This is a genomic window from Synechococcus sp. BS55D (genome assembly GCF_004332415.1).
In the GTDB taxonomy this organism is placed as follows: domain Bacteria; phylum Cyanobacteriota; class Cyanobacteriia; order PCC-6307; family Cyanobiaceae; genus Synechococcus_C.
This window is the reverse complement of the sequence record NZ_PHQT01000003.1, coordinates 379,420-434,455: the sequence shown is the minus strand read 5'-3', so window position 1 is coordinate 434,455 and position 55,036 is coordinate 379,420. Positions and strand designations below refer to the sequence as shown.

61 protein-coding genes, 1 tRNA gene and 1 pseudogene (2 of these 63 running past the window's edge) are annotated in these 55,036 nt (G+C 62.7%); 38 read left to right on the top strand and 25 right to left on the bottom strand.

The window, feature by feature from the left end:
- The 4 genes in view from CWE16_RS09280 to CWE16_RS09265 are tightly spaced (at most 9 nt apart) and all read left to right on the top strand, a layout consistent with a single transcriptional unit that may run on beyond the window.
- Positions 1-360, top strand: partial view of a response regulator transcription factor gene (locus CWE16_RS09280; protein ID WP_131454346.1) — the end only. It extends 366 nt beyond the left edge of the window; the window shows 360 of its 726 coding nt (coding positions 367-726); its start codon lies beyond the left edge, outside the window; it ends in the stop codon at positions 358-360.
- A gap of 9 nt (positions 361-369) precedes the next feature.
- Positions 370-1,515, top strand: coding sequence for a sensor histidine kinase (locus CWE16_RS09275; protein WP_131594845.1), 1,146 nt, complete (start codon positions 370-372; stop codon positions 1,513-1,515).
- A complete protein-coding gene (locus CWE16_RS09270; RefSeq protein WP_131594843.1) occupies positions 1,512-2,264 on the top strand; it encodes a pseudouridine synthase in 753 nt (250 codons plus the stop codon). The genes CWE16_RS09275 and CWE16_RS09270 overlap by 4 nt, the downstream gene beginning before the upstream one ends.
- Positions 2,264-3,148: a helix-turn-helix domain-containing protein gene (locus tag CWE16_RS09265; protein ID WP_131594841.1), complete on the top strand. Its 885-nt coding sequence runs from the start codon at positions 2,264-2,266 to the stop codon at positions 3,146-3,148. The genes CWE16_RS09270 and CWE16_RS09265 overlap by 1 nt, the downstream gene beginning before the upstream one ends.
- Here CWE16_RS09265 and malQ read toward each other — a convergent pair.
- Both malQ and CWE16_RS09255 read right to left on the bottom strand, forming a co-directional pair.
- Positions 3,112-4,602: a 4-alpha-glucanotransferase gene (gene malQ, locus CWE16_RS09260; RefSeq protein ID WP_131594838.1), complete on the bottom strand. Its 1,491-nt coding sequence runs from the start codon at positions 4,600-4,602 to the stop codon at positions 3,112-3,114. The two genes, CWE16_RS09265 and malQ, sit on opposite strands and share 37 nt — an antisense overlap.
- An 8-nt stretch (positions 4,603-4,610) precedes the next feature.
- Positions 4,611-5,771 (bottom strand): Coenzyme F420 hydrogenase/dehydrogenase, beta subunit C-terminal domain, encoded by a 1,161-nt coding sequence (locus CWE16_RS09255; protein WP_201737987.1) that lies wholly within the window; start codon positions 5,769-5,771, stop codon positions 4,611-4,613.
- Between the two features lie 129 nt (positions 5,772-5,900).
- On the opposite strand from CWE16_RS09255, the gene CWE16_RS09250 reads away from it, so the two are divergent.
- The gene (locus tag CWE16_RS09250) at positions 5,901-6,866 is read left to right on the top strand and encodes an LCP family protein (RefSeq protein WP_131594834.1); all 966 of its coding nucleotides are present in this window, start codon (positions 5,901-5,903) and stop codon (positions 6,864-6,866) included.
- Between the two features lie 2 nt (positions 6,867-6,868).
- Here CWE16_RS09250 and CWE16_RS09245 read toward each other — a convergent pair whose 3' ends face one another.
- Complete coding sequence (locus CWE16_RS09245; protein ID WP_131594832.1) at positions 6,869-7,366, bottom strand: hypothetical protein; 498 nt, start codon at positions 7,364-7,366, stop codon at positions 6,869-6,871.
- Positions 7,367-7,461: 95 nt separating this feature from the next.
- Here CWE16_RS09245 and CWE16_RS09240 point away from each other — a divergent pair, with 95 nt between their 5' ends.
- Positions 7,462-8,457, top strand: a complete 996-nt coding sequence (locus tag CWE16_RS09240) for a ribose-phosphate pyrophosphokinase (RefSeq protein ID WP_131454354.1) — start codon at positions 7,462-7,464, stop codon at positions 8,455-8,457.
- 166 nt (positions 8,458-8,623) lie between these two features.
- Entirely contained in the window at positions 8,624-9,718 is a 1,095-nt protein-coding gene (locus CWE16_RS09235; RefSeq protein ID WP_236629668.1) for a glycoside hydrolase family 10 protein, read from the top strand.
- 10 nt (positions 9,719-9,728) lie between these two features.
- Here the strand turns inward: CWE16_RS09235 and pepN are convergent, their stop codons facing one another.
- From pepN to CWE16_RS09220, 3 genes are all read right to left on the bottom strand, one after another.
- On the bottom strand, positions 9,729-12,356 hold the full coding sequence (gene pepN / locus CWE16_RS09230) for an aminopeptidase N (RefSeq protein ID WP_131594828.1): 2,628 nt from the start codon (positions 12,354-12,356) through the stop codon (positions 9,729-9,731).
- Positions 12,357-12,497: 141 nt separating this feature from the next.
- Complete coding sequence (locus CWE16_RS09225; RefSeq protein WP_131594826.1) at positions 12,498-12,962, bottom strand: cAMP phosphodiesterase; 465 nt, start codon at positions 12,960-12,962, stop codon at positions 12,498-12,500.
- 81 nt (positions 12,963-13,043) lie between these two features.
- The gene (locus tag CWE16_RS09220; RefSeq protein WP_131594824.1) at positions 13,044-13,616 is read right to left on the bottom strand and encodes a hypothetical protein; all 573 of its coding nucleotides are present in this window, start codon (positions 13,614-13,616) and stop codon (positions 13,044-13,046) included.
- Between the two features lie 106 nt (positions 13,617-13,722).
- Between CWE16_RS09220 and CWE16_RS09215 the strand changes: the two genes are divergently transcribed.
- A complete protein-coding gene (locus tag CWE16_RS09215; RefSeq protein ID WP_131594822.1) occupies positions 13,723-14,874 on the top strand; it encodes a histidine kinase in 1,152 nt (383 codons plus the stop codon).
- A 42-nt stretch (positions 14,875-14,916) separates the two neighbouring features.
- A tRNA-Glu gene (locus CWE16_RS09210) sits at positions 14,917-14,989 on the top strand.
- A 160-nt stretch (positions 14,990-15,149) separates the two neighbouring features.
- Here CWE16_RS09210 and CWE16_RS09205 read toward each other — a convergent pair.
- The gene (locus CWE16_RS09205) at positions 15,150-15,653 is read right to left on the bottom strand and encodes an SRPBCC family protein (RefSeq protein WP_131594820.1); all 504 of its coding nucleotides are present in this window, start codon (positions 15,651-15,653) and stop codon (positions 15,150-15,152) included.
- A 207-nt stretch (positions 15,654-15,860) separates the two neighbouring features.
- On the opposite strand from CWE16_RS09205, the gene CWE16_RS09200 reads away from it, so the two are divergent.
- The 7 genes from CWE16_RS09200 to CWE16_RS09170 all read left to right on the top strand — a co-directional run bounded on the left by CWE16_RS09200 (position 15,861) and on the right by CWE16_RS09170 (position 22,959).
- Positions 15,861-17,030: a phycobilisome linker polypeptide gene (locus CWE16_RS09200; RefSeq protein WP_131594818.1), complete on the top strand. Its 1,170-nt coding sequence runs from the start codon at positions 15,861-15,863 to the stop codon at positions 17,028-17,030.
- Between the two features lie 111 nt (positions 17,031-17,141).
- Positions 17,142-18,665: a glucose-6-phosphate dehydrogenase gene (gene zwf, locus CWE16_RS09195; RefSeq protein WP_131594816.1), complete on the top strand. Its 1,524-nt coding sequence runs from the start codon at positions 17,142-17,144 to the stop codon at positions 18,663-18,665.
- Positions 18,666-18,704: 39 nt separating this feature from the next.
- Positions 18,705-19,988 (top strand): glucose-6-phosphate dehydrogenase assembly protein OpcA, encoded by a 1,284-nt coding sequence (locus CWE16_RS09190; protein WP_131454362.1) that lies wholly within the window; start codon positions 18,705-18,707, stop codon positions 19,986-19,988.
- A 16-nt stretch (positions 19,989-20,004) separates the two neighbouring features.
- Complete coding sequence (locus CWE16_RS09185; RefSeq protein WP_131594814.1) at positions 20,005-21,384, top strand: cobyrinate a,c-diamide synthase; 1,380 nt, start codon at positions 20,005-20,007, stop codon at positions 21,382-21,384.
- Entirely contained in the window at positions 21,333-21,683 is a 351-nt protein-coding gene (locus CWE16_RS09180) for an acylphosphatase (protein ID WP_131594812.1), read from the top strand. The genes CWE16_RS09185 and CWE16_RS09180 overlap by 52 nt, the downstream gene beginning before the upstream one ends.
- Positions 21,680-22,273: a histidine phosphatase family protein gene (locus CWE16_RS09175; RefSeq protein ID WP_131594810.1), complete on the top strand. Its 594-nt coding sequence runs from the start codon at positions 21,680-21,682 to the stop codon at positions 22,271-22,273. Before CWE16_RS09180 ends, CWE16_RS09175 begins: the two co-directional genes overlap by 4 nt.
- Positions 22,273-22,959 carry a GAP family protein gene (locus tag CWE16_RS09170; RefSeq protein WP_131594808.1) on the top strand — a complete coding sequence of 229 codons (687 nt, stop codon included), beginning with the start codon at positions 22,273-22,275 and terminating at the stop codon, positions 22,957-22,959. The genes CWE16_RS09175 and CWE16_RS09170 overlap by 1 nt, the downstream gene beginning before the upstream one ends.
- Here the strand turns inward: CWE16_RS09170 and CWE16_RS09165 are convergent.
- The 4 genes from CWE16_RS09165 to folD form a co-directional block, all read right to left on the bottom strand.
- Entirely contained in the window at positions 22,946-24,436 is a 1,491-nt protein-coding gene (locus tag CWE16_RS09165; protein ID WP_131594806.1) for an AAA family ATPase, read from the bottom strand. The genes CWE16_RS09170 and CWE16_RS09165 overlap by 14 nt on opposite strands.
- The gene (locus CWE16_RS09160; RefSeq protein ID WP_131594804.1) at positions 24,433-24,945 is read right to left on the bottom strand and encodes a divergent PAP2 family protein; all 513 of its coding nucleotides are present in this window, start codon (positions 24,943-24,945) and stop codon (positions 24,433-24,435) included. The genes CWE16_RS09165 and CWE16_RS09160 overlap by 4 nt, the downstream gene beginning before the upstream one ends.
- Positions 24,942-25,895: a geranylgeranyl diphosphate synthase CrtE gene (gene crtE, locus CWE16_RS09155; protein WP_131594802.1), complete on the bottom strand. Its 954-nt coding sequence runs from the start codon at positions 25,893-25,895 to the stop codon at positions 24,942-24,944. The genes CWE16_RS09160 and crtE overlap by 4 nt, the downstream gene beginning before the upstream one ends.
- 107 nt (positions 25,896-26,002) lie before the next feature.
- Entirely contained in the window at positions 26,003-26,911 is a 909-nt protein-coding gene (folD, locus tag CWE16_RS09150) for a bifunctional methylenetetrahydrofolate dehydrogenase/methenyltetrahydrofolate cyclohydrolase FolD (RefSeq protein ID WP_131594800.1), read from the bottom strand.
- A gap of 57 nt (positions 26,912-26,968) precedes the next feature.
- On the opposite strand from folD, the gene CWE16_RS09145 reads away from it, so the two are divergent.
- On the top strand, positions 26,969-29,086 hold the full coding sequence (locus tag CWE16_RS09145) for an HDIG domain-containing metalloprotein (protein WP_201737985.1): 2,118 nt from the start codon (positions 26,969-26,971) through the stop codon (positions 29,084-29,086).
- On the opposite strand, the gene CWE16_RS09140 is transcribed toward CWE16_RS09145, so the two are convergent.
- From CWE16_RS09140 to CWE16_RS09115, 6 genes are all read right to left on the bottom strand, one after another.
- Positions 29,074-29,727 (bottom strand): RluA family pseudouridine synthase, encoded by a 654-nt coding sequence (locus CWE16_RS09140; protein ID WP_330848550.1) that lies wholly within the window; start codon positions 29,725-29,727, stop codon positions 29,074-29,076. The genes CWE16_RS09145 and CWE16_RS09140 overlap by 13 nt on opposite strands.
- A 2-nt stretch (positions 29,728-29,729) precedes the next feature.
- Positions 29,730-30,161, bottom strand: a complete 432-nt coding sequence (locus CWE16_RS09135; protein ID WP_131594798.1) for a hypothetical protein — start codon at positions 30,159-30,161, stop codon at positions 29,730-29,732.
- Positions 30,162-30,217: 56 nt separating this feature from the next.
- Positions 30,218-30,574, bottom strand: coding sequence for a hypothetical protein (locus tag CWE16_RS09130; protein ID WP_131594796.1), 357 nt, complete (start codon positions 30,572-30,574; stop codon positions 30,218-30,220).
- 31 nt (positions 30,575-30,605) lie between these two features.
- On the bottom strand, positions 30,606-31,094 hold the full coding sequence (locus tag CWE16_RS09125; protein WP_131594794.1) for a hypothetical protein: 489 nt from the start codon (positions 31,092-31,094) through the stop codon (positions 30,606-30,608).
- A 79-nt stretch (positions 31,095-31,173) separates the two neighbouring features.
- Positions 31,174-31,485, bottom strand: a complete 312-nt coding sequence (locus tag CWE16_RS09120; protein WP_131594792.1) for an MTH1187 family thiamine-binding protein — start codon at positions 31,483-31,485, stop codon at positions 31,174-31,176.
- A 19-nt stretch (positions 31,486-31,504) separates the two neighbouring features.
- Positions 31,505-31,747 carry a hypothetical protein gene (locus tag CWE16_RS09115; RefSeq protein WP_443081612.1) on the bottom strand — a complete coding sequence of 81 codons (243 nt, stop codon included), beginning with the start codon at positions 31,745-31,747 and terminating at the stop codon, positions 31,505-31,507.
- Between the two features lie 89 nt (positions 31,748-31,836).
- Here CWE16_RS09115 and CWE16_RS09110 point away from each other — a divergent pair, with 89 nt between their 5' ends.
- Entirely contained in the window at positions 31,837-32,268 is a 432-nt protein-coding gene (locus tag CWE16_RS09110) for a hypothetical protein (protein WP_131594790.1), read from the top strand.
- Between the two features lie 198 nt (positions 32,269-32,466).
- A complete protein-coding gene (locus CWE16_RS09105; protein WP_131594788.1) occupies positions 32,467-32,673 on the top strand; it encodes a hypothetical protein in 207 nt (68 codons plus the stop codon).
- A gap of 2 nt (positions 32,674-32,675) precedes the next feature.
- Here CWE16_RS09105 and CWE16_RS09100 read toward each other — a convergent pair whose 3' ends face one another.
- The 3 genes from CWE16_RS09100 to CWE16_RS09095 form a co-directional block, all read right to left on the bottom strand.
- The gene (locus CWE16_RS09100; protein ID WP_131594786.1) at positions 32,676-32,957 is read right to left on the bottom strand and encodes a 2Fe-2S iron-sulfur cluster-binding protein; all 282 of its coding nucleotides are present in this window, start codon (positions 32,955-32,957) and stop codon (positions 32,676-32,678) included.
- Between the two features lie 77 nt (positions 32,958-33,034).
- The gene (locus tag CWE16_RS12030) at positions 33,035-33,196 is read right to left on the bottom strand and encodes a hypothetical protein (protein WP_161567583.1); all 162 of its coding nucleotides are present in this window, start codon (positions 33,194-33,196) and stop codon (positions 33,035-33,037) included.
- 117 nt (positions 33,197-33,313) lie between these two features.
- Positions 33,314-33,559, bottom strand: coding sequence for a Nif11-like leader peptide family natural product precursor (locus CWE16_RS09095; RefSeq protein ID WP_131594784.1), 246 nt, complete (start codon positions 33,557-33,559; stop codon positions 33,314-33,316).
- Between the two features lie 120 nt (positions 33,560-33,679).
- Between CWE16_RS09095 and CWE16_RS09090 the strand changes: the two genes are divergently transcribed.
- The 3 genes from CWE16_RS09090 to CWE16_RS09080 are packed head-to-tail and all read left to right on the top strand — an operon-like array spanning position 33,680 to position 36,109.
- Positions 33,680-34,120, top strand: a complete 441-nt coding sequence (locus tag CWE16_RS09090; RefSeq protein WP_131594928.1) for a hypothetical protein — start codon at positions 33,680-33,682, stop codon at positions 34,118-34,120.
- A 43-nt stretch (positions 34,121-34,163) separates the two neighbouring features.
- The gene (locus tag CWE16_RS09085) at positions 34,164-35,732 is read left to right on the top strand and encodes a Na/Pi cotransporter family protein (RefSeq protein WP_236629663.1); all 1,569 of its coding nucleotides are present in this window, start codon (positions 34,164-34,166) and stop codon (positions 35,730-35,732) included.
- Positions 35,729-36,109, top strand: a complete 381-nt coding sequence (locus CWE16_RS09080) for a hypothetical protein (RefSeq protein ID WP_131594782.1) — start codon at positions 35,729-35,731, stop codon at positions 36,107-36,109. Before CWE16_RS09085 ends, CWE16_RS09080 begins: the two co-directional genes overlap by 4 nt.
- Before the next feature lie 10 nt (positions 36,110-36,119).
- On the opposite strand, the gene CWE16_RS09075 is transcribed toward CWE16_RS09080, so the two are convergent.
- Together CWE16_RS09075 and CWE16_RS09070 are read right to left on the bottom strand one after the other, a co-directional pair.
- The gene (locus CWE16_RS09075; RefSeq protein WP_131594780.1) at positions 36,120-36,956 is read right to left on the bottom strand and encodes a carbohydrate ABC transporter permease; all 837 of its coding nucleotides are present in this window, start codon (positions 36,954-36,956) and stop codon (positions 36,120-36,122) included.
- Positions 36,957-36,959: 3 nt separating this feature from the next.
- On the bottom strand, positions 36,960-38,582 hold the full coding sequence (locus CWE16_RS09070) for a 2-isopropylmalate synthase (protein WP_131594778.1): 1,623 nt from the start codon (positions 38,580-38,582) through the stop codon (positions 36,960-36,962).
- A gap of 125 nt (positions 38,583-38,707) precedes the next feature.
- Here CWE16_RS09070 and CWE16_RS09065 point away from each other — a divergent pair, with 125 nt between their 5' ends.
- Positions 38,708-40,276 (top strand): glycoside hydrolase family 57 protein, encoded by a 1,569-nt coding sequence (locus CWE16_RS09065; protein ID WP_131594776.1) that lies wholly within the window; start codon positions 38,708-38,710, stop codon positions 40,274-40,276.
- Here the strand turns inward: CWE16_RS09065 and crtL are convergent.
- Complete coding sequence (gene crtL, locus CWE16_RS09060; protein WP_131594774.1) at positions 40,243-41,496, bottom strand: lycopene beta cyclase; 1,254 nt, start codon at positions 41,494-41,496, stop codon at positions 40,243-40,245. The genes CWE16_RS09065 and crtL overlap by 34 nt on opposite strands.
- Before the next feature lie 2 nt (positions 41,497-41,498).
- Positions 41,499-44,129 carry a DNA gyrase subunit A gene (gene gyrA / locus CWE16_RS09055; protein ID WP_131594772.1) on the bottom strand — a complete coding sequence of 877 codons (2,631 nt, stop codon included), beginning with the start codon at positions 44,127-44,129 and terminating at the stop codon, positions 41,499-41,501.
- Positions 44,130-44,271: 142 nt separating this feature from the next.
- Between gyrA and CWE16_RS09050 the strand changes: the two genes are divergently transcribed.
- The 5 genes and pseudogenes from CWE16_RS09050 to rsmD all read left to right on the top strand — a co-directional run.
- Positions 44,272-44,943, top strand: coding sequence for a CAAD domain-containing protein (locus CWE16_RS09050; RefSeq protein WP_131594770.1), 672 nt, complete (start codon positions 44,272-44,274; stop codon positions 44,941-44,943).
- 49 nt (positions 44,944-44,992) lie between these two features.
- Positions 44,993-46,156 carry a GuaB3 family IMP dehydrogenase-related protein gene (locus CWE16_RS09045; RefSeq protein WP_131454778.1) on the top strand — a complete coding sequence of 388 codons (1,164 nt, stop codon included), beginning with the start codon at positions 44,993-44,995 and terminating at the stop codon, positions 46,154-46,156.
- 237 nt (positions 46,157-46,393) lie between these two features.
- Positions 46,394-46,717 (top strand): thioredoxin, encoded by a 324-nt coding sequence (gene trxA, locus CWE16_RS09040; protein WP_131454387.1) that lies wholly within the window; start codon positions 46,394-46,396, stop codon positions 46,715-46,717.
- Between the two features lie 43 nt (positions 46,718-46,760).
- Entirely contained in the window at positions 46,761-47,369 is a 609-nt protein-coding gene (hisH, locus tag CWE16_RS09035) for an imidazole glycerol phosphate synthase subunit HisH (RefSeq protein ID WP_236629662.1), read from the top strand.
- Positions 47,336-47,917, top strand: a pseudogene (gene rsmD, locus CWE16_RS09030) (16S rRNA (guanine(966)-N(2))-methyltransferase RsmD); the annotation flags it as partial. The gene hisH and the pseudogene rsmD, both read left to right, overlap by 34 nt.
- 13 nt (positions 47,918-47,930) lie before the next feature.
- On the opposite strand, the gene petG reads toward rsmD, so the two are convergent.
- A complete protein-coding gene (gene petG / locus CWE16_RS12295) occupies positions 47,931-48,044 on the bottom strand; it encodes a cytochrome b6-f complex subunit V (protein WP_015110794.1) in 114 nt (37 codons plus the stop codon).
- A 56-nt stretch (positions 48,045-48,100) separates the two neighbouring features.
- Between petG and CWE16_RS09020 the strand changes: the two genes are divergently transcribed.
- From CWE16_RS09020 to CWE16_RS08975, 10 genes are all read left to right on the top strand, one after another.
- Positions 48,101-48,490, top strand: a complete 390-nt coding sequence (locus CWE16_RS09020) for a c-type cytochrome (RefSeq protein WP_131594764.1) — start codon at positions 48,101-48,103, stop codon at positions 48,488-48,490.
- A complete protein-coding gene (locus CWE16_RS09015; RefSeq protein ID WP_131594762.1) occupies positions 48,487-49,233 on the top strand; it encodes an RNA methyltransferase in 747 nt (248 codons plus the stop codon). The genes CWE16_RS09020 and CWE16_RS09015 overlap by 4 nt, the downstream gene beginning before the upstream one ends.
- 26 nt (positions 49,234-49,259) lie before the next feature.
- Complete coding sequence (locus CWE16_RS09010) at positions 49,260-50,438, top strand: serine hydrolase (RefSeq protein WP_201737984.1); 1,179 nt, start codon at positions 49,260-49,262, stop codon at positions 50,436-50,438.
- Between the two features lie 14 nt (positions 50,439-50,452).
- A complete protein-coding gene (locus tag CWE16_RS09005; RefSeq protein ID WP_131594760.1) occupies positions 50,453-51,859 on the top strand; it encodes a DUF3370 domain-containing protein in 1,407 nt (468 codons plus the stop codon).
- Positions 51,856-52,944, top strand: a complete 1,089-nt coding sequence (gene bchI, locus CWE16_RS09000; protein WP_131454393.1) for a magnesium chelatase ATPase subunit I — start codon at positions 51,856-51,858, stop codon at positions 52,942-52,944. Before CWE16_RS09005 ends, bchI begins: the two co-directional genes overlap by 4 nt.
- A 20-nt stretch (positions 52,945-52,964) precedes the next feature.
- Positions 52,965-53,447: a crossover junction endodeoxyribonuclease RuvC gene (ruvC, locus tag CWE16_RS08995; protein ID WP_131454394.1), complete on the top strand. Its 483-nt coding sequence runs from the start codon at positions 52,965-52,967 to the stop codon at positions 53,445-53,447.
- A gap of 64 nt (positions 53,448-53,511) precedes the next feature.
- Positions 53,512-54,105, top strand: a complete 594-nt coding sequence (locus CWE16_RS08990; protein ID WP_131594758.1) for a 5-formyltetrahydrofolate cyclo-ligase — start codon at positions 53,512-53,514, stop codon at positions 54,103-54,105.
- A gap of 68 nt (positions 54,106-54,173) precedes the next feature.
- The gene (locus CWE16_RS08985) at positions 54,174-54,380 is read left to right on the top strand and encodes a hypothetical protein (RefSeq protein ID WP_131594756.1); all 207 of its coding nucleotides are present in this window, start codon (positions 54,174-54,176) and stop codon (positions 54,378-54,380) included.
- 59 nt (positions 54,381-54,439) lie between these two features.
- Positions 54,440-54,916 carry a hypothetical protein gene (locus tag CWE16_RS08980; protein WP_201737983.1) on the top strand — a complete coding sequence of 159 codons (477 nt, stop codon included), beginning with the start codon at positions 54,440-54,442 and terminating at the stop codon, positions 54,914-54,916.
- A gap of 3 nt (positions 54,917-54,919) precedes the next feature.
- A protein-coding gene (locus CWE16_RS08975) for a SufE family protein (protein WP_131594754.1) crosses the window boundary here: on the top strand, positions 54,920-55,036 show its beginning. 345 nt of this gene lie beyond the right edge of the window; the window shows 117 of its 462 coding nt (coding positions 1-117); its start codon is at positions 54,920-54,922; its stop codon lies off the right edge, out of view.

Below are 55,036 nucleotides of genomic sequence, written 5' to 3'. Positions count from 1 at the left end.
GTAGCCCGCTGCCGGGCGCTGCTGCGCCGTTCCCAGCAACCCGTTGGCGATGAGCCGAGTCCACTGGTGTTCAGGCACGACAATCTCTGCCTCTACGCCCAGGAATGCCGGGTCACCCGCGACGACAAGGATCTCAATCTCTCGCCGAAGGAATACAAAATTCTCGAGCTGTTCATCAAGAATCCCAAGCGGGTATGGAGCCGTGACCAGCTTTTGGAGCGAATCTGGGGTATCGATTTCGTCGGAGATACCAAAACCGTTGATGTGCACATTCGCTGGCTGAGGGAAAAGATTGAGGATGAACCGTCCTCGCCTTGCCACATCCGTACCGTGCGGGGCTTCGGCTACCGCTTCGGGTAAAAGAAAGGGATGGCGGAGCAACTCGGGCTGGGGCTTGCCCTGGGTGCAGCGATCGGCACAGGACTCACCTGGACTCGACTGAGGCACAGGTCACGCGCCGCGACCCCTCATGGTGCGGTTCTGCACGGCAAGACCCTCACCACACCACAACTGCTCGCTTGGATTGATGCCGGCACCCAGGGCTGGCTGATCCTCACCCCGGATCTGCACATCGCCTACATCAACGAAAAGGCTGAGCGTCTCCTGCAGATCTCCCACAATTTGCTCGTGCGTGGGCAGCCCCTGGAGGAGGTGCTGTCGATCCCAGAATTGGAGGAAGCGATTGTGCGCGTCCGCCATCAGCAACGGCCGCAACGCAGTGAATGGGAATGGCAGGGGGATCCCTTAGAGGCGATCGTGCTGCCGGGATCGGATGAATGGCTGTTGGTGCTGCTGCAGAGTCGCCGCTCCCTTGAAGCGCAACAACAGCAACAAGAACGCTGGGTGAGCGATGTGGCCCACGAGCTCAAGACGCCCCTGACCGCTCTCATGCTGGTGAGCGACCGTCTCGAAGGCGCTGTTCAGGGCCAGGACAGTGTGCTGGTGGAGCGCCTGCAGAAAGAGCTTCGTCGCCTGCAACTGATGGTGGAAGACCTACTGGAGCTCTCCAGGCTTGAGAACAGCCTGCCTCGAGACAACAGCTCCTACAGCGCGCTCACCCTTGAAAACCTGGTCGATAGTGCCTGGACCAGCATCCGTCCCATTGCCGAAGCCCGGGGCGTTCACCTTGCCATCAATAGTGATGAACCCGGACCGCTTCTCGGAGATCAGCGACGTCTCCATCGGGCGATCCTCAATCTGCTCGACAATGCGCTCCGCTACTCCCCGGACAACAGCCACGTGGAAGTGGAGATCCTTCCGAGTGGTGGCTGGTGGATGCTGTCGATCCGTGACCATGGCCCCGGCCTGAGTGACATGGATTTGAACAACATGTTTCAGCGCTTCTACCGCGGCGATCCCTCGAGGGCTCGCTCGAATCGCAGCGGTAGCGGTCTCGGGCTGGCCATTGTTCAACAAATTGCAGTGAACCATGGGGGGCGGATCCAAGCCCGCAATCACGCAGGAGGCGGCACCAACGTGGAACTGCTGCTCCCCCGCGGTGGACAGGCACTTTGACGGCTGAACGCCTGCAGAAATTGATCGCTGCTGCTGGACTCTGTTCCAGACGGAAGGCGGAGCAACTGCTGCTGGACGCGCGGGTTCAGGTGAACGGTCGAATCGCCACCCTCGGAGACCGCGCCGATCCAGAGCAGGATCAGATCTGTGTGGATGGACGCCCCCTCCGCCGCCGGGATCCTGCTCGGGTGCTGCTACTGAACAAACCACAGGGGGTGATCAGCAGTTGTCACGATCCCCAGGGACGACCGACCGTGCTGGACCTGATCCCTGCCGAACTGCGCCGGGGCCTCCATCCCGTTGGGCGTCTGGATGCCGACAGCCGTGGCGCCCTGCTGCTGACGAACCAGGGAGCCATCACCTTGGAGCTGACCCATCCTCGCTACGCCCATCGCAAGACTTACCGGGTCTGGGTGGAAGGCCACCCGGCGCCCCAGATCCTGCAGCAATGGCGCGATGGCGTGCATCTCGATGGCCTGCCAAGCCAGCCAGCAGAAGTGATCTGCCTACGTCGAGCGGCAGGGCGCTGCCAGCTGGAGGTCATTCTCCGCGAGGGGCGAAATCGGCAGATTCGGCGAACGGCGGATCTGCTCGGGCATCCTGTGCTGGACCTGCAGCGAACAGCGATCGCTGATCTTCCTCTCGGTTCCCTCCCTGAAGGGCATTGGCGTGCCCTGAACAAGAGAGAATGGCGTGACCTGATGCCCGCGATGGGACCGTCCACGACGGAGCCTCCACAGACACGCTGATGCGACTCACGAGCTTCTGGAGGCGGCGCAAGGTTGCCCCACCAGCGACTGCCGATGGCTCTCCCCAGAGCCCGATCGACCCTCTCGAGGCGGCAGGCCGCAGGCTGCGGGAGCGACGAGAGGAGCGCAACCTCAGCCTGAGGGATCTCTCCAGGGAGATCAGGATCACAACCCCAGTGTTAGAGGCTCTCGAGCGTGGATGGCGTGACCGCCTGCCAGAGGCCGCCTACCTGGGCTCGATGCTCCATCGACTGGAACAACATCTCGAGTTGGAGCCAGGAAGCCTCAACGGTGCCCTGCCCCCACCCCAGCGCTCACGGCTGGCACATGGGGATCGAGGCAGTCGACGGTTCACGATCGGAAGCATCGACATCTTCACCACCTGGCAGGGCAGTGTTGTCTATGGCGCCCTGATGGTGGCAAGCATCCTGGGCCTGAACCATCAACAGCGCTATCTGGCGCAGCAGGGCAGCCTGGCGCTGGAACCGATGATTCCCAGCACCGCCTCCATGGCCAGCGACCCTTCCCTGGCTGGGCTAAGACCGGTGGAAGAAGCCCAGCGTCGCTCTCTGAGCAGCCTTGTGCCTAAGGAGCAGGACGCGAACCGCCCGGACCCATCGCCAACAAGCAACCCAACCGGTGTTCTTGAACTTCAGCTCAGCCGACCGAGCAGCATCCGGCTATCGAGCGCGGGTGGAGACCGCAGCGAACTCACCGGCAGTCAGGGACGCCTCACGCTGCAATTGCGCACCCCCGTCACACTGAGCATCCAGCCGGCACCAGCCGAGGCTGATCAGGTGCTCTGGAATGGAGACAAGCTGACCTCAATTGCAGGCCAGGACGGCAGCTATCGCCTCCCCCAGACCTCACCGCGCACTCCATAGCCTCGCAAGGCGCCCTCCAGTTGCTCATCCAGGACAGTGAGACGCCAGGTCCAGTTGCCACCGACGGTTCCGGGGGTGTTGAAGCGGGCGGCATCATCAAGGTGAAGAAGATCCTGAAGCGGAGTCACCACCAGCCAGGCACTCGAGGCGAGCCCTAGCTCGAGGAGCTGCCAGCCAGGCGCTTCAACCGGGCATCCCAACAGCTGCTCAACCCTCTGACGGGCGGGCTCATCGAGGGTCTTCCACCAGCCGATCGTGGTTGGGTTGTCGTGGGTGCCGGTGTAAACCACCCAGCGCTCACCTCGAATGTTGGCAGGCAGGTATGGATTCTCGGGATTGCCATCAAAGGCGAATTGCAGGATCTTCATCCCGGGTAACCGAAACCGATCGCGCAGCGCTTCCACATCGGGAGTGACAACGCCGAGATCCTCTGCCACGAGAGGAAGCTCTCCACCAGCATCTCGACGCAGTTTCCGCAGCAGAGAGGCCCCTGGGGACGGCTTCCAGGCACCATTCATGGCCGTGTCATCGCCGCCCGGCACAGCCCAGTAGGCCGACAGGGCGCGGAAATGATCAAGTCTCAGGAGGTCGGCCAGTTGCCACTGGCGCCGAAAGCGCTGCCGCCACCAGCGGAAACGACTGAGACGGTGGCGCCACCAGCGGAACACCGGTGTTCCCCAGAGCTGGCCGGTGGCGGAAAAATAATCCGGCGGCACACCACTCTGTACGAGGAGCTCCCCTTCACTCGTTAGTGAAAAGAGCTGGCGATGACTCCAGACATCAGCACTGTCGCGGGCCACATAAAAAGGCAAATCACCAAAGATGCGCACATTGAGCTCACGGGCCAGCGATCGGATCCGCTGCCACTGGCGGTCGAGATGCCACTGGAGCAGCCGATGGTGGAGAAGTGAAGCTTCGTTGTCGGCTTTCCAGCGTCGGAAGGTCCGCCCCTGACGGTTGGCCAGAGCTGACGGCCAGGTCCACCAAGGTTGCCCCTGATGCTGACGGCGCAGCTCCATAAAACAGGCATGATCTTCAAGCCAAAAGGCCTGGAGCTGACACCACCGGGCAAAGGCCTGATGGCGCTCAGACGACTGCTCTGACCAAGAGGCACTCAGGGCCTGGCCAATCCGCTCGGCCCGTTGCTCCGCCAGTTGCCAATCGACCCTGTCAGTCCCTGGGGCATCAGGCAATTCGGCCAGGTCCGCGTCTCGGATGAAGCCCTCCTCCGCAAGTTCCTCGGCATCAAGGCAACAGGGATTGAGCGCAAAGCTGGAGGGGGAGCTGTAGGGCGAGCCTGTGCCATCGACTGGCGCAAGGGGCAGCACCTGCCACACCTTGACTCCGTGCTCGGCCAAGGACCTCAGCCAACGGCTGGCAGCGGCACCAAAACCACCACAGACCGGAGAGCTGGGAAGGGCCGTGGGGTGCAGCAGCACACCGAGTTCACGCATGGGAGGGCTCAGGTTGATGGGAGCCGGTAACGCTCCACGATTCGACGGGCAAAAGCAGGCAGGTGCCGCTCCACCATCCCTGGATGATGGCGCCGCAACCAGAGGGCGTTGCGGGTGAAATGGGAATCGATCGAGAAACGGCCATATTCCAGTCCCTTGGGGCCAATGCGCTGCACCACCCAGCCCACCAATTCAGCAAGCCACATCGGGAGACGAACCGCTTTGTCGTAGGCATCGATGCCCTGCTGGACAGCTGCGCGGCGATCGCCCCGGCTGGTCACGGGGGCGATGTCGAGGTCGGCCTCAATCAGCCGCAGCAAATCCGCCCCGCGGTCATTGCGCACCACGAGCCACTGGCGACCGAACTCAGCTCCCATGTAACCCACCACGAGATCGGCACCGGCATTCACATAGTCGAAGCAGCTCAGACAGCTCGGTGCGAACACATCCTTGAGCTTCGGGGTATCGAGACCGAAGAAAGGGACCGTCTCCTGGCGTCCATCCTTGTGACGGAAATGAATCCTGAAGTCCTGCATGAACTCGTAGTGCACAACGGTCTCGGGCGAATCACTCGCACTGTTGAGAAACGTCTGCAAGCCTTCGCGAGAGACGTTGTCAACACAGGGAAGTCCGAGGACATAGAGCTGCTCGAGGGGGAGGGTGTCCTGCACCGCACGCAGCGCTTGGATCTGACAGCCGACACCAATCGCAAGCAGACGACGAATTCCACTACCCGGTAGTTGCTCGAGCACCGAGAGGTTGTTCGACAGGGTTGGTTTGTTCACCCGGGCGGCCAGCACCTCCTCAGGAGAACGGGCAAGCACCGGCACCGGCGTAAAGCGATCGTCCGGGCTCTGCTGCACGCAGAGCACGGCATCCACCAGACCGCTCTTCAAGGCCTTGATGCCGAGGTGGCTCACGATTCCAGTCCACTGGGCTCCCTGAATCGGAGCCTTTAAACGCGCGGTGAGCATCCGCTGCTGGACGCCGAAATAAAGCTCATCCTCTTGATCCAGATCACGGGAACGTCCGTGATGGCGACGCTCCATCCCCTCGAAGTCCTGATGAAGAAACGCACAGGACTGCCTCACATAGGCCACCCAGCGGGAATCACAGAGGCCACAGTCACTGCAGAGGTCTTTTGCCGGGCGAACCGTCCCCCGCGCCATCGGCCTGGCCCGGTCATGGGGAGATGGAGCTGAATACTGCTGTGTCACGGAGAGGCCGGGCCTTCAAGCCTCCAAAGCTAATGAGCGGAAGTTGGGCGAGACTTGTCCGCAGTGGATTCAGCCCAGTTCATGGCTCTTCCCTCTCAGCGTCGCTGGCTGGGGCAGTACCCGGCGCGCACTCTGCTGCGCCTTGGTGCCGCCGTGGTGGGGATTGGTGTCGTGGGAGCCACGCTTGGCCTGGTTTGGCCTGAGGCCGACCGGGTGGCCCCTGATCGGCCCTCAGCCGAAGACCCCACAAGCCTTGCTGCCTTCCCGAGCCGTCCGGTCACCGTGCTCGTGGTGGGCGTGGATAGTGATGGACTGCAGGATCCCGTGAATCGAGCAGCACCCAAAGGACCGGCCAATGCCGACTCCCTGATGCTGGTGCGCGTCCAGGCGGGTGAACCCCTACAAATTCTGCAGATCCCTGTGGAGTTGGCCGTGCACCTGCCAGGCCGCAAGGGAATGGTGCCCCTCAGTGCGAGCTATCGAGATGGAGGGGTTGCCCTGACGGCTGACATCATCCGGGAGCTGGTGGGCCTGCCGGAGGGAGAGCCGGAACGCTTTGTGGTGGTGCCGCGCAAAGCTCTGCGCAGCCTGGTGGATGGACTCGGCCAAGTTGAGGTGAACCTCAGCCAGTCCTTCAGCCACACCGACAAGAGCCAGGACTACCGCGTGAACCTCCAGGCCGGTCGTCAGACCCTGAACGGGGCCCAAGCCGAACAGTTGGTGCGCCTACGCCAGGATCCTCTCGACGAGCAAGCCCGACGGATCCGCCAGCAGTGGCTGGTCATGGGTCTTGCCGAACAGCTGCGCCAGCCCAACGCCATCACCCTGCTCCCAGGCCTACTGGGTGAGATATCCGCCGATGTCAGCAACGATCTCAGCAGCGCGGAATGGCTGAGCCTGACGGCAGCCACCTTGAGCAGCAACCAACCCCCTCGCATCAGCAGCCTCCCCCTTGCCCCTCGTGCCGGAAAGCAGATCCTTCGCCAGCTCGACCCTTCAGCCCCTCGGCCGCTTTGGGAACCCGTGAACGGCCAACCAGCCCCCTGAACTCAGGGGACCAGTCGCTGCAAGCGTTGACGCAACCGCCGAACCAGCACTGCATTCTGGTCGGGATCCGAGCGAACGACCTCACCACACCAGGGAAGGCCATCCCGTCGGCGACGGTCCGGCAACCAGAGGCCTCCGATCTGCACCAGGCCGACCAGGGGAACCCGCAATGCCGTGCAGAGGGCCGCATAGGCGGGCACGCAACCGGGCATCGCGCCGTCCTCGCCGGGAGCAGCCATCAGCAGCGTGGGCATCCTCCAGTCGCCAAGCGCCTCAAGCCAGGAGCGCCGATGCGCGAGGTCCAAACCGGCATCGCCAGCGAGTCGCAACAAGGAGAACTCCGTCCCAGACGGGGCCGACAACACCACATCGGGATCCTCCCCACAGGCGTGGTGGCGAAGGAGCGCTGGCCAATGCTCAGCAAGGGCCTCACAGGCCAGACGCATCCGCTGTTCGGGCAAGTTCCCGGCACCGATGAGAACCAGCTTTGGATCAGCCATGGGGGGACCTTAACGGGACTGGAGATCAAGGAAGGACTTGGCGTTGCCCCCCACGGCACTACGATCGGAAAACAACTGTCCTCGTCCGCGGGCCCGTGACCAGTTTCCTGACTGCAGCCCGTGCCGAACAGGAGAAAATTCAGCAGGACACCCGTAGGCTCCGCTTGTTCAGCGGAACCTCCAACCCTGCTCTATCTAGGGAAATTGCGGCCTACCTGGGCGTCCCCGATGGTCCTCGGGTGGTCAAGCGCTTTGCTGACGGCGAGCTTTACGTGCAGATCCAGGAGTCGATCCGGGGCTGCGATGTTTTCCTGATCCAACCCACCTGTGCTCCGGTCAATGACCACCTGATGGAGCTGCTGATCATGGTGGATGCCTGCCGTCGGGCCTCAGCCCGGCAAGTCACGGCCGTGGTGCCCTACTACGGCTACGCAAGAGCAGACCGGAAAACCGCAGGGCGGGAATCAATCACGGCCAAACTCACCGCCAACCTCCTGGTGAAATCCGGAGTCGACCGCGTGCTGGCGATGGACCTGCACTCAGCCCAGATCCAGGGGTATTTCGATATTCCCTGCGATCACATCTATGGATCGCCCGTGCTGGTGGACTATCTGGCCGCACAGGATCTTGGGGATGTTGTGGTGGTCTCGCCGGATGTGGGCGGGGTGGCCCGTGCCCGCGCCTTCGCCAAACAAATGAACGATGCGCCGCTGGCGATCATCGACAAGCGCCGCACTGGCCACAACATGGCGGAAAGCCTCACGGTGATTGGTGATGTCGCCGGCCGTACGGCGATCCTGATCGACGACATGATCGACACGGGTGGCACGATCTGCGCCGGAGCTCGCCTCCTGCGCCAGCAGGGTGCCGATCGGGTGATCGCCTGTGCCACCCACGCCGTTTTCTCGCCACCGGCCTGCGAGCGTCTATCTGTCGATGGGCTCTTTGAGCAGGTGGTGGTCACCAACAGCATTCCGATCGCGGCTGATCGCACCTTCCCTCAGCTGCAGGTGCTTTCGGTTGCCAACATGCTCGGAGAAGCGATTTGGCGGATTCACGAGGAAAGTTCTGTCAGCTCGATGTTCCGCTGACGTGAGCTGGGGCAAAGCCACGGCGACAAGGATTAGAGCGTTGGGTGGTCTTCCCTTGCTCAGCCTTGTGTTCTGCCTGGCGAGCCCGGCGGGTCAGAGCGCCCCACTCCCCTCGCGAGTGACTGTCCCGAGGACGCCCCCGCCACCAGCCGAGCCCACTCCCTCGATTCAACACGCCAGCAGCCTGAGTGAACGCCTCGCGTCGGTCACCAGCAGCCAACCCCTCGGGGTCTGGCTCACCAACAGCCCAAGCCCACTGTATTACGACAGGAATCGACTGCAACAGGCGGTGAAGGAACTCAAGGCCGCAGGATTCACCACCCTTTATCCGAATGTCTGGAGTCGGGGTACAACCTTTCACCAAAGCCAATTCGCGCCCTTGGAGCCCGCCCTTGCGGCAGCAGGCGTGAACCTCGATCCAATCTGCACATTGAGCAGGGAAGCCCATGCCAGAGACATGAAGGTCATTCCCTGGTTCGAATATGGACTGATGGAACCGGCGGGGTCGGCTGTGGTCAGGGATCAGCCGGATTGGGTGCTGCAGAAGGCCAATGGAAGTCCGATCACCGTGCTGCACGGCAAGGTCATGGTCTGGCTCAATCCCGCCCACCCCCAGGTACGCGAGCGCTTCATCGGGCTCGTGGTGGAGGTCATGAAACGCTGCCGACTGGATGGCCTGCAGTTGGATGACCACTTCGCCTGGCCCGTGGAACTGGGTTACGACCCCTACACATCAGAGCTTTACAGGCAAGACACCGGCTCGCTTCCACCGAAGGATCACACGAATCGCCAATGGATGACCTGGCGCCGCCGACAACTCACAGGTCTCCTTAGGGAGCTTCGTAGTCGCCTGAAAGAGGAAGCGCTGCCCCAACGGATCAGCCTCTCCCCTGGGCCCTTCCGGTTTGCCTACAACCACTGGCTCCAGGACTGGGAGCTCTGGGCCGTTGGAGAGCTCATCGACGACCTGGTTGTGCAGAACTATGCCTATTCCCTGAAGGGATTTGCCAAAGATCTCGACCAACCGGCCCTACGCAAGGCCCGAGAATGGGGCATGCCGGTGCAGATCGGAGTGCTGGCTGGATTCGGCAAACGCACCACTCCGATGCCAGTGCTGCGAGAGAAGGTGCGGCTGTCCCGTGAACGGGGGCACGGCGTGATCTTCTTCTATTGGGAAGGCTTGTGGGGAGCGTACGCAGGGGAGGAGGGGCCGGCGATTCGCCAGGCCGCCTTCGAGTCACTGGGTGCGACACCCCCCTAACGGTTCGGCGTCAGCCCTGCTGCATCAGGGCCACAACCTCGCGGGTATTCGTCGAGAGCTCTGCCGCTGCGAGCTGATCCAGGGCTTGCTTAACCAAGGCCTGACGCTCAGGCGCGTAGCTGCGCCAGCGACTGAACACCTTGGCCATTCGAGACGCCGTGATCGCATTGCGCTGATCCACCTGAATGATCTGAGCTGCCATGAAGCGGTAACCGCTTCCATTGGCCGCATGAAACACGAGCGGATTCCCCGCCAGCCCACCAAGGACGGCGCGAACCGCATTGGGCGCCATCGGATCGAACCGTGGGTGAGCGAGAAGCGCTTCCACCCGCGCCAGACCATCTGTTCGCGGGGTCGCTGCCTCGAGAGCAAACCAACCATCAAGGATGACCGGCCGCTCCTGCCAACGGTCATAAAAACACTGCAGGGCCATCTCCCGTTCGCTGCAGTCAATCGGCAACAGGGCCCGAAGGGCAGCTCGGGCAAGGGTCATGGAAGGTCCATGGACCGCAGCTAGCGCCTGGGCCCATACGGCGCCATCACCCGCTGCCGCCAGCCAGCTCCAGATCACCGCGGTGAGTTGCCGCTCACCCTGCCCCAGGGGCCATGCCTGGGAAAGCTGCGGGGCCAGGGCCTCCAGCCGTTGGTGCAGCAACGGCGCCAGGACCCGGCCGAGGCATTCACGCAAACCACAGGCGGCTTGAAAGAGAGCCGGAGGATCTGCTTCCTTCTGGAGAGCCTCCAGTTCTGCTCCACCGGGGAAAGCAAGCAGGGTCGCCAACACCGCTGGGTCGGACTCCCCCTCAATCGCGAGCAGACCACGCAAGGCCTCGAGCATCCGTTGTTCAAGATCCGAATCCCTGGTCCCGGAAGCCCGGGCCAGCAACAGGGTGCGCCAGAGCTGCTGGCCCGCATCCCAGCGGGCGAAGGGGTCGTCGTCGTGAGCGAACAACAGGAACAACTCATCCACGTCCTGAACGGCCTGCCAATGCACCGGGGCCGAAAACCGACGAAACAGGGAGAGTGCAGGCGGACGCGCTGATGGTGAGAGTCCCTCCAGCACGAGAGTCTCTTCCTCCTGATCGAGCACCAACAGGCGCTCCTCTCCAGGTTCACCGTTGGGCCCGAGAAGAGCCCAGAGAAGAGGAATCACCAGCGGCTGCTTCTCTGGCTGGCCTGGGGTGGGCGGCGTGCTCTGACGGAAGCGCAGGGTCAGCTCCCCGGTCGAAGCATCCCATGCACGGTGAATCTGCACTGTGGGCGTGCCCGCTTGGTGATACCAGCGCTTGAACTGCTCAGGATCGAAGCCCAGTTCGTCACGATCGGCGCTGGCTCCTTCAAGAATGGCGGCCACGAAATCATCCGTGGTGGCCGCCTCGCCGTCATGCCGCTGGAAGTACAGCCGCATGCCAGCCATGAAGCGCTCCTCCCCAAGCAAGGTGCGCAGCATGCGAATCAGCTCAGCGCCCTTCTCGTAAATCGTCGTTGTGTAGAAATTGTCGATGGCTTGGTAGGCGTCCGGCTTGACCGGATGGGCCGTAGGACCGGCATCCTCCCGAAATTGGCTATTGCGAAGCATCGAGGCATCCTCGATGCGCTTCAGGCCAGCGGAATGAAGATCAGCCGTGAAGCACTGATCGCGAAACACGGTGAGCCCCTCCTTGAGAGAGAGCTGAAACCAGTCGCGACAGGTGATCCGGTTGCCCGACCAATTGTGAAAATACTCATGGGCGACGACACTTTCGATCCGCTCCAGTTCGCCGTCAGTTGCGGTTTCGGCATCAGCCAAAACCAGCTTGGAATTGAAGATATTCAGACTCTTGTTCTCCATCGCGCCCATGTTGAAGTGGCGCACGGCAACCGTATTGAACTCATCAAGGTCGTATTCGAGGCCATAGACCTTCTCATCCCATGCCATCGAGCGCTTGAGGGAGTCCATGGCATGGGAGGTGTAGGGCTCATCACCGGGCTCCACATGAAGACGTAGCGCCACCTCGCGACCGGAGCGGGTCACAAAGTGATCCCGCACCTCACGCAGATCACCAGCCACCAGGGCAAACAGATAAGAGGGCTTCAGGTAGGGGTCATCCCAGATCGCCTCATGGCGGCTGGGGTCTCCACTCAGGGGGCCTTGACTCAACGCATTGCCGTTGGACAAAAGCACCGGAAAGCGCTGTCGATCGGCTTCGATGCGCACCCGATAACGACTGAGCACGTCGGGGCGATCGGGATGCAATGTGATCCTCCGGAAGCCCTCCGCTTCGCACTGGGTGGTGAGCATGCCACCACTGGCATACAGCCCCTCCAGGGAGGTATTGGCATGGGGATCGATGCGACAAACCGTCGTGAGCGTGAACGGCTGAAGAGGAGGAGCTGGAATTCGAAGCAGCGAGCCATCGAGAACGAAATCAGCCGCATCCAGAACCTTTCCATCGAGTTGGATCGACAGCAGCTCCAGATCCACACCGCGCAGGATCAGCGGCTGAGAATCCGCCAGGGGTTCCACTTGCAGACTGCTGGTGACTTGCACCAGGCGTTCCTCGATGCAGAAATCCAGGCTGATGCTGGGGATCGAGAAGGGGTATGGCTTGTAGTCAGAAAGGCGAACGACGGAATTCAGGGAAGCGGTGTGAGTCATGCGCAGCTGTCTCTTGACCGATCCTGGCGCGCTCATCGCTCAGGCGGTGCTCACGAAGGGACTGGGCCTGCTGCCAAACGGCCCACCAGATGCATCAGCATGCACTTGGTGGGCCTGGAGCTTGCGCTGTGACGGAACGGCTTACTTGGCGCCCTGCTGTTTCTTGAGGGCTTCTTCCACCTTGGCCTTCACATCGGCAGGCACTTCCTTGGGACAGAACTGAAGAGCACCGGTGATGATCTGGAATTCGGCGCCAGCAAAGAGCTGCTCATTGGTGAGCTTCTTATTGCCGGCTGAAGCCACCTGGCCGCCATGGCGACCGTTGAGAATCTGCACATAGGTGGCAGCAGCGATACCGACGGCCTTGGGGAACTCGACCCCAGCGGCACGGGCATTGCACACGTAAGACGAGCCCATCCCCCGATAGAGAAAGACATCATCGTTCGTGGCGGGCTTGACAGCTAACTGACCAGCGTTCTGAGCCAAGGCGGACGGACCGAGCAGAGCCAGAGGAGAAAGCAGCAGAGGAGCCGCTAATGCAAGCCGAAGACGGCGAGTGGGGAAGCGCAACAGTCCGAATCGGAAGACAGAGCCATGCTGCCCCATTCAGCCGCGGATGGACCAGTAGAGGCATGACCGAATCTGATTGGACTCAGCTGAAAACCTGTTCGAATCAGTGACGAACAATCAGGCGGGGATGGGGGCGGAAGCGTCCTCCATCCGGGTTTCATGGTGATGCTCAACAATCGCCAGCTCCCCTCGCTCCCAGCTGTAGATCGCCCTCGAGCGGTAGCGATCCTGATCAATCAGACGGGTGTGTTCCAGCACATGCCAATCGGCGTAATGGGATTCAAAGACGACCTCGTGCTCATCCACCTGACGGATGCTGGTGCGCACCGGCATGTCCTCAAGGTAGGCACGCTCTCGCTGGAGTTGATGCCCCATCAGGGTCGCCTCCATGACCCCTTCTCGGCGATAGCGCGGCTGCCGCTCGAAGAAGTCAGTCTCCCGTTCCGGCCACCAGGTAAAGCGATAGCGCGGCTGGCCCACCTGGGATTCCGCGAAGATCTCAACGCGGATCATCATGTCGAGATAGAGAACCTCATCCGTGGGGAAGAGGTATTGCCGCTGAGAACGCCAGAGGCCCAGGTTGCGCGCAAACCAGCGGCGCAGGTGACTGTCCAGCGGCAACCGTTGGACGACCGGCGGATCTCCGGGGGGCTCGGAGACTCCCCGTCGCTCAAGTGGCAGCAGCGGCATGAAGAACCGTCCGGTGAGACAACAGTCTGTACAGCTTCGTCATAGCGGTTCTGCCGAAGCGTGCAAAAACCCATAAGGTGGGCATTATCTTTCCGTCGACAGCCCTGTGGATGGGAACAATCCCAATCCGCGACAGCAGCTCAAGCTCCTGCTGGTGGCCGGTCGACACCATCTCTCGAGTGGTGATCTGCGCTCGCTGATCTACTTCCTCGAGCATGAAGACAACGGCTTCGACGTCACGCTGCAGATGTCGGATCCCTCACAGCAGCCCGAATTGCTTGAGCTGCATCGTCTGGTCGTGACTCCTGCGTTGGTGAAGCTCTTACCAGCTCCCAAGCAGGTGTTTGCCGGCAGCAGCATCTTCCAACAGCTGCGGAGTTGGCTTCCCCGCTGGCAACAGGATGAGGTCGTGAGCGGGTTGGGGCTGAGCCTCCAACCCGCGGAGCTGGATGGCAGCCGTACCCAGCGGGAGCTCCAGCTGGAAGACCAGCTGCTTGTACTGCGTCAGGAGAACGAAACTCTGATCGATCGCCTCAGCGCCCAAGAACGACTCCTGCGCATGGTCGCCCATGAGCTGCGGACCCCCCTGACCGCTGCCACGCTGGCCCTGCAGAGCCAGCAACTCGGCCAGATCGACTTGGCGCGGTTCCAGGACGTGCTCAAACGACGACTAGAGGAGATCGCGCTGCTTTCGAAAGACCTGCTGGAAGTGGGCAGCACCCGCTGGGAGGCCTTGTTCAACCCCCAGCGACTCGACCTGACAAGCGTCGCCGCCGAAGCGATCCTTGAGCTCGAGAAGCTCTGGCTTGGCCGAGATGTAGCGATCCACACCGACATCCCCTCCGACCTGCCCAAGGTGTTCGCCGACCAACGCCGGATGCGCCAAGTACTCCTGAACCTGCTTGAAAACGCCCTCAAATACACCCAGGACGGCGGTCGCATCTCACTGACGATGTTGCATCGCACCAGTCAGTGGTTGCAGATCAGCGTCTGCGATAGCGGTCCAGGAATACCCGAAGAGGAACAGCAACGGATTTTCCAGGATCGTGTTCGACTTCCTCAAACATCCGGAGGCACCTCCGGATTCGGCGTTGGCCTTTCAGTCTGTAGGCGCATCGTTGAAGTGCACGGCGGCAAGATCTGGGTGGTCTCCGAACCAGGAGAAGGAGCCTGCTTCTTCTTCACTGTTCCCGTCTGGCAAGGGCAAGATCAGAACGGCTCTGCTGCTGTCTTGACGGAGGGTCAGTCGGACCCCTAGTTTCATCTGGTGATCGGGAGCACATCCAACGATCACGGCCTCGCCCCCATCGTCTAGAGGCCTAGGACACCTCCCTTTCACGGAGGCGACAGGGGTTCGAATCCCCTTGGGGGTACTGCAAGTTTCGGAGTAGTTAATCCTCCGATTGCTGATTTTTGGTTAGAAGACTTTGATTCACACACGGTTCATGTGATTGAATCATTGATTATTTGGCTGCACCTTCACCTGACCATCGACCAATGGTTTAGGCGGGGCTTTTGACCAATCCAATCACTTCAGTTGTCGAACTGAATCCGTCGCTGGGCTTCCCGTTCCACGGCAAGAAGATTGGCTGAAAGATCGCTCCGCAGCCGTTGCTCAATCAGGGCCACAGGCATACCAAGACATCCCTGAACCGTGAGGTCATAAAGAAGTGAGGTGCCGTCGGGCAAGGCCTGAAGACGCCAGGAACCTTCAAAACGACGGAAATCGCCCTTTAGCATCCGAAATTGCAGCAGCCCCTCGGGGCGATGCTCGACCAGTTCGAGCTGAACAGCTGCAGAAAATCGCAAACCCAGCAACTGCTGACTGCCCACCTGAGCGAGCTCAACGCGATTGCCTTGCCTTGCTTCAAGGGTGGAGCTGCTGAGATTGGGGACGAAGCTGCTCAAACGGTCGTAATCCGTGAGAACGGACCAGAGGAGATCGACACCAATTGGTGTGCGTAGCTGCACAGCGAGCCTGCGCACACCTTGGGGGAGGCGCTCCATGGTCTGCTCAATGGTTTGACGGCGCAGCATGGAATCCTCAACATCGCGGGCCCCGTTGCGCTGCAGCCGTGACAAATCCGTGAACGTCAACGACGAGTCCCCGCTGAGAAATCTGAAAGAGTCAATCGAATGATCTTAAGAAAAACACTCAGCAGCAGCGTGAAGCAGTCGGCAAATGTAACCAGAGATCTGCTGAGCACGCCTATGATCGCGCCGTTTCATGAGAAGGCAAAGTCCATGCGCGTCAGCACGGCTGGTTCAGGCGACTCCCAAGAACGCATGTTCACCGTGGTGGTGCTCGGCCTTCAGTCCGGTCGTCAGCGCCGTGCGGAACGGCGCTTCACCGTGGGATTCAGCCAGCTCCAGGCCACTGTTCAGCGCATTACATCGTCAGGCGGCAAAATCACAGCAGTGATCCCTGCCGATGCAGCCGATTCCGGATCGACGCCCGCCAGTACCGCCTCTCAGACGCCCTCTTCCTCTGCTCCTGTGACTGCTTCCGCTCCCAAGCCTGCCCATGCAGCCGTTCCGGTCAACCTCTACAAACCGAAAACTCCCTTCATCGGCACTGTGACCGAGAACTACAGCCTGCTGGATGAGGGTGCGATCGGACGCGTGCAGCACATCACCTTTGACCTGAGTGGCGGCGACCCCCATCTGAATTACGTCGAAGGCCAAAGCATCGGCATCATTCCCGATGGTGAAGATGCCAACGGCAAGCCCCATAAGCTCCGCCTTTATTCGATCGCCAGCACGCGCCATGGCGACGACTATCACGACAACACCGTCTCGCTCTGCGTACGCCAACTGCAATACGAGAAAGACGGAGAGACCATCAACGGCGTCTGCTCGACCTTCCTCTGTGACATCGAGCCCGGCACCAAAGTGAAGATCACTGGCCCCGTCGGCAAGGAAATGCTTCTCCCCGAAGACGAGGAGGCCAACGTGATCATGCTGGCCACGGGCACCGGTATTGCTCCGATGCGCACCTACCTACGCCGCATGTTTGAGCCCAAGGAGCGCGAGCTCAACAACTGGCACTTCCGTGGCAAGGCCTGGCTGTTCATGGGTGCTCCCAAAACCCCGAACCTTCTCTACGACGCTGATTTCGAGCACTACCAGAGCCAGTTCCCCGACAACTTCCGCTACACCAAGGCCATCAGCCGCGAGCAGCAGAACAGCAAGGGTGGCCGCATGTACATCCAGGATCGGGTGCTCGAACACGCCGAAGAGATCTTCGCGATGATTGAAAATCCCAAGACCCACGTGTACATGTGCGGACTTCGGGGCATGGAGCCCGGCATTGATGAAGCGATGAGTGCCGCAGCTGCCGCCAAAGGGCTCGACTGGTCGGAATTGCGTCCCCAGCTCAAGAAAGCTGATCGTTGGCACGTCGAAACCTATTGATCCGCTCAGCCCGCCTCCCGGCGGGCTTTTTTTCAAAACCATGGCGGGATGTTCTGGAGCACTGCCAGGACTGCAATTCCTGGTTAAACCTCTGGCAGAACTCTCCGTGCCATGAGCGCAACGATCACGAATCCACTGCGGGTCGGCCTGCGGCAGGAACGGGTCATCGCCCCGCAATGTCTGGTCATCTTCGGTGCCAGTGGGGATCTGACCCATCGCAAACTGGTTCCGGCTCTGTTCGAACTGTTCCAGCAGCGTCGCCTGCCGAGTGAATTCGCCCTGCTCGGTTGCGCACGCCGCCCCTGGAGCGATGAAGAGTTTCGCCAGAAGATGGCCGAGGCCATGGGCGAAACAGTCCGTGAAAACCGCCTGGCCTGGGAGCAGTTCTCGGCCGGAATGTTTTACGAGCCAGTGGATCTTCAGCAACCTGAAGACCTGGTGAAGCTCGGGCGCCGCCTCGAGGAGATCGACCGTCTTCGCGCGACCCGTAGCAATCGGACCTTCTACCTTTCGGTCTCACCCAAGTTTTACGGCAGTGGCTGCCGCGCCCTTGCCGATGCCGGTCTGCTGAAAGATCCGGCAAGGAGCCGGGTCGTGATCGAGAAACCCTTTGGCCGCGACTACAGCAGCGCCCAAGCGCTCAACAAGGTGGTGCAGGCCTGCGGACAGGAAAACCAGATCTTCCGCATTGACCACTACCTGGGCAAGGAAACGGTGCAGAACATCATGGTTCTGCGTTTCGCTAACACAATTTTCGAGCCGATCTGGAATCGTAACTACATCTCAAGCGTGCAGATCACCGCTGCCGAAACTGTCGGGGTGGAAGAGCGGGCCGGTTACTACGAAACCTCGGGAGCCCTGCGCGACATGGTGCAGAACCATCTGACCCAGATGCTCGCGATCACCGCCATGGAGACCCCCGGTCGCTTCGATCCAGAAGCGATCCGCAGCGAAAAAGCAAAAGTGCTGCAAGCTGCCCGCCTGGCTGACGAACTCGAGCCCTGGAATTGCTGCATCCGCGGCCAATACGGCCCAGGTGGCACAGCCACATCACCCTTGGCCGGTTACCGACAGGAACCGGGTGTGGATCCGAACAGCACCACGGAGACCTATGTGGCGATGAAGCTGTTCATCGACAACTGGCGCTGGCAAGGGGTTCCCTTCTATGTACGCACCGGCAAGCGGCTGGCCAAGCGCCTCAGCGAGGTGGTGCTGACATTTCGTGAGGCGCCAGTGCATCTCTTCGATGCGGCAGGTGGAAGCCCGACCGCCAACCAGCTGATCCTGCGGATTCAACCCGATGAGGGTGCGGAATTTCGTTTTGAGGTGAAATCGCCCGGATCCGGCATGCGCAGTCGGCCGGTCGAAATGGAGTTCTCCTATGACGAATCCTTCGGCGAGCCCTCAGACGAGGGCTACGTGCGGCTGCTGGCTGACGCCATGCTGAGCGACCCCACGCTCTTCACCCGCAGCGATGAGGTGGAAGCGGCCTGGCGGCTTTACACGCCGTTGCTTGAACTGATTGAAGACAGCCCCTGGCGGCTGCCGATCCACCCCTATGAATCCAGGACCTGGGGACCCGCCGCTGCCGATGCCCTACTGGCCCGTGACGGCCTCCTCTGGCGCCGCCCCTGACGTCGATCCCTTTCTCCATCCGTTATCCAAAGGCCCGTCATGTCTCCCCAGCTCACCCTGCAGACCCCGCTCGAACTCCCCCCCTCCGAGGTTCCCTCCTACCTGGAGCAACTCTGGTCGAAAGACCAGCCCGGCAGCACCGGTGCTCACACCTTCTGTCTGTTGATCTGGCAACCCGCCTGGGTGGAACAGCAGCTGGTACGCACCGGCCGACTCCCCGGCCCTGTCACCGGCGTGCAGCGTGACGAGCTGATCGCTGCCGCACGGCAGGCGGTGGTGGATGGAGATCTCGCCCTAAGCACTCCCCCGCTCACACCAACCGTTGCGGACTCTCTGGCCCGACTCGAAGGTCAAAGCAACAGCGAGGATTTGCGTGGACAGCACGTGGATCCGGCGGTCAGTGCCCTACGGCCCCGTCGCCTCATCACCCTCGCCCCAAGCCTTGATGGAGGACGCGAGCTCGAAACACTGGTGGCGGCCTACTGCCCGCTGCCGGAGGAAGGCGGTGGCACCGCCGCCTGTGGAGATGTTGTGGTGCTACGCGGGGGCCATGACGCCCTCAGCCGCGGCTTGGGCATTCTGCAACCGCTTCTGCCTGAAGAACTGCCCTCATGGGTGTGGTGGAACGGCAACCTTGATGAGGCACCCGAGCTGCTCCAGCAACTGGCGATCGGCCCCCGGCGCCTGATCATCGACTCCGCCCTGGGCTCCCCCCAACACTGCCTCGAGCTGCTCTCCAGCCGAATCGAAGCCCGACAAGCGGTGAATGATCTCAACTGGCTGCGACTAAGAAGCTGGCGCGAAACCCTGGCCATGGTCTTCGATCCGCCCCAGCGTCGTGACGCTCTCAGCCATGTGGTGCAAATCGATCTCGATGTAGAGGGCGAGCATCCCGTTCAGGGTTTACTGCTCGCCTCCTGGGTGGCCGATCGCCTGGGCTGGCTCCTGAAAGGGTCCCAGCGCACGGAAGACCACGGCATCAGCGCCGAATTCCAGCGGCCGGATGGCATCAGCGTGCAGATGCGGATCGCGCCAGTACCCATGGGACAACCAAGCATCCACCCCGGACAGATCGTTGGGTTGCGGCTGATCTGCAAGCCCGAGACCCGGCCGGCAGTCTGCGTGATTCTCTGCGCTGAATCAGGAGGCTGCATGCGCCTCGAGGCTGGGGGTATGGCCAGCATGGAACTGCTGGAGGAGGTGGTGCCAGTACAGAACAATCCGGTTGAAGCCGATGTGGCCCGCCTGCTCGAGGGCGGACACGACACCACAAACCCCTTGCTCGCCGCCGCCGCTCCTCTAGCTGCCAAGCTGCTGAGCTGAGCCGCATTGCCGCTGCATGGCCTGTCTAATCGCCGCGCCATCCAGCGGCAGTGGCAAGACCCTGCTCACGCTCAGCCTGATCGCCTGGGCCCGCCAGCAGGGGCAGAGTATTCAACCGTTCAAGGTAGGGCCTGACTATCTGGACCCACAGCTGCTGACAGCTGCATCGGGGCGCCCCTGTCGCAACCTGGATCTGAGCCTCTGCGGTGAGGACTGGGTACGAGGCAGCTTCCTCCGTCATGGCAGCACGGCTGATCTGGCGGTGGTGGAAGGGGTCATGGGCCTCTTCGATGGCATCGGTCCAAGCAGTGATGGCAGCAGCGCAGCTGTTGCAGCCGCTCTCCAGCTCCCGGTGGTCCTCGTTGTGGATGCCAGCGGACAAGCCCAATCACTCGCTGCCCTGGTGCGCGGATTTCAACAACACGACCCCTCTCTGCGACTGGCTGGGGTCGTGCTCAACCGAGTCAGTAGTCCCCGCCATCGAGAACTGCTCGATGCGGTACTCGATGGCATTGAGGTGCCCCTGCTAGGGAGCCTGCCCCGCAATCTGAGCCTGGAACTGCCCAGTCGGCATCTCGGACTCGCACCAGCCCACGAACTGGAACGACTTGAAGGTCGCCTTGAGGCCTGGGCATCCCTAGCCCAGGAACATCTCGACCTGGGGGCCCTTCTGCCGCTGCTGCAGCCCCCCTCGAGCCGTGTTCCTCCACTCGAATCGCTCAATGCAGCGCCGCCCAACGGCACCAGCCGCTCGCTGCTTCCAGTGGCTGTGGCCCAGGACGCCGCTTTCCATTTCCGCTATCCGGAGATGCAGGAAAGCCTTGAGGCCCTAGGGATGCCAGTGCTGTCCTGGAGCCCACTAGCTGACGAAGCGATTCCGGAGGAAGCGACAGGCCTGATTCTTCCCGGTGGGTTCCCGGAGCAGCACGCCGCAGCCCTAAGCGAATGCCAACAAAGTCTGACCGCCCTGCGCCACTGGTTCAGACAACGACCGCTCTATGCGGAATGCGGCGGGATGTTGCTGCTCGGGCAAACACTCACCGACCTGGAAGGCAGGGCACACCCCATGGCCGGAGTTCTGCCCTTCGGAGCGCGCCGCGGCAATCTGCAGGTGGGTTACCGACAGCTGACCGCCACTGCAGACAGTCTGCTTCTACGGAAGGGAGAACGCTATGTAGGCCACGAGTTTCACCGCTGGTCACTGGAGACTGTGGGCAAGGAAGAAAGCCTGTGGCAGGTTGAAGGCTGGAGATCGCAGCGCCGGGAGGAGGGATGGAATCTGAACAACGTTCACGCCAGTTGGGTCCACCTCCATTGGGGCGGCTGCTCGACGATCTCATGCCGATGGCGCGCCGCGCTCGAAGCCGGGGCAACGGCGAGAGCAGGCGCTTCCTAAAACGCCAACCGCCACGCTCCTCCCCCCTGCAGGAACGCTGGCGACTGATGGTGGATGGAGATGTGCAGGGCGTCGGATTCCGCAGCAGCTGCTGCAGGCGAGCCACGGAACTGGGGCTGAGTGGATGGGTGCGAAACCTCAGCAATGGCCGAGTGGAGGTGCAGGCCGAGGGGAACCCCATGACCCTCAATGAACTGCGCCTCTGGTGTGAACGAGGCCCTAGCGCCGCCAATGTGCGCATGGTGCGGCTGAGTCACCTACCCATCACAGGTGACGACTGGTTTGAGGTGAGACCATGACGGCAGACCGCCAAATCTGGTTGCTGCGCCATGGCGCTACGGAATGGGCCAAAAACGGACGCCACACCGGCAGCACCGACCTTCCCCTGCTTCCTGAGGGCGAGGAGGAAGCACGTCGGCTGGCACCGGTGCTGAAGGCACAGCCCTTCGCAGCAGCCTTCACATCACCCTTGCAACGCGCCCGTCGCACCTGTGAACTGGGCGGCCTCGGGGAGCAAGCCCAGGTGATGGATGAACTCCTGGAGTGGGACTACGGCGACTACGAGGGCATCACCACGCCGGAGATCCGCAAGACGGTGCCGGGTTGGACGGTCTGGAGCCATGGTTGCCCCAACGGGGAGGATGGCGAGGCCGTGCAGAGACGCTGCGAAATCGCCATCCAACGCGCCCTGGAGGTCTCCGGACCAGGGGATGTGGCGCTGTTCGCTCATGGACACCTGCTGCGGGCGCTGGCGGGAACCTGGCTGGGTCTGGGTGCTGTGGGCGGCAGCTTGTTGAAGCTCGGTACAGGAAGCATCTGCGTGCTGGGATTCGAGCGCGAAAACCGTGCGATCGTTCGCTGGAATGCTCCGGCCGACGGCCGGTTCTAATGAGCGAAACCACTCTCTGGGCGGAACTGCTGGCCTACGGCACGGGCATCGGTCTCTCGCCCGTTCACATTGCCGTTCTGCTGCTCCTGTTGCTGGGCCCCCAGCCCCTACGCCGCGGCGGCTGGTTTGTGGCGGGCTGGGTGGTCACCACAATGCTCACCGCAACACTGCTGGTGACCGTGGGTCACACCCTTGTGCTTGATATGAGCCATGGATCCCACCACCGCACGGGCCTCGATCTGGCGGCGGGCGGAGCTCTGATCGCCATTGGCGGTCGAGAGCTCCTGCACTCCCTTTCAGAGGGAGCAGAACCGCCCAGTTGGACCGCCAGCATCGATCGCTTCGTTGCCATGCCTCTGCCCCTGTTGCTGCTGCTGGGCTCCGTTGGAGAGGTGGCAAGCCCTGATGATCTTGTGCTGTTCGCCAAATCCGCCTCTGTGGTGTTGGCAGCCCAAGCACCCACCTGGCAGGAATTGGTCGCGCTGCTGGCTTTCACCCTCGGGGCAAGCCTGCTGCTGCTCGCCCCCCTGGTGGCCGTGATGATTGGCCGAGAGAAGGTCGTGCCCTGGCTGGAACAAGGAAAACAGATCCTTTTCGCCCGCAGTGGCCTGGTGGTCGGCGGCGTCAGCCTTGGCCTGGGGATCTACCTGGGCTGGCAGGGGGTGAGTGGTCTCAGGCTGATCTGAGCGCCTCCTGCCAACGCAGCTGCGACTCTCGACTGGCGCTGGACCGTCCAACCATCCAGACCCCATGGCGGGCCCTGCTAACGGCCACATACACCAACTGACGTCGCAGAGACAGGTCTTGGGACCAGAAGACGTCATCGGCCACAAAAACCTCCCCGAAGCTGCTGCCCTGACTGCGATGGACCGTCAGAACGGCCGCAGGTCCGAGGGAAGCGAAGGCATCGCGGATCAGAAAGAAACGCCGCCAAAGCGCTCGGCCATCCCGCTTGCCGGCATCCCTGGCCTGCACGCGCAGGCGCTGCAACAGGCGATCGAGCAATTGGCGTGCTTCCGAACCCACCGGTGGCAACAGCCTCAGGCTGAGCTCAAGCTCACCACAGCGCACCCGCGCCATCAGGGTGTCGATCACAGGAACCCCAAGCCCGGCAAGGGCCAGCTGCCCATCGCCCCGAAGATCCGCATCGCTGAGCCCGAACTCAGTGAGATCGCAGCGCTCAGGGGTCACATCCTCCACCACCAGTTCGCGATTGGAGCCCAGCACGAGATCAGGCTCTTCGCCCGTCTCCGCCCCGTCCCTCGAGGCGGGCGCCATCACAGCGGTGCGGGTGATCAATACCTCTCCGGGCAACACCGGCATCTGATCAGCCAGATCTCCATGAATCGCTCGGCGGGCATGGGGAACCAGCTGCTCCAGGCTGCGGTTGGTCCAGCAGAGAATCCTTGCTGCATCAGGGTTGTCCGTGATTGAGGCCTGCCGCAACGCGTCCTGGGCCCGGGCCAGCCACTGGCTGCGATCCAACGCCGCCACAGTGCCCTGGGGAGAGCGCAAAGGTGGCAGCAACGGCGGGCGATCACAGGCAATCCGGCCATCGCGAAGGCAACTCGCCAGCTGAAGCACCGGACCTTGGTGGCGCACCACCTCCGTGAGACTTGTGGTGCAAGCACGGCCCATGGCGAACACAGGACTTTCCATTTCACCGACAGGGGGCAACTGGGCCGGATCACCGACAAACACCAACCGCGTTTTGAATGGATGGGCGCACTGCAAGGCGATGGACAACAGCGAGCTGTCGACCATCGAGGCCTCATCGATCAAGACCAGAGCCAGATGCTCCAGGGCCATCGCCGTCTGCTCAGTCGGCTCACAGAGCTCGCGATCACCCTGACGACGGAGCTTGAGCCGTAACAGACGGTGAATGGTGGAGGGATACCAGGTGGGCTGAAGCCCCTCGAGGTTGAGCGCCTGACGCAGGACGCCAACCGCCTTATGGGTAGGGGCGACCACGGTCCAGCAGAGTCCTGCGGCATCCACCTGCCTGAGCAAGCGCATCGAGAGAAACGTCTTGCCGCTACCCGCATAGCCGCTAAGCACGAAGGGGACCCCGGACTCGGAGCCTGAAAGCCAACGGCTGAAGGCCTCTGCCGCTTGCCGCTGATCGCCTGTGAGATCAGCACTGGATGCTGGCAAGCGATTCACCCCAGGGCCTGAAGAAGCCCCTGGGCCAGATGCCAGGGGGAGCCGAACAACGCGAGACCTGGAAGAGCGATCGCCGGACCGAGCACGCTGCCGACGAACACCTCAAGCCTGGAATGCCCCAGGGTCTCCTTCAGAGGTTTCTCGGGGGGGGACGACCAACTGGATGCGGGAAGCGCATTCACCCGTGCAGCCGTGAAGCCTGCGGCCCGCCGGATCCCACTGGCGTCGTACATCACCACAAAGGCGACGGTCGCGGCCAGCGCGAACACAGGATCAGCGAACCCCAGCTGCCAACCCACACCAGCCGCGGTACCGGTCACCAGCGCGGAATGACTGGAGGGCATCCCCCCCGTCTCGATCAAAACGGCCGGTCGCCAACGACGATGCAGGAGTAGCTCAATGAACAACTTGGAGAACTGAGCGAGGCCACAGGCCGCGAGTCCCCAGGCCAGTACAGCATTGTCGAGAAGCGAGAGGCTTGCTGGAGCCGTGACATCAGCCAGGATCATCGGTCGCGTCCGATCACGTAATCAGCCAGAGCCAGTAGAGGTGCTGCCTTGGCCAGCCCTCCACCATCTCCCTTGAAGAGAGACAGAGACGCCTTGGCTTCCTCCACCAGCGCTCTGGCCCTGGCCCTGGACTCCTCGAGTCCCAGCAGCTTTGGGTAGGTCGTCTTGTCGGCGATCAGATCCTTGCCAGCCGTTTTTCCGAGCACATCACTGCTGGCGGTCACATCAAGAATGTCATCAACGATCTGGAAGGCCAGGCCAATCCCACGGGCATAGGTACCGAGGGAAGCGATGCGGGTGGCATCGGCTCCGGCAATCAAGGCACCGGTGATCACGCAGGCCTTGAGCAGGGCGCCCGTCTTATGAAGATGGATGTATTCGAGGGTCTCGAGATCCACGTCCTTCCCCTCACTCTCCAGGTCCACCACCTGGCCCCCCACCAGTCCAGGGGCTCCTGCCACAAGAGAGAGTTCAGCCACCACCTTGATCAGGCGTTCCGCTGGCACTCCAGGACTGCGCAGAGCGACCATCTCAAAGGCACGGGTGAGCAAGGCATCGCCCGCGAGGATCGCCACCGCTTCGCCATAGACCTTGTGGTTCGTGGGGCGACCACGCCGCAAATCATCGTTATCCATGGCGGGGAGATCGTCATGGATCAGCGACATGGTGTGGATCATCTCCAGGGCCACAGCCGTCGGCATGGCCAGCGCCGGATCACCACCAGCGAGTTCACAGGCCGCCAAGCAGAGAATCGGCCGCAAGCGCTTCCCACCGGCCAGCAGCGAGTAGCGCATCGCCTCACGGAGCGACTCCGGTCGTTCAGGTCCCAGAGCTGCGTCTAGAGCAGCTTCCACCTCGGACTTGCGAGCCGCGAGGTAGGAATTGAAATCAAAGTCCTCGGGTGCTCCCGCCGGCCGGGCGTTATCGGAACTGGTCACCGCGGCGGTCATGGAACATCAAGCGTTGGCCGGATTCTCTCAGGCCGGAGGGCGAAGCTCTCCCGTGGCGACACAGAACAGCAGGCTGGTTAAACAACAGGCCGTTGAAGGATCGGGCTTCAGACCACCAGATCGCCCAGGTCGTGGTCGAGTCCATGGCGATGGCACCAAGCCACCACTGTGTTGACCAAAAGCATCGCGACCGTCATCGGTCCGACACCTCCAGGCACCGGCGAGAGGGCTGACACGAGGTCCTCGATCTCCTCAGCCCTCACATCACCGCAGAGTTTCGCCTTGGCGCCCTCGGGAGCATCGGGCGGCAGCGGCAGGCGATGAATTCCTACATCAACGACAACCGCTCCTGGGGAGACATGCTCCGCTCCGATCATGCGGGGACGGCCGGCGGCCACCACCAACACCTCCGCCTCCTGGGTGACGCGCTCCAACTCGCGAGTCCGGGAATGGGCGACGGTAACGGTGGCATTGGCCGCCTGAAGCATCAACGCCATGGGCTGACCGACCAGGATGCTGCGCCCCACCACAACGGCCCGACGGCCCTCGAGCGGCAACGCATGACGCCGAAGAAGGGCCATCACCCCAGCGGGTGTGCAGCTGCGGGGTCCGGGTTCTCCCTTGAGCAGTCGCCCCAGATTGAAGGTGTGCAAGCCATCGGCGTCCTTATCAGGATCGATGGCAGCAATGAGAGGACCCTCGTCGAGGTGAGCAGGCAGGGGGAGCTGAAGAAGAATCCCATCCACCCGCTCGTCAGCATTGAGGGAATTGATCGTGTCTAAAACCTGCTGCTGGGTTGAGCTGGCGGGTAGATGCGCCCCATAGCTGGCGATGCCGATGCGGCTACAGGCTTTTTCCTTGTTGGCGACGTAGACACCACTGGCGGGGTCATCACCGACCCGCAGCACGGCGAGACCCGGTGGACGCCCAGCCGACTTGCTGCAGCGTTCAACAGCAGCATGCAGCCTCTCTTCGATTTCTGCAGCAAGCTGCCTGCCATCCAGCTTCAGGGCCATCACCGGGTCAGCACCTCACCCCAGCATGCCCGCCCGATAGAGCTAGCGTGCAAAAGGATGCCCTCGGCTGTGATTCGCCTCCATCGCCTCGGTCAGCTCTGGCAGAGCTGGTTGCGCAGCGAGTCGCCCACTCGCCCCGTGCTGCGCTGGCGCAACCATCAAAAAGCAGGGCTTCTTCTTGTCTGCCTCCTCGTGGCGCTGGTCTCCAGCTGGCCGTGGCTCGTGGAACCAAACCTGCGCCCCGGTCTGCCAGCCCCCTTCGATGCCGTCGCCCCCAAAAGTGCTCGGGTCGTGGATAGCGAAGCCCTGGAACAGCGCCGTTCCAGCCTGGTGCCACGCACATTCGTGCAGGTGATCGACCTCGAGGAAACCAAGCGGCTTCGGGAACGCCTGGAGCGGCAGCTGGCCGAATTGGAACGGGTGGCACGCAGTGATGACGCCGAGCGCATCGGACCCGTCAACCTGAGCGAACCTGAACAGGCCTGGCTGACAGGCCGTAGCCAAGGGGAACGCCGCCAATGGGATATGGCCCTCAGGCGTGCGGCTGACCGCATGCTCAGCCAGGGATTGGTGAACACCCTGGCGGTAGAACAGTTGCGCAAAGCGGCCTCCCTGCAGCTCACGACCCTTGGAGACGCAAAGGATCCAAGGAAAACACTCGGAAGCAAGCTGCTAGCAACCACCTTCCAGGGCTCGAGCAACCTGCGCACGGATCCAGGACGCAGTCAGCGCTTGATCGAGAAGCTGATCACCAATCAGGGGATTCCCACCATCGAGGTCACCCGGGGGGATCTGATCACCCGCAAGGGAGAACCCATCAGCCCCCAGGCCTATGACGTGCTCGATTACTTCGGCCTTGTGAATCGCAGCCCCCGTCTGGGGGTGTGGATGTTGCGATTCACAGAAGCCTTAGCCGGTTGTGGAGTGATGGTGCTGATCATGCGCCGGGAGCGTCCCTGCCTGGAGGCATCCCATGCCCTTCTGGCCCTCGGGCTGCTTCTGATCGTGCAAGCGGCGAAGCTTTGGTTCGGAGCTGCCGTCAGCCCTCTTGCGGTGATCGTGCCGCCAACCCTGCTGCTTGCCCAGGGGTTAGGAACCAGCTGTGGCCTGGCCTGGCTGGCGATCGCCAGCCTGCTGTGGCCCCTGCCGGTGAATGGTCTCGGTGAGGGGCGCCTGATGATCGCCGCCGCCATCGCCGCCGTGGCGGCACTTCAGGCCGGACGCCTTCGCAGCCGCGCCCAGTTGCTGCAGCTAGCGGTGCTTCTACCGCTGACGGCTCTGCTGGTCGAATGGCTGTTATTGCGCAGTCAGATCAATGCGGGCATGAGTGCCTGGACGCGCCTCGCCCCCAATGCCGGAGAGCTGGCTTCTGAGGCCCTGCTGATGGGACTGCTGCTCATGGGGGCGATCCTGCTGATTCCACTGCTGGAAAGCTCCTTCGGACTGCTCACTCGCGCCCGTCTGATGGAGTTGGCCGATCAGGAGCTTCCCCTGCTGCGACGCCTTTCCTCTGAGGCTCCAGGCACCTTCGAGCACACGCTGATGATCTGCAGCCTGGCGGAGGGAGGAGCCCGTGCGATCGGAGCCGATGTCGATCTCATTCGCACCGGCGCCCTGTATCACGATGTCGGCAAGTTGCATGCCCCTGACTGGTTCATCGAAAACCAGACACAGGTCGGCGAGAACCCCCACGACCGACTCAATGACCCCCTCGCCAGTGCCGGAGTCCTCCAGGCCCATGTCGACGAGGGGCTGAAGCTGGCCCGCCGCTATCGCTTGCCTCGACCAGTGGCCGACTTCATCCCTGAGCATCAGGGAACCCTCAAGATGGGCTATTTCCTTCACAAAGCACGGGAGCTCGACCCCAAGGTGCCCGAGGGACGTTTCCGCTATCGCGGCCCCACACCGCGCTCGCGGGAAACAGGAATTTTGATGTTGGCCGATGGCTGCGAAGCAGCCTTGCGCTCCCTTCCTCCAGACACCAGCGATCTCCAGGCGCGGGAGACCGTGCGGCGCATTGTCGAATCACGCCTCCGCGATGGTCAGCTGCGGTCCAGCAGCCTCACGCGCGCGGAAGTCGAGCTGCTGGTGCGGGCATTCGTGCAGGTCTGGAGGCGGATGCGCCATCGCCGCATTCCCTATCCGATTCCGGCCTACAAGGGCTATCCAGCCTGAGCTGGGAGTGCGAAGGGCACCGGCGAATGAACCCTCAGTCGCCTGCCGCTGAACGGATGCCGAAAGGCCAGCGCCAGAGCATGCAGATGCAGGCGGGTGACCGCAAGCCCAGAGGGCTGAGCACCGGATGCATAAATCGGATCGCCGAGGATCGGCAAACCAAGCCCCGCGAGATGGGCCCGCAGCTGATGGGAGCGACCGGTCAGGGGCCGCAGCCAGAGCCTGCTGCAGCGATCACCCTGAGCGGCCCAGCGCCAGCAGGTCAGGGACCGGCGACCGCCGGGGTGGTTGCCATAACGGGGCGGTCGCCGCTCAAGACGAGCCAGGGGCTGATCGATGCGACCGCTCAGCGTTGCCGGCGCACCGCAGACATCGGCGACGTAAAGCTTCTGAACAGCCCTCTGGGCGAAAAGCGCACTGAGCCGGCGCAGGGCTTCCGGAGAGCGGGCCAACACCAGCAGACCGGAGGTGTCCCGATCCAAACGATGCACGAGCTGAAGCGAAGGTTCAGCCACTTGCAAACGGCTGCTCAGGGAGTCGGCCTGCGCCGGCCCGAGCCCTGGCTGGCTGAGAAGCCCGGCTGGTTTGACCACAACCATCAGGTGGATGTCGGAGAAGAGGACCGGGATCGCTTGAATCAACTTCAGAGCAGGCTTCCGCTCCCGCGAAAGCCAGCGCGCAGGCTCTGACGACGATGCTCAGGCCTGCACCAATAGAGCAGAGCCAGCAAGTTGAGAAGAGCGAGCACCAGGGAAAGCGCTCCTAGGCGAACCGCATCAGCGCCGAGGGAGATCAGCGCGAGGCGCACGATGCCGTAAGGCAGCGATGCAGCCAAGGCCATCGAAAGGGCAACGATGGCCACGATCACCCCCCAGCGGCGGCGTGCGATCAGACCGGCACAGGCAACGATGCCCACAACAGCAGCCGGCCAGGCCAGGCCAAAGGCCACGCTGAGATTGGCCGCACGCAAGTCAGGAGAGGTGATGGCGATCCACCCGATCAGGGGAAGGGCCAACACATTGCCGGCGAGTCCGAGCCAGGTCATCAGCCAGTAGCCACGAAGGCTGGAATCCATCGGAGACCGCAGCACAAACGAGTCATCACCGTAGGCAATCACGTTCAGCCGTCCTGCTAAGGAGTGTTCTCGTCTGTGGTGTTTCCCTCTGGGGTGTCGTCATCGACAGAGTCGTCTGCTGAGGCCTCTAGAACGGTTTCAAGGGTGGCGAGCAGCAGAGCCATCGCCTCCTCTCGCAGAAGCGGGGAATCCACCACCAGATCGAGCCAGCCATGACAAAGGGCCTCGATCTCCTGAAGCAACGGGCCGGCGGCTTGAAGGGCCTCCATCACCTGAGCGGAGCCCTCTGCATCCAGCTCCACCCCATCGACGACCACATAGCGCCGACCGTCCTCTCCGACGTAGGTGAGATGCCCCTCAGCATCGAGAGTGGGACCGGTCAGCGGCGTGACGGGATCGTCTTGGTCCTCCATCCGCCCTCTCCCGGAACACCTCACTCCTGGATTAGCGCCGGATCAGTCGTTCGGCACAGAAACGACGGAAGAGATGCTCCACCTCATCGGCAGGAAGACCCTGCACCAGTCGTGCTTCCACCTCATCACGATGCTGGCTGTGGTGGTAGAGGCGCAGTTCCTGCAACGCCCCAGGAGCCTGCCGACGCACCTGGGCGATCGCGGCGGTGAGCTGATCATCCGGTAGCAGAGGGCCCTGACGGCAATGCTGCATAACGTGGGCAGATTCATGGGCGAGCACCGTCCAGATCTGAGCCGGATCATTGGCGAGATTGTTGGCACAGAGCAGCAAGGCATTACGGCCGGCATGAAAGGCTCCAAGCAGCGCCGACGGGCAGTCCTTCGCCACCAGTGTCTGGGTGCCCGCTTGTCGCAGAAGCCCGGCAAAGCGTCCAATCCGATCCCAACTTTCAGCCCTGCCCTGCAGGGGAGCAGCCGCCGACACCCCCACGAACAGCACAAGCCACGCCAACCGCCCCATCACTCATTAGTCGCAGTCCTAGTCCCATTGGACCCATGGCAACTCCAGGGTGTCTCCCTTGCACCGAAGTTCTACGGATTCAGGCCGGTCGGACTGAACGGCTAGCGATCACGCTGTCCACCTTGTCGCGGAATGACTGCTGACGATCAACCCGGGTATTGACTTTGAGCGTGGTGTAAATCCGCGGGGCGCCAAGGTGATGCACGGCTTTATGACAGGCCTGTACGCAGGCGAAGACAGCCTCCCACTCCCCCTCAATCGCCGTACCGTTCGGCCCGAGCTCAAAGTCCAGCCCCGTCGCCTCGATCACCTGCTGACAGGCAGCCACATAGGGCGCGAGCGAGACACCGACACCCAGCGGCACCACACACAGATCAACACTGACCCACATGATCGATCGGCGAAACCGATCAAGGTCTAGCGCCTCGAAGGCAACTGAGCGGATAACCGACGGTGCGCCAGGCCCCGGAGCGGGTCCGCACCTCTAGAGCGATTCCCCTCTGGCCGACACCAAAGGCCATCCCCTGACCAGTGCACCAGCTCTGGGCCGCCGCCTCCGCCGCCTCCCTGGAGTCATAGGGAGTGTCCAAAACGGGATGAGGGCTGCCATCAAGGGCGACCAATCGATACATGCAGCGCCCCGACTCCGGCACGGTCCAGATCAAAAACTGTCTCCATCGTCGCACTGTTGGCGCTGGACTGCCAGGGGTGATGCTGGGCAGGCGTCGCCCCTCCCAGCCCGATGCCCAGCTCCAGCCTGCAGCAAGCCTTCGCACAGCTGATGCAGTCGGCCCCTTCAGCCCTGTTTCCAAAGGCACGCCGCCTCTACCTCAATAAGTTCCCCCTCGACGGGCGGGACAGCACCAGCGCGCTGCGCCTCTTTGTGGCGAACGAGCAGGTGGAGGAACAGATCGAGACGGCCAGCGACAACGCCACGGATCGCAGCGCAGTGCTGACGATCCGCCCCCTCAAGCTGGCGCTGGTGCACTGGCTCCAAGCAGAGCCCGCCAGCGATGCAGCCATGGAGAACTACTTCAGAAGCCACTGGCAACTGGACGCACCCGCCTTAGAGGCCCAGGCGGAAGCGTGGTTCCGCGAAGGAGGCCATCAGAGCCTGTTCACGGCTCCTGAGGGCTTGATCTGGGAGCGCCGCTCGTCACTCCCGGCCACTTGAGATCAGACACCTGGGGCCTGCAGCGTTGCCTCGCATCAGGTTGTCCCACAGCCCATCACCCGAGCCGGATCGCACCATGTTTTTGAGCGGTCGGTTGTTCAAACTTTCTCGAAGGGAAAAAGCGCAGGAAAACGAAAGAGCACGCTGAGCGGATGCTTGGCAGCGCTAGCCAGGGAATGAGTCTCAATGAGAACAGCCATGTTGGTCCCCCGTATCGAACGCTTCGTGCTGCGCAGCCCCAAAGCCGGCACCTACTTCAGAGTGAACGAGATCGATCAGGGGATCGAGCGCGTCGCGACACCCGAATCTGCTTGGACCTTTCACAGCCATGAAGGAGCCGTCACCCATGCCCTACTCATGGCTCAGGTGCTGGGTGAGACCCCCGACGTGGTGATGATCCGCTGAACTCAGAGCTCGTCTTCGACGTCAGTCTTGACCGTGCAATCGCTGAGGGGATAACTCACACACAACAGGGCATACCCCTTGGCGATCTGATCGTCATCGAGAAAGCTCTGATCCGATTGATCGACACTGCCGCTGATGATCTTGCCGGCGCAGGTGCTGCAGGCACCGGCACGGCAGGAATAGGGCAGATCGATGCCTTGCTCTTCAGCGGCATCAAGGATGTACTGGTCATCAGCACAGCTGAAGCTGGAACCACCTTCAATCGCGATGGTGAACGAAGCCATGACAAACCAGGGAGGTCAGAACCTTCATAGGGAAAGGAACTGAACCTGCCTTGCCTGGTGAGCATCTGCTGACAAGGTCAGCGCTGACCCACGAGATCGTCCCAGGACAGATAAGCCTCAGCAGACATCACCTCAGCCACTTCATCCTGACGGAGAAGGGTCAACGACTCCTTGTCGAGGCAGCGATCCCAGCCCGTGTTTGCAACTTCGGTGGGAGCCCAATCCTTCCAGAACGTCATTCCACTACAACGTCAACCTCTGGCTAGCTTCAGGGCAAAGAGGCCGTGGCTGCCGTGTCCAGCAATACTGATTGGTGGTAAGGGGTGGCACCCAAGCCATCAGCAGGGCCTGGACTATCACCCCTGAATGAAGTGGCGCAAGCGACGAGCCTCCTGGGCGACCCGCTCCTGCAACTGTTGCTGAGACAAGCGCGACTCCTCCCGCTGCTGGGCGGAGAGAATATCCGCCTCACCAACCTCCAAACCCCGAGCTGCGGCCAGTTCACAGAGCTCTTGCACCCCCAAGGGCTGAGCAAGCTGAGCAGCGAGCTGGGCGTCCTCAACCCGCAAGGCCAACAGACGATCCAGATCTTCGAGGGACATCAGCAGCGACGTTCGACCCGCCAGGTCTATCGCATCTGCTGATCGAGCGGACCGCTGCTAAGACGTTTTTAGACCGTGGATGACGTGATGTTGATCCGCCAGCATGCTCCGCTCGTTGGAATGCTCGCCATTGGCCTGACCACAACCCTGATCGGGAGCAGCGTGAAGGCCGCCTGCTCCTTTCTGCCTCCCGTAGGGGGCGACGGGAGCAGCGACATCGTCAAAAAGCGCGTGGGCAAACCCAAACTTCTTGGCCGCACCAACTGGAACACCGACTTTGCCGTGAACGGCGTTTACCGCAGCTACAAGCTGTTTTTCACGGCCGATTCCACGGCCAGTGGCACCTATCCGGTGGAGGCCTATCTGAAATTCACCGACGGAAGCAACTTGCGGGTGGTGCAGGAGTCGATGACGCCGCCGATCGGAACCGGCCGCATGTTTGGCCCCTTCAGCGCCCCTGATGGGAAAACGGTGAGCCAGATCAACTTCAAAATCGGAACGGGAAGCGATCCGGATTCCACCGGCTTCAGCTACCGGATCTCCGTTCAGGGCTGCAACTGAGATCACCAGCACGATCCTGATTCAGGTCGCGGTCGGCCTCGGCTTGTTCCTCCTCGGCATGACCGTGATGACCGAGGGCCTGCGGGCCCTCGCCGGCCGTCGCCTGCGAGCAACGCTGCTCCGCTTCACTCGCACCCCCCTGTCCGGAGCGATCGCAGGGGCGGCGGGCACTGCGCTTCTCCAATCCTCGAGCGCAACGACTGTGGCGACCGTTGGCTTTGTCAGCGCCGGGTTAATCCGCTTCGAGTCGTCTCTGGGGATCATCTTCGGCGCCAACATCGGCAGCACCGGTCTTGGCTGGCTCGTGGCCGTGATCGGCCTGAAGCTCAACATCACCAGCCTGTTCACCCCAGCCATTCTGGTGGGTGCCGTTCTGCGCTTGATCGGTCGGCAACGCACACCAGCCATCGGCTCAGCCCTGGCCGGATTTGGGTTGGTGATTCTTGGAGTCAGTCAGCTGCAGCAGGCCATGGCCGGCCATGGGCCCCTGCTGACGACCACGGCGCTGGACGGCCTCGACCTGATCAGTCGCTTGCAACTGGTGCTGCTTGGCCTGCTGGCCACGTTGATCACCCAGTCCTCCGGCGCCGGCGTGGCGACCACGCTCACCGGTCTTACCGCCGGAGCCCTAACCCTTCCGCAGGCCTGCGCTCTGGTGATCGGGATGGATGTGGGCACCACAGTCACGGCGCTGATCGCCAGCCTTGGGGGCAGCCTGAGCGCCAGGCGCACTGGCCTGGCGCACGTGGTGTTCAACCTGGCCACAGCACTGATGGCGCTCGTCCTGCTGCCGCTGTATCTGAAAGGGCTGGATCTCGCTTGGCCTGGGGGCATGGGTCTGGATGTCCCCTTTGCGCTGACGGCCTTTCACACCGGCTTCAACTTGCTGGGGGTGGTGATCGCCCTGCCGCTGACCAGTCCGTTCGCCGCGTTGATTCGCTCCTTGGTGCCAGAGCACCGCGGCCGAGGGCCCTGGCAGCTGGGGCAACACCCCCCCGCAGATCTCTCCGTAGCGATCAACCTGGCCTTGGCGGCCCAGGGGGCGCTCTGGAGGCAACAGATCCTGCTCTTGATCGAAACCCTGGGCGGACAGCCGCCAGAACCGGTGCAACTGCACTTGGAGGATTTGGCGCGGTCCCTGGGCCAAGCGGAGCACTTCCTTGATCAACTCCATCTCGTGAACCTGAATCGCCAACAGGTGGAGGCTCTGCTGCATCTGCTGCATGCCCTCGATCACCTCCAACGGCTGCAGGGTCGGCTGGCGGAACAGGAACGGACCCAGTGCCTGCAAAGCGCAGAGACATTGGCTGCGCCCCGGCGCATGCTGCTGACGTTGCTCCTGCGACTCCCAGGCGATCTGGACCAGAGACGCTGGCTGGCACTTCAGAAGCGCTGCAGCATGGTGGCATCCCTGCTGGATCGACAACTGGACCAGGAACGGCATCGGCTGATCGCCCGATCGGCTGATGGGCAACTCAGCCTTGAAGACAGCGGCCTCCAGCTCGATGCGCTGCGTTGGGCTCAGCGCGTGGGTCACCATCTGGATCGACTCAGCGACCACCTGGGAACGGCAACGCTCGGACTGGGTCTCAACGGGGGGAGAAACGCATGAACGGATCCGGCTGGAAGTTACTGCCCGCAGCCCTGGTGTCGCTGCTCACCGTTCTGTTTCTGGTGCTCTGGCAAGCCCTGGCTCAGCAAACGGCGGTTCTGAAGAACCTTCAGGAGCAAGTGGAGGCGATCGAACAGCGGGAGGAAGTGAACAACCGCAGGCTGCTGGAGGAACAGATGGGCACCTTGCGGCTCCGTCAACAGAGCCTCGAGCGGCAGTTCAGCGATCTGCTCAAAGCCGTCAAGCAACAACGGGAGCAGGAAGAGAAGCAGGCGCGGGAACGCCAGAAAGCGGAGCAACAACCAGAAGCAAACGGTCGACCGTTTCTCCCACCACCTCCCCGACTGGAACTGCCCCTGCCGGCTCCTCAGGAGTAAGCAATCCCCCCTACCCCTTCACCGCATCGCTGCTGGCGCTGGGCAGGATGTAGCGCTGAAGTAACACGAACAGCACAAGCACCGGCAGGATCGAAACCACAGATCCGGCCGCCACGATGCGCCAATCGAGGGAGAAGCTGCTCGCCAATTGCTGCAGCCCAAGCGGAAGCGTGTAGAGCTGAGGATCGTCGAGAATGACCAGCGGCCAGAGGAAATCACTCCAGGTGCCGATGAACACAAACATCGCCAAGGTGATCAGATCGGCGCGGGCTGCAGGAATCATCACGTTCCACCACTCGCCGAGCTTGCTGCAACCATCGATGCGAGCCGCTTCCTCTAGCTCCACGGGTACGGCCAAAAAGCTCTGACGCAGGAGATAGAGCCCAAACGCAGTGGCGGCCTGGGGAATCACCAGGGCCATCAAGGTGTTGCGTAGCCCCAGCTGCACCATCAGGAGATAGAGGGGAATCATCACCACCTGAAAGGGAATCAGGATGGTGGCAACCACCAGGGCCAGCACCAGGCCACGACCTGCAAAGCGCATGCGCGCCAGGGGGTAGGCGGCCAGGGAGCAGAACAGCAAATTGGCCACAACCGCGAGCACGCTCACGATCGTGCTGTTCAGCAGATAGAGCCCCAGGGGATTGTCCTGAAAGAGTCGGCGATAGGCCTCCAGACTGGGCTGCGCTGGAAGCAGGGCTGGGGGGCTGGAGAAAATGTCTTCAGAAGGCCCCTTGAGCGAGGTGCTGACCAGCCAGAGCAGGGGCACCAGCACAACCAGAGCCAACAGAATCAACAGCAGAAGCTGAAGCAGCGGTGCTAAGCGGGAGCGCACGCCTGAAGCCATGGATCAAAGGCTGGCCCGGAGTTCGGCGTCGGCGGTGTCCCGCTGGGGATGAATGGCGGAACGGCTGGTTCCGGCCACCAAGCGATTGAGCGCATTCACAAAGGCCTGGGCCGCCGCCACCACGACATCGGTATCTGCGGAGTGCCCCGAATAAAGCTCGCCATCGCGGCGCAGACGAATCGTGACTTCTCCTATGGCATCGATGCCTTCGGTGACCGATTTCACCGAGAACTCCATGAGCTCATTGGGGACCTCCGCTAGGGCATTGAGGGCGCGGCACACGGCATCCACAGGTCCAGTGCCGATCGCTGCCGTGGTCTGCTCGCGGCCTTCCTCATCAGCCAGGGTGACGGTGGCCGTTGGCTGAAGGCTGCTGCCGCAGCTTACCTGCACCAGCTTGAGCTGGTAGCGGGCTTCAGGCTGCTGCACCTGCTCGCTCACGATCGCTTCCAGGTCGCGATCGGTGATCTCCCGCTTGCGATCCGCCAGATCCTTGAAGCGTGCAAAGGCCTCATCGAGATCCTCACGGCTGAGGTCATAACCGAGCTCCTCCAGACGGGCCCGGACGGCACTGCGACCGCTGAGCTTGCCGAGGGAGATGCGGTTATCGCTCAGACCGACGGTGCGCGCATCAACGATCTCGTAGGTGAGCCGGTTCTTGAGCACGCCGTCCTGGTGAATGCCCGACTCATGAGCAAAGGCATTGGCACCCACGATCGCCTTATTTGGCTGCACCACCATGCCGGTGAGATTCGAGACCAGGCGGGAGGTTTTGGTGATCTCCTCGGTGCGAACGGCCGTCAGCGGCGTTGGGGAATCCTCAGGGCGACCGAAGAATGGGTTGTAGTAGCGGCGGCGCACATGCAAGGCCATCACAAGCTCTTCCAGGGCCGCATTACCCGCCCGCTCACCGATGCCATTGATGGTGCACTCCAACTGCCGGGCACCGTTTTTCACTGCCTCCAGGAAGTTGGCCACAGCAAGGCCTAAGTCGTTGTGACCATGCACCGACAAGACCGCCTCATTGATGTTGGGCACGTGCTGATCGATGCCAGCGATCAGCATCCCGAATTCTGAAGGGGTGGTGTAGCCAACGGTGTCCGGGATGTTGATGGTGCTGGCCCCTGCAGCAATGGCGGATTCAATCACCTCATAAAGGAATTCCGGATCGCTGCGGCCAGCGTCCTCGCAGGAGAACTCCACGTCCTCGACGAGGGAGCGGGCGTAAGCCACCATCTCGGGAACGATCGCCAGCACCTCCTTGCGGCTCTTGCGCAGCTTGTGCTCGAGGTGGATATCGCTGGTGGCAATGAAGGTGTGGATACGACGGCGCGGAGCCGGGGCCACCGCATCGGCGCAGGCCTTGATGTCGCCGCGGGAGGCGCGGGCGAGGCCGCAGATGATCGGGCCCTGATCACCACCCACCTGCTGGGCGATGCGCTGAACGGCATTGAAATCGCCAGGGCTGGCAAAAGGAAAACCCGCTTCGATCACATCCACACCCAAGCGGGCCAGCTGCTGAGCGATGGCCAGCTTCTCTTCAAGGTTCAGGCTGGCGCCTGGAGACTGCTCACCATCCCGGAGGGTGGTGTCGAAGATCAGTACGCGGCCGGGATCCTTGGCCATGGCAGCAGCCTCGACAGGTGTTAGTCGGAATGACTATGAGTTAGCCCACTCTAAGCGACTGCTCCCGGCCCTACAGCTGGAGGCGGCAGTTGACAGTACATTCAGTTGCCCGGGATGGATAGAACGTGGCCGAAGGCGCACTGGCCCTGGTTCTCCACGCCCATCTGCCCTATGTGCGCGCCAACGAGCCCGACTCCCTTGAGGAGGACTGGTTTTTTCAGGCGCTGATCGAGTGCTACCTCCCCCTGCTGGAGGTGCTGGAAGCGGCCGCAGCCGATCCGCTGCAGCAGCCCCGGCTCACCATGGGGCTCTCGCCCACCCTGCTGTCGCTGCTAGCCGATCCCACCCTTCGGCAGCGCTTCCCCGCCTGGATCGGCACACGCCAGCAGCTGCTTAAGAAAGCTCCTGGCGACCAGCGCGAGGCTGCTGAGCATCTGACCGCCTGCTTCAGCCGCCATCTCAAACGCTGGACCGCCTGCGACGGCGATCTGATTCCCCGCTTCGCCACCCTGCAACGGCAGGGCGTTCTCGACCTACTCACCTGCGGAGCCACCCATGGCTATCTGCCGCTGCTGCGGGAACACCCAGAGGCGGTGCGGTCCCAGCTGCGCACTGCGGTTCGCGAACACCAAAGACTGATCGGGGAACGGCCCTTAGGCATCTGGTTACCGGAGTGCGCCTACTACGAAGGACTGGATCAATGGATGCGTGACGCAGGGCTGCGTTACGCCGTGCTGGACGGCCATGGCCTCCTGCATGCCAAGCCTCGCCCCCGTTACGGGGTGTATGCACCAATCGTGAGCCGGCAGGGGGTGGCCTTCTTCGGGCGCGACAGCGACGCCACCCTGCCGGTGTGGTCAGCACGGGATGGCTATCCAGGCGATCCGGCCTACCGGGAATTTCATCGAGATCTCGGCTGGGATCTGCCCAAGGAGGACCTCACAACCCTCGGGCTGCCGACCGAACGGCCCTTAGGTCTGAAACTCCATCGCGTCAGCGACCTGCAAGCCCCCCTGGATCAGAAGCAGCCCTACCAACCGCTCGAGGCTGAAGGTCGCTGCGCCATCCATGCCAGGCATTATTTACAAGGACGGCGCGCGCAGCTGGAGAACCTGCGAGCCGGCATGGCGATTCCACCCTTGCTCGTGGCGCCATTTGACGCGGAGTTGTTCGGCCATTGGTGGTTTGAAGGCCCTCGCTTTCTGGGTGAACTGTTTCGTCAAGCTCCGAGCGAGGGAGTGAGCTTCAGCACGCTGCGAGGCGTGCTCAGCAGCCAGCCCAATCTCCAACTGTGCGACCCCTGTCCATCGAGCTGGGGCCAGGGGGGCTTCCACGATTACTGGCTCAATCAGAGCAACGCCTGGATCGTGCCGGAGTGGAGTCGGGCCGGGAGGGCGATGGTGGAGCGCTGCAGCCGCGGCGTTGGCAGTGAGAGCGATCTGCGTCTGCTCCACCAGGCGGGCCGCGAGCTGCTGCTGGCCCAGTCATCCGACTGGAGCTTCATCCTGCGGGCCGGCACCACCACCGAACTCGCCAAGGAAAGGATCGAGCGCCACCTTGAACGCTTCTGGCGGCTGATGGCAGCGATTGATCGGCGAGAAGACCTGCCCGAACAATGGCTTGAGGAAGTAGAGGCTGAGGATGCCCTTTTCCCCCTGATTCAGCCGGCCGACTGGAGGAACGTGGGACGTTGATGCGTCCCAGCCCCCAGCACCAGCCCCCGCCGCAGCTCCCAGGGCGAAAGCACAAACAAACGCAGCATCACCGCCATCAATCTGGGCAAGGACAACGTATTGGTGAGGAAGCCAAACCACTCTTCCCGCGGCAATGAGAAGAACGTTGAGAAATGGGTGCGCAGCAAGGCTTCGTTGAAGCCCATCAAGCGGCCCAGGCCGTATTGATAGAGCTGATGGCGAAGCACCAGTTCGATCGGCCAGAGCGATTGCCAACCCCGTTGCGACAAGGCGGCTGAACCAAGGCTTGGATTGGCGAGGGCTTCGGAGATGGCCTGGGCCAGATCCGGACCTCGCCGCAGCAGCGATCCCACCATGTAGCCCGAGGCCGGATGCACCATGCTCGCCGCACCTCCAAAAGCCAGCACCGGTTGGCTGCGGTCTGGCAGCGGCAGGTTCATCGGGAAGAGGCAGAACTCCTCATGGATCACCTCGATGATTTCCACGCCGCGCAGATCCAGGCGTTGCTGCAGCCGTTGCTTGAGCACGTCGTAGGGAACACCGGGGGCCAAAGCAAGCGAGGTCTCTTCCACGAAGAACACCCCATCGCCCAGATCCATCGCATACAGAAACGTGGGTGGTTCGTGGCGTTGCACCTCACTGAGATGATCACAGCGGTAGTCCATCAGCACAAACCGGCCTGCCTCAATTGGCGGTTTAGAAAACCGCCCCACCACGCCATAGGCCGCCTGGCCCGCCACCGGTCCCTGATCCGGGCGGCGAATGTGGGGCGTGCGCGACCCGGAAGCATCAATCACCAAGCGCGCCTGCAACATCGTTCCCGACACGCAGCTGACGCTGGTGGTGGCACCATTCACCTCTAGCCGCTGGGCGGTGTCTTGATGCCAGACCACGCCATCGGCCCGCTCCAGCCAATAGCGCTGCAAGGCAGCACGATCAAACAAGCCGTAGTCGATCCCGTGCGCATGGCTCTGATCCTGAGCCGTTGAGCCGCCGTCGCCGAAATAACTGACGGTGTCGCTCCAGCGGTGCTCCAGCAAGTGCTCGAGACCTACCGCTTTGAGTTCATCGGCCCAGATGCCGTAGGTGTTCGGCCAGGGGGCATCCACCGGATCGGGGGCGATAGCCGCAACAGCCACCCCGCGTTGGTTGAGTTCCGAGGCGATGCAGAGGGCGGCAGGGCCGCCCCCGAGCACCAGCACATCCACCGGCTCAGCCAAGGTCAGCTGTCCTTGGGCTCAGCGCTGGCGGCAGTCTCAGCAGCCTCGCCTTCAGCTTCAGCTTCGCTCGCCTCATCCGATTCGGCTTCTGGCGGTACCAGCACCACTTCCGAGAGACGATCGCCCTTGTCGAGACGCTGCAGACGCACCCCCGTGGCCGCCCGTGACTGCTGGGGGATGGCATCGGCGCTCGTGCGCACAATCACCCCCCTCTCACTCACCAGCAACACCTCCTCTCCGGCACCAAGCACCCGCAGGCCTACCAAGGCATCGGCATCGGTGCGGAACTTCATCGCTCGCAGGCCCATGCCCGCCCGCTTCTGAAGGCGGAATTGGGTGACCGGCACCCGCTTACCCAATCCGGAGGCCGAAGCCACCAGCACCCAGGGGCCATCGCTGGCCGCGCCGGCCTCATCATCCTCGGAGTCGTCATCGCTGCTCTGGGCCACCCGATCGGCCAGCTCCACCGGCAACACGTCCATGCTCACCAGGGCATCACCATCGCGCAGATTCATCGAGCGCACACCCCGTGCTGTGCGTCCAAGAGGCCGCAGCTCCTCATCGCTGAGGCGGAAATGGATGGTCATGCCAGCCTTGGAGCCAATCAAGACGCTGTCGCCGGGAACCGCAAGGCGCACCCAGGTGAGGGCATCTCCCTCTTCAAGACCGATCGCGATCAAACCGTTGGAGCGGATGTTGCTGAAGGCCGACAGGCGTGTGCGCTTGATGAAGCCGCCCTGGGTGAGCATCAACAGATCGGTGTCGTCGTTGAACTCCGAGACCGCCAGCAGCGAGGTGATCAATTCCTCGCGCGGGATTGGCAACAACTGCACCACCGGCGTGCCCTTGGCGGTGCGGCTGCATTGGGGGACCCGATACGCCGGCAGGGCATAGGACACCCCCCGATCACTGAACAGCAGCAGGGTGTCGTGATCGTTGCAGCCGATAAACAGCTTCACGGCCTCCTCCCCCTGGCTACGGGTGCCGGCCTTGCCGCGGGTGCCGCGACTGGTGGCTTCAAACTCGCTCACCGGCATGCGCTTGAGGTAGCCGGTTTCGGTGAGCAGCACCACCGAGCGCTCATTGGCGATCAGGTCGATATCTTCCAGCCCACCTGCGAGATCGAGAATCTCCGTGCGGCGCTGAACCGGGTAGCGCTCACGCAGCTGCGTGAGCTCGTCCTGAATGATTCCGAACACTCGCTCGCGACGGCCGAGGATGTCCTTGTAGTCGGCAATTTTGGTGACCAGATCCTCGTGCTCAAGACGGATCTTGTCCGCTTCCAGGGCCGTAAGCCTGCGCAGCTGCATCTGAAGGATGGCGTCAGCCTGGATCTCGCTGAGGCCATGGCGGTCCTGCAGCTGCTGACGAGCCGTGGCCGTATCGGGAGCAGCCCGGATCAGGGCAATGATCGGGTCGAGCTGATCAAGGGCCAGCAGCAAGCCCAGAAGGATGTGGTCGCGCTCTTCGGCTTTACGCAGCAGGTAGCGGGTGCGCCGCTCAATCGTCTCGACCCGGAAGTCGAGGAACACCTGCAGCATCTTGCGCAAGGTGAGCAGGATCGGCTCACCATTCACCAGCGCCAGCATGTGAGCGCTGAAATTGCTTTGCAGTGGAGTGAGCTTGAACAGGTTGTTCAGCACCACCTGCGGGTAGGCATCACGGCGTAGCTCCACCACGATGCGCATGCCATCGCGATCACTTTCATCGCGGATATCGGAGATGCCCTCCAATTTCTTGTCATTCACCATCTCGGCGATGCGCTCGATCAGCGCCGCCTTGTTGGTTTGGTAAGGCAACTCGGTGATGATCACCGCGTCTCGATCGGGCCGGCCAGGCACCTCCAGTGTTTCGATCGCCGCGACCCCCCGCATCGTCACCGAACCACGGCCACTGAGATAGGTCTCGCGGATGCCCGAGCGGCCCAGGATCTGACCACCGGTGGGGAAATCGGGGCCCGGAATGATCTGCATCAGAGCGTTGTCATCGAGCTCCGGGTTCTCGATCAGCGCCAAGAGTCCGTTGATGAGCTCAACGAGGTTGTGGGGGGGGATGTTGGTCGCCATTCCCACGGCGATGCCGGCTGAGCCGTTGAGCAACAGCTGGGGGATCCGGGCTGGCAGCACGGTGGGCTCCTGCTGGGAGCCGTCGAAGTTGTCGGCGAAATCAACCGTTTCCGCCTCGATGTCCTCCAGCAGGCTGTCGGTGGTGAGCGCCTGGAGCCGCGATTCGGTGTAACGCATGGCCGCCGGCGGGTCGTTATCGACCGAACCGAAGTTGCCGTGCCCATCAATGAGGGGCATCGACATCGAGAAGTTCTGGGCCATGCGCACCAGGGCGTCGTACACCGCCGTGTCGCCGTGGGGGTGGTACTTACCAAGCACCTCACCCACCACACGGGCGCACTTCCTGTAGGGCCGATCGCTCGTCAGCCCCAGCTCGTACATCGCATAGAGGATGCGTCGATGCACTGGCTTGAGTCCATCGCGTGCGTCAGGCAGGGCGCGCCCGACGATCACGCTCATCGCGTACTCAAGATAGGAGCGCGACATCTCGTTGCGCAGATCCGTCTGAATGATCCGACCGTCGGATTCTCCGGGACCGCCGCTGCCGGGCCCCACTGGATCCGCCATAAAAGACCTGATTTGCCTTCGTTCAGTTTATCGCGAACGGTTCAGACGTCTTGCGTGAGGGATCACTACGGGATCAGCAGCAAGAGTCGCCACTGCGGGCAGACGCCTTTAAGCTCCCTGCCCGTGAACCAACGCGGCTTCCATGACGACCGACCCCTCCAGCAGCAGCACCCCAGGGGCGGGCAACGAGCAGCCGTTGCAGGACACAGCCGCCGTGCCGAGCGAGCCAACCCCTTCAAGCACCCCCGAGACAAGCACTGGCAGCTCGAGCGCTGAAGACACGAGCGCTTCAAGCAACAGTCCGGCCAGTCTGAATGCAGCGGTCACGAGCCCTACGATCCTGGGCCAAGAGTCGGCAGCTGCCACTGAGCCAGCCGCCAGCATCGAAACAGCGGTCACAACGCCTCCTCTCGATCCGGCCATTGCCAGCCGCGTCACCGTGCCAGCAGCCATGAGCCCCGACCCTGGCCAGGCCGATCTGGAGAACGGTGAAGGCGGGGAATGGGATCTGCTCAGCGAGAAGCTACGCAGCTGGTGGCAGGAACAGGATCTTGATCATCAATGGCAGCGCCTGCGTCAGCCTCTGCTGCTGGGGGTAGGCCTGGTTGGCTTGATCCTGGTCATACGGATCTACAGCGGCATCCTTGCGGCAATCGCCACGGTTCCTCTGGCCCCACGCCTGTTCGAACTGGCGGGAGTGAGCTGGTTGGCCTGGTTCTCTGTCACTCGTCTTGTTCGGAGTGATGAGCGGCGCAAGGTGCTCACCGCCGTCAGTGGCCGCTGGCAAGCGTTCCGGGGCGGCGGCAAGGGCTGAGACCCTTCAACACCGCTTGGTAGCTTGTCTGGATCTTCATTGGCTTGCGGTGAACATTCAGCTCGGTCGCTCCAAGGTTGTCCGCCGGGCCTATGGCATCGACGAGATCGCCCTTGTGCCTGGCGGTCGAACCGTTGATCCCGAGGTCACAGACACCCGCTGGAGCCTGGGGGGCATCGAACGGGAAATTCCGATCATCGCCAGCGCCATGGATGGTGTGGTGGATGTGGACATGGCCGTTCAGCTCTCTCAACTGGGGGCCCTGGGTGTGCTCAACCTTGAGGGTGTTCAGACCCGCTACGAAGACCCGAACGCCGTTCTCGACCGCATTGCAGCGGTGGGCAAGGACGCCTTCGTCCCCCTGATGCAGGAGATCTACAGCCAGCCTGTTCAGGAGAGCCTGATCCGCAAGCGCATCCAAGACATCAAAGCCAAAGGTGGCATCGCCGCAGTGAGCGGCACCCCCGTGGCAGCCATGCGATTCGGCAAAGCAATCGCTGAGGCCGGTGCCGACCTCTTCTTCGTGCAGGCCACCGTGGTCTCCACCAACCACATCGGTCCAGAAGGGCAAGACACCCTCGACCTTGAGGCCCTCTGCCGAGACATGGGAGTCCCCGTCGTGATCGGCAATTGCGTCACCTACGACGTGGCCCTGCAGCTGATGCGCGCTGGCGCCGCCGGCGTGATGGTGGGCATCGGCCCCGGAGCCGCCTGCACATCCAGGGGAGTCCTTGGTGTGGGCATCCCCCAGGCGACTGCCGTGGCTGACTGCGCCGCCGCCCGGGAGGACTACCAGCGCGAAAGCGGCCGATACGTTCCGATCATTGCCGATGGCGGCATCGTCACCGGTGGTGACATCTGCAAGTGCATCGCCTGTGGAGCCGATGCCGTGATGATCGGCTCACCGATCGCTCGTGCCGAGGAAGCCCCCGGCCGTGGCTTCCACTGGGGCATGGCCACCCCTAGCCCAGTCCTGCCCCGGGGCACTCGCATCAACGTCGGCAGCACCGGCAGCCTGGAGCGCATCCTGCGGGGTCCCGCGAAACTGGATGATGGCACTCATAACCTGCTGGGATGCCTTAAAACCTCGATGGGAACCCTCGGGGCTCAAACCATCCGCGACATGCAGCAGGTGGAGGTCGTTGTTGCCCCCTCACTGCTCACCGAAGGCAAGGTTTACCAGAAGGCCCAGCAGCTGGGCATGGGCAAATAAGCCAACCCCAAAATCAAGAGAGTCGCAAAACAAGACCCGTGCGACACCATCAAGACAAGCGTTAATCTTGCCCTTGTGGGGGCTTCGGCCCACACACTCCTCACACCCCCCGGCCCGACGCGCTCGGGCTTTTTGTTTTGCCCAGGTGAGCATCACAGTTCGCCTCAGTCACCATCTCGGCACTGAATAAATCCGCTGATGGTTGCTAAGTTTCAGTGAAAATCCAGGTCAGATCGAATGTCCAGCGCTGCTGCCGTCACCGATGCCTCCTTCGAGCAGGACGTGCTCCAGAGCGACGTGCCTGTGCTGGTTGACTTCTGGGCCCCCTGGTGCGGCCCCTGCCGCATGGTGGCTCCGATCGTCGACGAAATCGCCAAGGAATTCGAAGGCAAAATCAAAGTGTTCAAGCTGAACACCGACGAAAATCCAAACGTCGCCAGCCAATACGGCATTCGCAGCATCCCCACGCTGATGGTGTTCAAGGGCGGTCAGAAGGTAGACACCGTGGTCGGCGCCGTTCCCAAGGCGACCCTCTCCGGCACGATCTCCAAGTACCTCTGATCGCTTCCCCATCACCTTGAGGATTGGGCTGATTGATTACGGGATGGGGAACCTGCACTCGGTGCAGACCTCATTCGCACGTCTCGATCAGCCGCTAGAGATGGTCCATGGCCCAGATAACCTGGAGTCCTGCGATGCGTTGATCCTTCCTGGTGTCGGAGCCTTCGACCCAGCAATGGCTCAGCTTGCGCAGACAGGCCTCATTCCCCACCTGCAGCAGTGGCACGCCGAAGCGAAACCGCTGCTGGGAATCTGTTTAGGCCTGCAACTCTTATTTGAACGCAGCGAGGAAGGCAGACGCCCCGGGCTTGGCCTGCTGAAGGGCCATGTGAGGCGGCTTCCGGGTGATGCCGGAGAACGCATCCCCCACATGGGCTGGGCACCTCTCCAGGTGTCGCATCCCTGCCCGCTTCTCGGACACGATGAGCGAGAGGAATGGATGTATTTCGTTCATTCCTATGCCGCCGCTCCAGAGCAGCCTGAGGTGCTCGCTGCCAGCGCGCCCTTCGGTCGAGGTCAGGCCACGGCCATGGTCTGGAGCGGGCGGCTGGGGGCTTGCCAGTTTCATCCTGAAAAATCAGGTGACGCAGGGCAGCGATTGCTTCAACGCTGGCTGCAATGGCTCGAGCGCAGCGCCCCTTGCCAGGCGTGAAAGGAAGCGCTGCCAAAGGTGAGCTGCGACTCAGTGGAGGCCGCCGCCTCAAAAGCCCGAAAGGGGACGGCACCCGACCCACCACAGGCCTTGTGCGGCAGGCGGTGATGAACATGCTGGCCCCAGAGCTCCACGGCTGCCATTGGCTTGACCTCTGCAGCGGCAGTGGCGTGATGGGTTGCGAAGCGATGCTCAGGGGGGCGATGAGGGTGCTCGCTATTGAGAAGAATCCAGGCACTGCAGCAATCTGCCGCGACAACATGGCGGCCACCGCCACTGGCTTATCGCCCTCACCAAGCCACAGCGTGATTTGTGCCGACCTCAGACACTGGCTTGGCACAGGGCGACCTGAATCTGACCCTGGATTTGACCTGGTGTATTTCGATCCCCCCTACGCTGCGGGGTTATATGCGCCAGGCCTGGACTTACTGCTCAGAGGTCAATGGCTCCGCGATGGAGCACTGGTGATCTGCGAACACGCCATACAAGCAATCCCCGAGCTGCCTCAGGGTTGGCAACTCAGGGACCAGCGGCGCTATGGCAACAGCGGTCTGCTGCTGATCAGCCCCCCAGGGCACTGCCCCGGCGGTACTGGTTCCAGGCAGCAACAAACAGACCCACCAGGGTGACGGGGATCAGACCCAGAACGATGCCGCAGAGCAGAGGTTCAATCATGTCGTCGCGACCGATGAAAAGATTGAGCACAATTGTTTCATGGCCAGGCCGCGACCGTGACAGCTCCGTCATCAACTGCTGTAGGGCCCGTGGGGCAGAAGCGGGGCCTGATCGCCGCGCTGGTGAGTGTTGCAGCCATAACCTGCATCGTGCTGATCCTCTGGGTGATGGGCAGCGCAGGACGGGATCCCTACGTGCGGGCCACCCTCCAACTCAGTGGTGATGCCGACCATGGCGGCCAGATCTTCCGAATCAATTGCGCCGGCTGCCATGGCCTGGCAGGTCAAGGGCTGGTGGGCCCGAATCTGCATGGCATCGCCGACCGCCGCAGCGACCCCTCACTGATTCACCAGGTGGTGAGTGGAGCGACGCCACCCATGCCCCGCTTCGAAGTCGAACCTCAAACGATGGCCGATCTGCTCGCCCATCTCAAATCCCTCGAATGAGCCCCACCCAACAGCTCTGCGTGGTGCTGGTGGAACCCTCAGGACCGCTCAACGTGGGGAGCGTCGCCAGGCTCTGCGCCAATTTCGGAATCCAAGACCTACGCCTGGTGGCACCTCGCTGCTCCAGCGCTGACCCCGAGGCTCAGCGCATGGCCGTGCACGGTCTGGCGGTACTCGAGCAGGCTCGCTGTTACCCCGACCTGATCAGTGCTCTGGCGGACTGCCGGCGGGTCGTGGCCACCTGCGGACGGCTCGACCATGGCGAGATTCCCTTGCATCCGCCTGAACAGGTGCTGCCCTGGCTGTTGAACGCTCCGGAAGCAGAGGACGGCGACAGCCCTCGGGCGGCGCTGGTGTTCGGGCGGGAGGACCGGGGCCTCAGCAACGATGAGCTGCTGCTCAGCCAGCGGGTGATTCAGCTGCACAGCCACGCCAGCTACCCCTCCCTAAACCTCTCCCATGCCGTTGCGGTGGTGCTCCACGAACTGGAACGCCTACGCCGCGGCAACGCCCCCAATGATAGCCAGCCCTCACCAGCTGGTCCCAGCGAGCTAGAGCCCTGCCTGAAGGATGCGGAAGCACTGCTGCTGGAGGTTGGCTTTCTCCTGGAGCACACCGCCCATGCACGCATGGCCAAGCTGCGTGGCCTGTTGCAGCGAGCCATGGTCAGGAGCGAGGAGGTCGCTCTCGTCCGCGGCATGGTGCGTCAGCTGCGCTGGGCGATTCACCGGGACCGCTCTTAACCTCGGCAGACCCTTGCAGCCCAACGGTGAGCAGCAGCCGATCCCGTCGCCCAGAAGCTGGCTGGCGCCGCCCTCTCATGCTGCTAGTGCGCCTGATGCTCTTGGGCATCGGCCTTGGCGTGATCAGTGGCTCAGCCCTGAAGATGCTCGCCCCCCATGTTTCCCAGGGAGGCACTGGCGCAGGGGCTAGCGGGATGCCCTTACCCGACTGGCTGAACCCCAAGCTCCTCCAGGGGGCGATCAGCACAGGACCCCAGGCCCTTCCAAGCACCACACGCCGCAGCGGCTTCGCCTCCAGCCTCGGTCGTTTCGAAACCAAAACCGAACTCACAGCCCTCAGCCAACGCTGGCAGGAACTGGCTGGCTCCCAGAAGGATTTACAAGTCAGCGCCTTCCTGCTGCTGCTCGATGACGGCCGCTACGCCCAGCTGAATCCCGACACCGCGCTGCCTGCGGCGAGCTCGATCAAAACCCCGATCCTGCTGGTGGCCCTGGAGTTGCTGGATGCTGGCACCCTCAGCTGGAACGAACCCCTTACCCTCACGAAAACCACCGTTGGCGGCGGCGCTGGATGGATGGCCTCCAAACCGATCGGCACCCGTTTCCCCACCCATGAGGTGGCCACAGAAATGATCCGGGTGAGTGACAACAGCGCCACCAACCTGCTGATCGAAAGGGTCGGCGGCAAGGAAGAGCTCAATGCACGCTTCAACGCCCTCGGCCTGAGCGCCACAGCGGTGAACAACTGGCTTCCGGATCTGGAGGGCACCAACACCACCAGCGCCCGCGACCTGGCCCGCTCCATCGCGCTGGTGGACACCGGCGAAACCCTGGGCCCCAGGAGCCGTGATCTGTTCCGAGAGGTGATGGGCACCTCACGGACCAACCGGCTGCTGCCTGGAGGCCTGCTAGAAGGCCTGGGCGGCGAGCAGGGAGAACCTGACGACAGCCTGATGATCAAGGGCTATCGGGTATTGAACAAAACCGGGGACATCGGCATCGCCTATGCCGACGCGGGACTGATCGAGCTCCCCGATGGCAGCAGAGCCGTTGCTGCATTTGTGGTGAAAGGGCCTTTCAACGACCCCCGCTCCACCGAACTGATCCGCGAGATGGCCGCTGCCATGGCACCGGTGCTGAAGCCCAAACCACCGGTGGTGCGCAAGCCGCCTAAAACAAGAGCGACCGCCAGCACCACGCCATGATGGCCCAACCGCTGATGTCCTTCGCCGCCCTGAGCCGCGCGCTCGCCACAGCTGCCGCAGCAGTCGGCGTAGCAGTCGGCCCCGCGCTGGCGGGCGAAGACTCCAAGCCGAAGACAGCTGACATATTCCAGCGCCAACAGAGCGTTCGCCCCCTGCCTGGACAACTGGATGGGGTGCTGATGGTCAACGACAACAACCCCGAACTGATCACCGGTGAAGGGATCCTGCTCTCAACCTTCCCGGACCCCCCAGGCCTCAATCTGCCTTTGAGCGGTCGCTTTGACCTGTTCAGCCACCACGTGTATGCGGGCAAGCCGGAGTCGCTCGATTCCACCCTCTGGCTGGCACTGGTAGCGGAGCCGGCGGCGGATGGGCCGGTGACCCTGGAGCTGCTGGGGGGGAGCACCTCCCTCTCCCAGGCCACCCGCAAGGGGCAGACAGCCGCCCCCTTCCTGCCTCTGCCATCGCTGATGGCGGAAACCAGCAGTCCGATCGCTGCAGGGCCTGGCAGCCGCGTGGCCGGGGATCTGCTCCGGGGCAACCAGGCTCAAGAGCTAGCCAGCCGCTGGGAGATCAGTCCCGGAGAAGCCAGCCCTCTGGTGGTGCTGCCAATCCCGGTGGCAGGCCTCGACCCTCTGCTCAATGGCCGCAACCTGCAGCTGCGCCTTCGCAGCTCAGCCCCGGTCTACGTCGCCACCCTGGCGGCCTATGGCGAAGGAGCCTCAGCGCCGCCGGCATCCCACTGGCAGTCATTGCTGGACGCGGGCACGCTCAGCCCTAAAGAGCACCAGCCCACTCCGCGGGGAAGCAAGGGAAAGATCATCTATTCCAGGGTCAGCGGCGTCCAGATCGGCAGCCTCTGGCGGGCCACCCTCAGTGATCCCGGCTCCAACAGCCTGATCGTCCAGGACAAAGCGATCTCCTGGCCGATCAGCAGCCTTGAACGTGGCGATCTCGGCACCGGGCAGGTGCAGACCGCAGAGCTCAAGGTGTTCTCTGAAGGCACCGCCTGGGCAGCCCACGGCAACTACGGCGTCGAATACGACCTCACCCTGCCGCTACACAACCCCGGGCCCGGAAGCCGCAGGGTCGCGATCGCGCTGGAATCCCCCTTCAAGAACGGCAGCACCAGCAGCAGCCTGCGCTTCAAGACCCCGGCCAGCGGTCCTGTGATGTTCAGAGGACCGGTGGAAGTGAGCGGCTTGGATGGGGCCAACGGACGGCCCCTTGGCCGACGGCGCCTCCATCTGGTGCTGCGACAGGGGCAAGAAGGGCCTGTCCTCGGCCAAGTCACCCTGGCCCCGGGCCAGAGCCGCAAGGTGCGGGTCAGACTGGTGTATCCGGCTGATGCCACCCCACCGCAGGTGCTCACCGTCCTGCCTGTGAAACAATCCATCTCTGTGCAGCGCGTCAGCCCGTGAGTTCAACCCGGAAGCGCAGGGTTTTCCCCTTCACCGCCGTGATCGGCCAGGAGGAGATGAAACTGGCCCTGCTGCTCAACGTGATCGATCCCCGCATCGGCGGCGTGATGATCATGGGTGACCGTGGCACAGGGAAATCCACCACCATCCGTGCCTTGGCGGATCTACTGCCTGGCATCGAGGTGGTAGCCGGCGATCCCTACAACAGCTCCGCCACCGACCCTGATCTCCAGAGCAGCGAGGTGCGCCAGCGCCTGGAGCATGGGGAAAGCCTGACCACCGAAACTCGCCAGGTGCCCATGGTGGACCTGCCCCTCGGGGCCACCGAAGACCGCCTCTGCGGCACCATCGATATCGAAAAGGCACTCAGCGAGGGTGTTCGCGCCTTCGAGCCTGGACTGCTGGCCAAAGCCAATCGCGGCCTGCTCTACGTCGATGAGGTGAACCTTCTCGACGATCACCTGGTGGACGTTCTGCTCGATTCAGCCGCCTCCGGCTGGAACACGGTGGAACGGGAAGGGGTGTCGGTCCGCCACCCAGCCCGCTTCGTGTTGATCGGTTCTGGCAACCCTGAGGAGGGTGAACTACGCCCGCAGCTGCTCGACCGCTTTGGCATGAGCGTGGAGGTGCGCACGGTGCGCGACCCAGAGCTGCGCGTGCAGGTGGTCGATCAGCGCACCGCCTTCGACAGCGATCCCGAGGGCTTTAGTTCCGCGGTGGAAACCAACCAGAACGCTTTGCAGCAAAGGGTTGTTGAAGCACAGAATCGCCTACCCCAGGTTCAGATCGACGACGACCTGCGCCTGCGCATCTCGGCCATCTGCGGTGAGCTGGATGTCGATGGCCTGCGGGGTGACATCGTCACCAACCGAGCGGCGAGGGCCCTTGCGGCATTCGAAGGCCGTACGGAAGTCAGTGAAGACGACGTGGCCCGAGTGGCCTCCTGCTGCCTGCGTCACCGCCTGCGTAAGGACCCGCTCGAGCAGGTGGATTCCGGCGACAGGGTGGTGAAGGTGTTCTGCAAGGTGTTTGAGCGCGGTGAAGGCAGCGATCGCGGCGCCTTCGAGCTGGCCCTGGCGGCCTGAACGGAACCGCCGTCCGACCGATGCGGATCCTCGGTCTTGATCCAGGCCTCGCCCGAGTGGGTTATGGCCTGATCGAGGTCACGGCCCGCTCAGGCCAGGTGCCGGGTCAGCAGCGCATGCTCGACTGCGGCATGATCCGCACCGATCCAGGTCGCTCCGAAGGCGAGCGCATGGTGGAGATCGCCCATGACCTGCGCCTGCTGATCCGCAGCTGGAAACCGGATCTGGCAGCCGTGGAGAAGTTTTTTTTCTACCGCTCCAGCACCACGATTTCGGTGGTGCAAGCCCGCGGGGTCTTGATGATGACTCTGGCCCGCTTCCGGATTCCGGCTGTGGAGTTTCCGCCGATGCAGATCAAGCAGGCCCTCACCGGTCATGGCCATGCAGACAAGGATGAAGTGCTCGAGGCGGTGATGCGCGAACTCGATCTGAGCGAGCCGCCGCGGCCCGACGATGCCGCCGATGCCCTGGCGGTGGCGCTCACCGGTTGGTTCCAGCAATGAGCAACAACCCTGACCAAGGCGGGTTCGAGGCATCGGCCCCAGATCGGTCGCTGGAGCTGCTGCCATGAACGGGAGAACTGCGGCTGAAGACAAAGCAGCGCTGCGCCAGCAACTGCGGGGACTGCGGCGCGCTGCCCTGACCCAGCAGGGCGATCTCGAGGAGCGGATCCGCCAACAGGTGCAACGGGAGATCGAACGCCGCGAGCATCTGGGACTCCTTCCTGGAGCGGTGGGGCTCTTCTGGCCCCTGGAGGGGGAGGTGGACCTACGGCCGCTGCGGTTCTGTCTGAGTCGCGCGGCCGCGCTGCCCCACGCCGATGGCCAAGGACGCTTGGAGTATCGCCGCTGGGAGAGCGGCCCCCTGGTACGCGACGGTTGCGGCATCCCTGCCCCGGTCGGAACGACTGCTCTAGAGGCGCAGCAGCTGAGCCTGCTGCTCGTTCCCGCCCTGGCGATCGATGAAGCGGGCACCCGCCTGGGCTATGGCGGCGGGTACTACGACCGGCTGCGCGCCCAGGCCGACTGGGGAGCGATTCCTGCCTTGGTGGTGCTCCCTGAGGCCTGCGTCCACGAACAGCCACTGCCACGAGAGACCTGGGATCAGCCCTTTGATGGCTGGGTCTGCGAAAGCGGCTGCAGGCTCCTTACAAGCTGTTGAGCAGAGGCACCCTGATTCGGTCAGTGCCGATCCTGTTTGACAGGATGTGCGCAGTGCATGCATCCGTTGTGTCTCAGGCCAGCCCGATCAGCCCTGCCCAGAGACTGCAGCAGCATGGTCTGGAGGCACCGACCCTCGCGCAGCAGGTGATTGCCCGTGAGCTGGCCGGCCGTCGCGAAGGGAGTCAGGCGCTGGAGATGATGCTGCAGGCAATGGGTTCGATGGTTCAGACACCAAAGGCCAACGTGGCCAGGCGTTGGTCCTCCGGTCGCTAGGCACGGCTAGCCAAGGGCTGCTGGATCCCACAGGATGGGGGCCTCCTTAACCGCGATTCATGGCCTCCCTGCTGCGCATCAGCCCGCTTCTGGCCCTCGGACTGGCCGCTGCGAATGTGGCTGTGCCTCGCCAGGCCGCGGCCCACGCGATTGAAAGCAGCCTGCACTATCTGAACGGATCACTCGAACTGAGCAGCAGTTTTTCGAGCGGTGAGCCTGCCAAGGATGCCGTCGTGCGGCTGCTGAAGGCTGATGGCAGCCCTGGACAGGAACTGGGCCGGATGGGGGAGGACGGACGCCTGGCGTTGACCCTCCCCCCCGATCTGCGGAATGGCCGGGTGGACCTGCAGGTGGATGGCGGCCCTGGCCACCGCGACTACCTCGAACTGCCGGTCCGCAATGGCCAGGTGCAGCTGGATCAGGTGAGCGAACAGCCCCATGGGCACCAGGCACTGTTCCAGTGGGCTGGCATCACGGCCCTACTGGGTAGCGCCGGCTTGGTCGTTAGTGTGCGTCGCTCACGCCGCAGCTCATAAGGCATGAACGGGAAGGAGGGCAGCGAAAGCCGATACGGCAGCGCAAGCCTGGACAAACTGGCAGAACGACTAAGTGGCACGCCAGACCCACGGAAACGTTACGAATACGTGCTGTGGCTC

Bases quoted from the DNA above. Each gene is read 5' to 3' on its own strand.
- CWE16_RS09135 (WP_131594798.1), bottom strand. From the start codon at position 30,161: ATGGATTCCAGCCTTCGTGGCTACTGGCTGATGACCTGGCTCGGACTC.
- CWE16_RS12030 (WP_161567583.1), bottom strand. From the start codon at position 33,196: ATGACGTTCTGGAAGGATTGGGCTCCCACCGAAGTTGCAAACACGGGC.
- CWE16_RS09255 (WP_201737987.1), bottom strand. From the start codon at position 5,771: ATGGCGCGGGGGACGGTTCGCCCGGCAAAAGACCTCTGCAGTGACTGT.
- CWE16_RS09095 (WP_131594784.1), bottom strand. From the start codon at position 33,559: ATGTCCCTCGAAGATCTGGATCGTCTGTTGGCCTTGCGGGTTGAGGAC.
- CWE16_RS09110 (WP_131594790.1), top strand. From the start codon at position 31,837: ATGCCCAGCTCCAGCCTGCAGCAAGCCTTCGCACAGCTGATGCAGTCG.
- CWE16_RS09275 (WP_131594845.1), top strand. From the start codon at position 370: ATGGCGGAGCAACTCGGGCTGGGGCTTGCCCTGGGTGCAGCGATCGGC.
- folD (WP_131594800.1), bottom strand. From the start codon at position 26,911: ATGGCCCTGAAGCTGGATGGCAGGCAGCTTGCTGCAGAAATCGAAGAG.
- CWE16_RS09265 (WP_131594841.1), top strand. From the start codon at position 2,264: ATGCGACTCACGAGCTTCTGGAGGCGGCGCAAGGTTGCCCCACCAGCG.
- CWE16_RS09185 (WP_131594814.1), top strand. From the start codon at position 20,005: ATGGCCTGTCTAATCGCCGCGCCATCCAGCGGCAGTGGCAAGACCCTG.
- crtE (WP_131594802.1), bottom strand. From the start codon at position 25,895: ATGACCGCCGCGGTGACCAGTTCCGATAACGCCCGGCCGGCGGGAGCA.
- CWE16_RS09175 (WP_131594810.1), top strand. From the start codon at position 21,680: ATGACGGCAGACCGCCAAATCTGGTTGCTGCGCCATGGCGCTACGGAA.
- CWE16_RS09075 (WP_131594780.1), bottom strand. From the start codon at position 36,956: ATGGCTTCAGGCGTGCGCTCCCGCTTAGCACCGCTGCTTCAGCTTCTG.
- CWE16_RS09015 (WP_131594762.1), top strand. From the start codon at position 48,487: ATGAGCCCCACCCAACAGCTCTGCGTGGTGCTGGTGGAACCCTCAGGA.
- CWE16_RS08980 (WP_201737983.1), top strand. From the start codon at position 54,440: ATGGCCTCCCTGCTGCGCATCAGCCCGCTTCTGGCCCTCGGACTGGCC.
- CWE16_RS09130 (WP_131594796.1), bottom strand. From the start codon at position 30,574: ATGGAGGACCAAGACGATCCCGTCACGCCGCTGACCGGTCCCACTCTC.
- CWE16_RS09220 (WP_131594824.1), bottom strand. From the start codon at position 13,616: ATGCCGCTGCTGCCACTTGAGCGACGGGGAGTCTCCGAGCCCCCCGGA.
- CWE16_RS09225 (WP_131594826.1), bottom strand. From the start codon at position 12,962: ATGGGGCAGCATGGCTCTGTCTTCCGATTCGGACTGTTGCGCTTCCCC.
- CWE16_RS09005 (WP_131594760.1), top strand. From the start codon at position 50,453: ATGTCCTTCGCCGCCCTGAGCCGCGCGCTCGCCACAGCTGCCGCAGCA.
- CWE16_RS09090 (WP_131594928.1), top strand. From the start codon at position 33,680: ATGCTCGCCATTGGCCTGACCACAACCCTGATCGGGAGCAGCGTGAAG.
- CWE16_RS09070 (WP_131594778.1), bottom strand. From the start codon at position 38,582: ATGGCCAAGGATCCCGGCCGCGTACTGATCTTCGACACCACCCTCCGG.
- malQ (WP_131594838.1), bottom strand. From the start codon at position 4,602: ATGCGTGAACTCGGTGTGCTGCTGCACCCCACGGCCCTTCCCAGCTCT.
- CWE16_RS09205 (WP_131594820.1), bottom strand. From the start codon at position 15,653: ATGCTGCGCCGTCAAACCATTGAGCAGACCATGGAGCGCCTCCCCCAA.
- gyrA (WP_131594772.1), bottom strand. From the start codon at position 44,129: ATGGCGGATCCAGTGGGGCCCGGCAGCGGCGGTCCCGGAGAATCCGAC.
- CWE16_RS09100 (WP_131594786.1), bottom strand. From the start codon at position 32,957: ATGGCTTCGTTCACCATCGCGATTGAAGGTGGTTCCAGCTTCAGCTGT.
- pepN (WP_131594828.1), bottom strand. From the start codon at position 12,356: ATGACTCACACCGCTTCCCTGAATTCCGTCGTTCGCCTTTCTGACTAC.
- CWE16_RS09145 (WP_201737985.1), top strand. From the start codon at position 26,969: ATGCCCTCGGCTGTGATTCGCCTCCATCGCCTCGGTCAGCTCTGGCAG.
- ruvC (WP_131454394.1), top strand. From the start codon at position 52,965: ATGCGGATCCTCGGTCTTGATCCAGGCCTCGCCCGAGTGGGTTATGGC.
- CWE16_RS09180 (WP_131594812.1), top strand. From the start codon at position 21,333: ATGGCGCGCCGCGCTCGAAGCCGGGGCAACGGCGAGAGCAGGCGCTTC.
- CWE16_RS08990 (WP_131594758.1), top strand. From the start codon at position 53,512: ATGAACGGGAGAACTGCGGCTGAAGACAAAGCAGCGCTGCGCCAGCAA.
- CWE16_RS09170 (WP_131594808.1), top strand. From the start codon at position 22,273: ATGAGCGAAACCACTCTCTGGGCGGAACTGCTGGCCTACGGCACGGGC.
- zwf (WP_131594816.1), top strand. From the start codon at position 17,142: ATGAGCGCAACGATCACGAATCCACTGCGGGTCGGCCTGCGGCAGGAA.
- CWE16_RS09105 (WP_131594788.1), top strand. From the start codon at position 32,467: ATGTTGGTCCCCCGTATCGAACGCTTCGTGCTGCGCAGCCCCAAAGCC.
- CWE16_RS09190 (WP_131454362.1), top strand. From the start codon at position 18,705: ATGTCTCCCCAGCTCACCCTGCAGACCCCGCTCGAACTCCCCCCCTCC.
- CWE16_RS09160 (WP_131594804.1), bottom strand. From the start codon at position 24,945: ATGATCCTGGCTGATGTCACGGCTCCAGCAAGCCTCTCGCTTCTCGAC.
- CWE16_RS09050 (WP_131594770.1), top strand. From the start codon at position 44,272: ATGACGACCGACCCCTCCAGCAGCAGCACCCCAGGGGCGGGCAACGAG.
- CWE16_RS09250 (WP_131594834.1), top strand. From the start codon at position 5,901: ATGGCTCTTCCCTCTCAGCGTCGCTGGCTGGGGCAGTACCCGGCGCGC.
- CWE16_RS09080 (WP_131594782.1), top strand. From the start codon at position 35,729: ATGAACGGATCCGGCTGGAAGTTACTGCCCGCAGCCCTGGTGTCGCTG.
- CWE16_RS09245 (WP_131594832.1), bottom strand. From the start codon at position 7,366: ATGGCTGATCCAAAGCTGGTTCTCATCGGTGCCGGGAACTTGCCCGAA.
- hisH (WP_236629662.1), top strand. From the start codon at position 46,761: ATGGGGAACCTGCACTCGGTGCAGACCTCATTCGCACGTCTCGATCAG.
- CWE16_RS09120 (WP_131594792.1), bottom strand. From the start codon at position 31,485: ATGTGGGTCAGTGTTGATCTGTGTGTGGTGCCGCTGGGTGTCGGTGTC.
- CWE16_RS09125 (WP_131594794.1), bottom strand. From the start codon at position 31,094: ATGGGGCGGTTGGCGTGGCTTGTGCTGTTCGTGGGGGTGTCGGCGGCT.
- CWE16_RS09200 (WP_131594818.1), top strand. From the start codon at position 15,861: ATGCGCGTCAGCACGGCTGGTTCAGGCGACTCCCAAGAACGCATGTTC.
- trxA (WP_131454387.1), top strand. From the start codon at position 46,394: ATGTCCAGCGCTGCTGCCGTCACCGATGCCTCCTTCGAGCAGGACGTG.
- petG (WP_015110794.1), bottom strand. From the start codon at position 48,044: ATGATTGAACCTCTGCTCTGCGGCATCGTTCTGGGTCTGATCCCCGTC.